The following is a 55635-nucleotide window of genomic DNA, read 5'->3' on the forward strand; positions in this document are numbered from 1 at the left end:
TCACTGCCCAGGTGCGCTCGGTCGCCGCGGGCGCCGAGGCGGAGGTCACCTTCGTCCGCGACGGCCGTACGCAGACCGCCACGGTCACACTCGGAGACCTGAACTCCCTGGCCGAATGACACCAGGGGATGCTGCGCTCGCCGAGTGCGCTCCCACGGTCACGACGCCACCCCGCGATAGGCTCGCGGGGTGGCGTCGTTCTCTTTTCGCACAGGCAACGCGGGCAAGCTGCTGCGCCTGCCCCTCTTCGTCGCCGGGCGACTGGCCACCCTTCTGATCCCGCGCGGTCGCCGATGGGTCTTCGGCTGCGGCGCCGGCATCGGCGACGGCGCACTCGCCCTCTGGCGGCATGTCCAGGCGGAGGGCCACGAGATGGTCTGGCTGACCGGATCCGCCCGTGAAGAGGCGGATGCTGCCGCTCTGGGCATCCCGACGCTGCCGAAGCACAGCGTGCGCGGCTGGTGGGCGACCACCCGCGCGGGCGTCATCGTGATCACGCACGGCTTCGGCGATGTCAACCGCTACGCCATCTCCGGCGCCTTCGTCGTGCAGCTCTGGCACGGGATTCCCCTGAAACGTCTCGGATTGGACTCGCCCGTGACGGTGCAGAGTTCCTTCCTGTCGGGGTTCGCACCGCTGCGGTGGCTGCTGTCGGCCCTCTACCGAGGTGCGGCGCAGCGCATCCGCATCCTGCCTGCGGCATCGGACCGGTCTCGTGCCCGCCTGGAGTCCGCCTTCGGGCTCGGCGTGCATCAGGTGCTGGTGACCGGCGAGCCGCGCGTCGACGTGCTGTCGGCGGGCGACGCACAGACGCGGCGGGCCGCTGCGATTACCCGGAGGAATGCGGCAGTCGGGCCGTTGCCCGAAAGCGCGCGCGTCGTGCTGTACGCCCCGACCTGGCGTGACGGTGCCGCGGACCCCGCCGTTCCCAGCCCCGCCGAGTGGGAGGCGATCGGCGAGGTCCTCGAATCGCAGAACGCGGTTCTGCTCATCCGGTCGCACCCGATGGGCGAGGGCGATTACACGCCGCCGGCCGACATGCCGCGGGTGCGCATGCTCGGCGCATCCGTCGTCACCGATGTCACTCCGCTGCTCCCCGCCGTCGACCTGCTCATCACCGACTACTCCTCGCTCGCCTACGATGTCGGACTCCTCGCGATGCCCGTCATCTACTTCGCCCCGGACGCGGAGGACTATGCGCGCCTGCGGGGCTTCTACGGACGCTACGCGGAGATCGCCGGCCCTGATTTCGCACGGGACTGGGCCACGACCCTCGATCAGGTGCGACGCACCCTCGCCGACGAGACCGCGTTCACCGAACGAGCCCAGGAATCCAGTACTCTGAGCGCCGAGATGCACGCGTTCCGCGACGGTGAGAACACCGCGCGGGTGTATCGGGCAATCCGCGCACGCGGGGTCCCCGCAGCGAAGGGTTCAGCATGATCAGCGTTCGGATCGACGAGCAGAAAGAGACGCTCGTCGTCGCGGGTGAGGGGGCGAAGCCGGTCTCTGCCGTCCTGCAGGGGGCGCGCGCCTGTGTCGAGGCCCGTCTCACCGGTGGGGGAACCACCTGGAAGGCGACCTTTCCTCTGCGGCTGGCCCGCTGGGGTGGTCAGGCGCTGCCGCTGCCCAGCGGTCACTACACGCTCATCGTCGACGGGCAGGATCTCTCCGCGCTGACGCTGCCGATGACGCTCCTGCCGATTCTGCGGGCGGCCGTCAGCGGGACGGACGTCGAGATCGGCCCGCCGTTGGATCCGGTGCACAGCACACCGGAAGGTCAGGCCACGCTCGAGGGTCGCTACGCCGCGCAGTCGGGCGGGACCGAGAACGCGGTGTTCTTCGAGAGCTTCTATGGCCGCAGCACCGGATGTAACCCGGGCGCGATCGACCGCGAGCTCGCGGTGCGGGCACCCGGCGTGACCCGCTACTGGAGCGTGACCGACCTCTCCGTGGCCGTTCCTGACGGCGCGATCGCGGTCGTCGAGGGCTCGCCGGAGTGGTGGCGCGCTCGCGGCGCTGCACGTCTGCTGGTCGTCAACGACTGGCTGCGTCGGCGCTTCGTGCGCAAGCAGGGGCAGCGCGTGATCCAGACCTGGCACGGCACACCGCTGAAGCGCCTCGCCCTGCACCGGCCGGGATTCGATCCGCGTCGCATGCTCGCCGTCTTCCGAGAGTCTCGCCGCTGGGATGTGCTGCTCGCGCAGAACCCCTACGCCGAGCGGGTGCTGCGCAAGGCCTACGCGTTCCTGAACCGCCCGATCTGGGTCGACGGATACCCGCGCAACGACGTGCTGACGACGGGCGATTCCTCGGCCGTCCGTGCGCGCCTCGGCATCGCGCCGGACGAGACCGTGCTGCTGTACGCACCGACCTGGCGCGACGACCGCGCCGAGATGGTGGACTTCGTCGATCCGGAGTCTCTCGCTCAGCAGGCGGATGCGGTCGTGCTCGTGCGCGGACACTCGCGCACGATCACGTACGGTCGGGATCAGTCCGGCGCCCGCGTGATCGACGTGACCGGATATCCGGATACTGCGGAGCTCATGCTCGCGGCCGATGCGCTCATCACCGACTATTCCTCGGTCATGTTCGACTTCAGCGTCACGGGAAAGCCCATGTACTTCCTCGTGCCGGACCTCGAGCACTATCGCGGCGAGCTGCGAGGGTTCTACTTCGATCTCGGCGAACGCGCCCCTGGGCCCCTCGTGCGGTCGCAGGCGGAGCTGCTGGAGGCGCTCCAGGACGCGGGGGCCATCGCGCGCTATGCGGAGCGCTACGTGGCCTGGCAGGAGCAGTTCAACGGTCGTGACGATGGTGCGGCATCCGCACGAGTGGTCTCCCGGATCCTCGATCTCGGGTTCGTCCAGGTCTGAGGGCGTCCGCTAGGGCAACGGAGTGTTCTGTGTGCCCAGGCGGGAGGCATCCACGGTGTCACCCGCGCCGCGCACGACACCGGTGAGAAATCCCAGGCCCCACGCGAGGTGCATCGTGGGGAGAACTGCGAGCGTCCACAGGCGTTCGCGGATGCTGCGCGGCGGATCCGACGGCTTCGCAGGCAGCAGCGCCATGACGATGACGAGCAGCGCGTACGCCACGAGCGGGAGATAGACGGCAGACGCGATGAGCGAGGCGAGACCGCTGAGCACGCCGGTCAGCTGCAGCACGCCGACGACGAGTGCGAGCGCGACGTTGAGCGCCAGCGCAGGGGGCGCGAAGAACCGGATGCCGTTGCGTCGGCCGTACCGTCGAACGAGCTCGCCGCGCCAGGCGCCGGTGGCACGGAACTGGCGCGCCAGGCGAATCCAGCTCTCGCGTGGCCAGTACGTCACGGCGAGTTCGGGATCGAACCACACGAGGTGACCCGCCTGGCGGATCCGAAGATTGAGTTCCCAGTCCTCGCCTCGGCGCACACTCTCGTCGAACAGACCGACGGCATCCAGGACGTCACGACGCATGACGCCGAGGTAGGCGGACTCGGCCTCGCCTTCGCCCGCACCCACGTGGTACGCTCCGCCGCCCAAGCCCGCGGGGGAGTTGTAGGCGCGTGCCACGGCCGCCTGGAAGGGCGTGCGGCCGTCCGCGCGCATGATGCCACCGACGTTCGCCGCGCCGGTGCGCCGCAGCGTCGCGATCGCCCGGCGCGCATAGCCGGGGGAGAGTTCGGAGTGCGCGTCGACGCGCACGATCGTGGGGTAGGAGCTCGCGCGGATGGCTGCATTGAGACCGACCGGGATGTGCGCCGCCGGATTGTGCACGATCGACACACGCGGGTCGGCGGCGGCGATGCGCTCGGCCAACTCGGTCGTGCCGTCGGACGACGGACCGAGTGCGAGCACGAGCTCGGCCGGCTCATCGAGGTCCTGGGCGAGCACAGACGCGACGGCGTGCTCGAGATAGGCGCGCTCGTTGAGCACGGGCATCACGAAGGAGACACCAGGGCCGATGGCTGCTGTCTCGCGGGCGCGGTCGTTCGCTGTCACTGAACGATCATGTCACGGGTGACCCTCAGGGCGGCTGGGTAGGCTGGAGGGATGGGTGTTGTGTCAGATGCGCAGAAGTCGTATCGCCTGCTTCGTCGTGCGTTGGCCTCTCGATCCGCCGTGCAGAGTGTGCGTCGTACGCTCGCCGCACGGGAGCCGCACCCGCGCAAGCACTTCAAGATCGCGGTGTACTTCGCGGACGGCGCCGTGAACATGTATCAGATGCGTCAGTGGTACCGGCCCCTCGCCGAACTCGCGAAGCGCTGGCCGGTCGTGGTGATCTCCCGCGCCGCGACAGGGGCGCAGGCCATGCTCGGGGAAGACGCTCCGCCCGTGGCGTTCGTGCCGACGGTGCGTGACATGGAGCGCTTCATCGCGCAGCAGGACATCCGCATCGTGCTGTACGTGAACCAGAACACCCGCAACTTCCAGATGTTCCGCTACGGGCGCCGCTGGCACGTTTTCATCAACCACGGCGAGTCCGACAAGATGTACATGACCACGAACCAGTACAAGGCGTACGACTACGCACTGGTGGCCGGGCAGGCCGCGCGAGACCGCCTCTCCCGCGTGCTCTGGGACTACGACATCGATCGACGCACGATCGAGATCGGCCGTCCGCAGGCCGACCACTACTCGGGCACGCTGCCGTACACGCCGGACGAGCGCACGGTCGTCCTGTACGCGCCCACCTGGGAAGGCGACCGCCCCTCGGCGCACTACGGCTCGATCGCGAGCCACGGGGAAACCCTCGTCTCGGCGCTCCTCGCCACGGGCGAGCATCGCGTGATCTACCGGCCGCACCCCCGCAGCGGCGTCGTCGACAGTGAGTACGGCGCCGCGAATCAGCGCATCATCGCCGCGATCGCCGCCGCGAACGCGGCGGATCCTGCCGCGCACCACGTCTTCGATGACGGTCCGGAGCTCGGTTGGCAGCTCGCGGCGGCGGATGTCGCGATCGTCGACATCTCTGCGATGGTCTACGACCGTCTCGCCGCGGGCAAGCCGCTGCTGATCACGCGACCTGTGGATGAGCGCGCCTCCGTCGACGAGAGCGGTTACCTGTCGTCGTGCGAGTGGCTGTTCGCACACGCGGCACCGAAGATCGTCTCCGAGGTCGCGCGTGTGCAGGGCGACGACGACGCGACCGCACGCCTGCGGACGTGGGTGCAGCATTACTTCGGTGACACGACGCCGGGCGTCGCGACGGAGAAGTTCCATGCGGCGATCGAGACGCTTATGGAGCGCTGGGACGTGGAACACGAGCGGCACCTGCGCGACCTCGCCTCCGAGGACGAGAGCGACGACCAGGACGACGACGAGATGAGTCTCTGACCGCGAATCCTTCCCCTCGCCGACGAACTCCTCTTCGGCCGAGGTGTGCTCAGCGCTCGATCGGCTCCCATCGGCCGCCGTTCTGCCAGTACGTCTCGATGTCTTCGAGCGGGCGTCCCTTGGTCTCGGGCGCGAGGGTGAATACGAAGGCGAATGCCGCGACGGCAAGGATACCGAAGACGATGAACGTGCCGCTGCCGCCCAGCTGGGTGAGCAGCGTGAGGAAGACCCCACCGACGATCACGTTCGCGATGAGGTTCGAGGTGAGCATGACGCTTGCGCCGATCGAACGCAGATGCGCAGGCATCGCCTCGCCGGCGTAGACCCAGACGAGCGAGCCGAAGCCGAATGCGAAACCGGCCGTGAAGAGGACGAGCCCCGCGAAGCCCAGCGCGGTGAGCACGCCGGCGAACTCCCCGCCGCCGATGAGGAACACCGTGACGAGAAGCGCGTTCGCGAGCACCATGATCCCGATACCGGTCAGAAGCACTGGGCGCCGACCCATCCGATCGATCACCAGCAGTGCGATGACCACGGCGATAAGGCTTGCGAACTGCACCAGCGCGGACAGACCGAGCTTCACAGTGTCCTCGGTGAAGCCCATCGCTTCGAAGATGCGGGGGCTGTAGTACACGATCGCGTTGATGCCGGTGATCTGCACGAAGAAGCCCAGGCCCACGACGAAGATCGTCGCGCGCAGGTAGGGCCCGCGCACCAGGTCACGCCACCCGCCCTTTCGACCCGTGCGGAAGCTCGCCGTGATCGATTCCAGTTCCTTGTCGACGTCGACGTTCGTGCCTTCGATGCGCTCGAGGGTGCGTCGCGCGTCATCGGGACGCCCCTTCATGACGTACCAGCGCGCGGTGTCGGGCAGCCTCAGCAGCAGCAGCGTGACGATGATTCCGGGAATCGCCGCGAGCGCGAGCATCCATCGCCAGCTCTCGCTCGGCGCCAGCGCCATGGCGGCGAGGTAGCCGAGGATGATGCCCGAGACCGTTGCGACCTGGTACATCACCAGGAAGGCCCCGCGCGCGTGCGTCGGAGCAGACTCGGCGACGAAGACCGGCACGACCACCACCGATACGCCGATTGTGAGGCCGAGCAGGAAGCGCGCGATGATCAGAACGACGAGCGAGGGCGCCAGGCCGCAGAGCAGCGAGAAGAGCGTGAAGGTCACGGCGACGGCGACCATCGTGGGTTTGCGGCCGAAGCGGTTGGCGATCGTGCCACCGGCCAGCGCTCCGACGATCTCACCGACGACGACCGTCGTCGTCACGAGCTGCTGCTGCTCGACCGTGAGGGAGAACTCGGCGGCGATGTAGAGCATCGCACCGCCGATGTTCGAGGAGTCGTAGCCGTAGATCACTCCGACGGTGGCTGCGGCGATGCCGACGATGATCGCCAGACGGCTGGTCTTCGGGGAGGTGGTGAGATGCATGGGGACTTTCTATCGGATCACTGTTCCGGCGGAGAGGCGGTCTCGGCCGATTCCACGGCGGCGGCAGCGTCTGCCTGCGGGCTGCGCCGTACGATGGCGGCGGCCTTGCGGCCTGCCCAGCTGACGCCGCGGGCGGCGGTCCCCGCGGCTCCGGCGATGGCGGTTCCGGCGTAAGTGGCTCCGCGCAGCATCCGATTCTCCAGCCTCTCGGCCCCGGGCACCGGCTCGAGCTCAGCCGGAAGCATGACGGGCGGCACACCGAACGCCTTGCGAGAGTTGACCAGCACTCGACGGCCGAGGATGTTGTTGCCGGCGCCGCCGACCGCAGCGCCGACGCCGAAGGGCAGCGCCTTGCCGATGAAGGATGCGCCGCCGCGTGCAGCGAACTGCTTGATGAACGCGCTCTTCAGACGATCCGCAAGTGGCCCCACCGCTGCGCGGGGGAGGGTCTTGGTGACGAGTTCGCCCCAGTAGGACGATCGGGTGCCCGTCTTCCCCGCGGCCTGGCCCGCGAGCTGCGCGACGAGATCGACGCCTTCTTTGCCGAGCATGAGTGTCATCACGAGCGCCCGTGCGCGGTCCGGGTTCTCGACCGTGATGCCGTGCACCTCCGCGATGGACTGCGCGAACAAGGCCGTCGACTCCACGAAGCCCACGGTCTCGACGCCGGAGAGCGCAAGCGTGATGCCCGTCGAGATGCCCGGGATCACCGCCGTGGCTCCGACCGCTGCTCCGCCTGTGGTCACGGCGGCCAGGTAGCGGCGCTCCAGAAGACGGACGATCTCGCTTGTCGAGGCATCCGGATGGCGCAGGCGAATGCTGCGGATGTGCGCGAGAACGAGCGGGCGCTGGATCGCCAGCACGCGGTCCAGGCCGCGCACCATGAGCGGGTGCTCTTTCGAGCCTTCGGGAGGCAGTCCCGTGTCCCACGGGCTGTCGTCCGGGAGCGAGTGAATCTTGTGCACCTTCGGGGCCATGCTCGAATCCTAAGCAGTGCAGCCGCGAAGACCCCGTGAGCAGTCCGTGGGCGCGTCCGGGAACGAAGAAGGGCCGTCCCCGCGGGGACGGCCCTTCTGTCTCGTCGAGCGAGGCTCAGACGAAGAGGTTGGCGCGCTCGAGGTCTTCGGCGAAGTCCACCTCGACGGCGTAGAGGTCGGAGATGTCCATGGGCTCGAGCAGCAGACCGTTCTCGGCGATCGCGAGCTCAAGACCGCGTTCGAAGTAGTCCTGGTCGTCGACGCGCTGCAGCTGACGCATGAACGCCTGCTTGTCGGCGGAGGAGATGTAGTTGATGCCGACAGCCTCGCCGATGCCGCCCTTGACGACCTTCGAGAGCTTGTCGATGAAGCCCTCGGCCGTGACGGTGTACTTGACCTCTTCGTCGCTGACCTTCGCGGTGTTGACGGTCACGAAGGACTGGTCGCGCTCGATATAGGCGATCGCGCGGCCGAGGATGCGCGGGTCGAAGACGACGTCGCCGTTCATCCACAGCACACCCGACTTGCCGGTCGCGGCGAGGGCGCGCAGCAGGCTCTTGGAGGTGTTGGTCTGGTCGTAGCGCTCGTTGTGCACGTAGTTGACGCGCGGGAACGCCTCGATGATGGTCTCGGCCCGGTATCCGACGACCGTCGTGATGCGGGCGTCTGATCCGAAGGCGGCACGGATGTTGTCGTGCTGCTGCTGCATGATGCTGCGGCCGTCATTGAGCTCGGTCAGCGGCTTGGGGAGGGCGCGACCGAGGCGCGAGCCCATGCCAGCGGCGAGAATTACGGTCTGAAGAGTCACAGAAAAGCTCCTGTTAAGTGTGTTCACTGTCGATTTACCGACGAGACACTCCTTCGTGCCGGGATTCATGCTAGCGATCGCGCCTGGGAAGCCTCGGGAAAAGTGGCGGGCGTTGTCATTTCGTGATCGAGTCCACGGGCATTGCTCAGGGAAGGATTTCCCGCAGATCGCGCGGAAACGGCGCAAACTGTGTCGTTCTTCGCGCGCGCCGAGGCCAATCACAGACGAGATTGATAGCGTGAGTGCGTGACTGCCGCCGCGACTGAAGATCACGGGGGTGCCCCGGGGGGCGCGCCCACCGCCTCGTCGTCGACGGATGCCGTTTCGGCGTCGTCGGCCACATCAGCACCTGGCTCTGCACAGGGCGCGAAGAAGGGGAGCGGGTCGGCGAAACGCCCCGCGGCGAAGAAGACGCCGACGAAGTCCGCCGCTGCCAACGCCGCGAAGACGTCGACGACCGCGCGTCCGGCCGCCAAGACCACGGCTACCATCGGAAGGGCAGCCACACCGAGCACTGCCAAAGCCACCGCTGCCAAGACCACGGCCGCGAAGACTGCGGCGGTGAAAGCCACCGCAGCAAAGTCCGCCGCCGCGAAGTCGTCGGCCACGGCTGCGGCGAAGAAGGCCACTGCCGCCAAAGTCCAGGCCGTCAAGGCCTCCGCGTCCGACGCGGATGCTGCGAAGAAGGCCGCCGCCCGTTCGGCTGCGGCGAAGAAGGCGGCCGCAACACGTGCGGCACGCGCACGCGAGGCGGCACGAGCGGCCGAGGCCGCGGCAGCGAAAGAGAGCAAGGCTGCGCTCGTGCGCGCCGAGACAGACTCCGCTGCTCCCGCGGAGGTGGCTGCTCGCACGGCTCCCACCGCGCCCGTATCGCCCGCCACTGAGGCGGACGCTCCCGAGTCTCACGTTGTCCCGATCGACACCGTCGAGACGGTCGCGCCGATCGATGCCATCGAAACGGTGCAAGCCGTGGAAGCCGACGTCGAGTCGATCGAGGCCGCCGCTCCGGAGGATGCTGCTGAGTCGGTCCTCGACGCGCCCACAGACGAGGCCGACGCTCGCCCTGCGTCCGAGACATCGGACGAGCCGGAACCCACGAGCGACGGTGCCCCCGCCGAAGACTCGACAGAAGAATCATCCGCGACGACGATTCTCGCGGCGCCCGTCGTCGCCGACGTGGAAGGCAGCGGTGAGTACGCGCTGGAAGTGCGCGACCTCAGCAAGTCCTACGGCGACACCCGCGCCGTCGAAGCCATCTCACTGAGCGTTCCGACCGGCGCCTTCTACGGCATCGTCGGGCCCAACGGTGCCGGCAAGACGACGACCCTGTCGATCGTGGCCGGACTCCTGCGACCGGACTCCGGCACCGTCAAGGTCACCGGACTCGACCACTCCACCGGCGGAGCCAAGCGCATCCTCGGGGTGCTGCCCGATCGGCTGCGCACCTTCGACCGACTGACCGGCCGTCAGCTGCTGCACTACTACGGACTCCTGCGCGGCCTCTCTGCCGACGTGGTCGAGAAGCGCACAGCAGATCTCGCCCGCGCCTTCGACCTCACCGGTGCACTGGGGCGCGTCGTCTCCGACTACTCGGCGGGAATGACGAAGAAGATCATGCTCGCCGGCGCCATGATCCACTCTCCGCGGGTTCTCATCCTCGATGAGCCCTTCGAATCGGTGGACCCGGTCTCTTCGGGAATCATTCTCGACATCCTGCGTGCCTACGTCGCACACGGAGGCACGGTCGTCCTCTCCAGCCACGGCATGGATCTCGTCGAGCGCGTCTGCTCGCGGATCGCCGTGATCGTGGGCGGGAAGGTCCTCGCCGAAGGCACGGTGGACGAGGTGCGCGGTGAACAGTCGCTCGAAGAGCGCTTCACGGAGCTCACCCGCGGCGCTGGCGAGGTGGAGGGACTCGAGTGGTTGCACACGTTCTCCGCCTGAGACTGGCGCTGATGTTCGGTGCCCTGCGCGGGGACCGGCGACGCGTCTCGCGCACGGCGATCGAGCTGATCGTGCTGCTGGTCGCGACCGCCGCCACCGTTGCCGCAGTGCTGAGCCTGCAGACGGCGACCTCGGGCACCGCCACCACGGTGATCATCGTCGGCGGCGCACTGTTCATGCTCGGCTTCTTCCTCGCGCCGATCCTCGCCGGCACGGTCGACCAGCTCGACCCGCGGCGCTTCGCCGTCTTCGGGCTCAGCCTGCGCGGTCTGCCCTGGGTTCTCGCGCTCGCGGCTCTGATCAGCATGCCCACGCTCGCCTTGGCCGCTGTGATCATCGCTGTCGGCATCGTGGCGAGCGCTTTCGGTGCGCCACTCGTGCTGGCCGTTCTCGGCGGCGTGCTGGCACTGATCACAGCTGTGCTCGCTGCACGCATCGGGATGCTGCTGATCGCGCTCGCCCTTCCCGAGCGGCGTTCCCGCGAACTCACGGCCCTGTTCACTCTGGCGCTTGTCGTCGTCGCTGTCCCCGTCGGCGTCTTCGTCGCATCGATGAGCTGGAACGGTGATGTTCCGCCGGCTCTGGAGACCGCGGCCTCCGTCCTCAGCTACACGCCATTCGGTGCGGCCTTCGCGCTGCCCTTCGCCGCTGTCGCCGAGGAATGGGATGCCGTGTGGGTCATCGGTGTCATCGCCGTTGTGACCACCGGACTTCTCGCGGCACTTTGGGGCTGGCTCGTGCGCCGCGCGCTCACGACGACGGGGCGCCGTGCCGCATCGCGAGAACGTCCCGGCCTCGGATGGTTCGCGCTCCTGCCGTCGACGCCCTTCGGCGCGATCGCCGCGCGAAGCCTCGTGTACTGGCTGCGCGACCGTCGCTATCTCGTGAACGTGGCGATCGTCCCGATCGCGGGCGTTCTCTCGGCGGTTCCCCTCCTGGTCGCCGGTGTACCGCTCACCTATGCGGCGGCGCTGCCGGTTGCCGTGATGGCGCTCTTCTTCGGCTGGTTGCCGCACAACGACATCGCCTATGACTCCACCGCGTTCTGGACGCACGTCGTGAGTGACGTGCGCGGCATCGCGGATCGTCTGGGGCGCCTTGTGCCTATCGCCCTCATCTCCCTGCCGATCCTCGCCGTCGCCGTGCCGCTCACCCTCGCCGTGATCGGCCGATGGTCCCTGCTGCCGGTGTTCATCGGGCTTACGATGAGTCTGCTTCTGTCCGGATTCGGCCTGTCGAGCATCGCCTCTGTCGTGGCTCCCTACGCCGTCTCCCGCCCCGGCGACAGCCCGTTCCAGCAGCCGCAGCGCGCAACCTCCCGCGGTGCGTTCGGGCAGGCGGGCGCGCTCATCGGCGCGGTTGCGGTCTCCGCTCCCACGATCTGGCTCGCCTGGCTCGCGCTGAGCGACCCGACGGCGTCCGTCCAGGTACCGCTGTGGGTCGGCCTCGGCACCGGCATTCTTGTGCTGGCTGTCGGCGTTCTCGTCGGCGCGCGGTTCTACGAACGCCGCGAAGAGCGCGTCATGGAGTTCATCGAGACGGTCTGACGCCGCCCATCCGCTGACGATCGCGGCTAGAATCGCCGCTATGAGTACTCCGCTGGATGCCCCTGACGCCGGAGGCGTGGCCACACTCGACCGTGACCTCGAACGCCTTCTCGAAGAAGAGCTGCAGGAGCCGGGAGACCACGAGCGCTTCTCGCACTATGTCAAGAAAGAGAAGATCCTCGAGTCGGCGCTGACGGGCAAGCCCGTACGTGCGCTGTGCGGCAAGAAGTGGACTCCGGGTCGCGACCCCGAGAAGTTCCCGGTCTGCCCGACCTGCAAAGAGATCTACGAGTCGCTGACGAAGTAGGCGTCAGCGCGCGTCGACGTACACGGTCGGGATGGCCGGGTCCGACTTGCTGAGCGCGAGTGCGCGCACCGGCATCTCCTCGCGCACGCGCAGGTGGTGTGCGCGGGCGGATTCGGTGCCCTGCGGGCCCTCGTACGAGGAATCGATCTCGCCGCTCTCGACGAGCGTCACCTGCAGCGGGCGACCTCCTGGGTGCTCCTCGGCGGTGTCGATCTCGTCGAAGCCGGAGGAGACGGCGATGGTCTCGGCGACGGCGACGCCGTTCTCGAGCGTGCGGAAGGCCGCCTTGCGTCCGCCCTGGGAGCCTTTGTCCTGCGAGGCCTTGGCGACACTGACCCAGCTCCCGGTGGCGTCCTGTCGGGCGACCAGCTTGTAGACCATGCTTGCAGTCGGATAGCCGGAGCCGGTGACCACTGAGGTACCGACGCCGTAGGCGTCGACGGGGGAGGCGGCGAGCGCGGCGATCGCATACTCGTCGAGGTCGCTCGTCACAGTGATGCGGGTACCGGTCGCGCCGAGCTCATCGAGCTGCTCGCGCACGCTCGCCGCCACAAGCGGCAGGTCGCCGGAGTCGATGCGCACACCGCCGAGGTCGGTGCCGGCGACCCGGATCGCGGTCTCGACGCCGCGGCGGATGTCATAGGTGTCGATCAGGAGCGTGGTCGAGGTGCCCAGCGCATTGACCTGAGAGCGGAACGCGTCTTCTTCGCTGTCGTGGAGGAGCGTCCAGGAGTGCGCGGCGGTGCCCATCGTGGGGATGCCCCAACGGAGTCCCGCTTCCAGGTTGCTCGTCGCGCTGAACCCGGCGATGTACGCGGCGCGCGCGGCGGCGACGGCCGATTCCTCCGCGGCGCGACGTGAACCCATCTCGGCCAGGGGGCGCTCTCCGGAGGCGATGCTCATCCGCGAGGCGGCGGTCGCGACGGCGGAGTCGTGGTTGAGCACGCTGAGCGCGAGCGTCTCGAGGATGACCGCGTCGGCGAAGGTGCCCTCGACCGTGAGGATCGGCGATCCCGGGAAATACAGTTCGCCCTCGCGGTAACCGCGGATCGTTCCGGTGAAGCGGTAGTTCTCCAGGTAGCGCAGCGCCTGATCATCGACGATTCGGTTGTCGCGCAGGAAGCGCAGCTCCTCCTCGCCGAAGTGGAAGTCCCGCAGCAGGGACAGCAGACGACCGGTTCCTGCGACGACGCCGAAGCGACGGCCGCCGGAGAGTCGGCGGGAGAACAGTTCGAAGACGCAGGGACGGGACCCTGTGCCATCTCGCAGAGCCGCATCCAGCATGGTGAGTTCGTACTGGTCGGTCTTGAAAGCGGTGGAACCGGTCATGCGTTCAGTGTAGTGAGAGCATGATTCGGCCGAGTCGCGGACCCAACCCTCCGGCGACGCGACTAGGCTTTGAGATCATGAACGACGCGCCTATCGGCATCTTCGACTCTGGTGTCGGCGGGCTCACCGTGGCACGAGCGATCCGCGCACAGCTGCCGCGAGAGTCGTTCGTCTACATCGGAGACACGGCGCATTCGCCCTATGGCCCGAAGCCGATCGCCGATGTGCGGCGCTACGCGCTCGAAGTGCTGGACACCCTCGTCGATCAGGGCGTGAAGATGCTCGTGATCGCCTGCAACACGGCATCCGCCGCGATGCTCCGCGACGCTCGTGAGCGCTACAGCGTCCCGGTCGTCGAGGTCATCGGCCCCGCGGTTCGTCGTGCGGTCTCGACGACGCGCAACGGCAAGATCGGTGTGATCGGCACGGCGGGGACGATCGCGTCGCGTGCCTATCAGGACATGCTCGAGGTCAACGAGAAGCTCGAGGTCTTCACGGCGGCGTGCCCGCGCTTCGTCGAGTTCGTCGAGGCCGGGATCACAGACAGTCCCGAGGTCCTGGCCGTCGCGGAGGAGTATCTGGCTCCGCTGCGCGAAGCCGGGGTCGACACCCTTGTGCTCGGATGCACGCACTATCCGTTCCTGCGCGGCGCGATCGGCTACGTCATGGGAGAGGGCGTCACGCTCGTGTCCAGCGATGACGAGACCGCCGGCGACGTCTACCGTCAGCTCGTCCGCGGCGACCTGCTCGCCCCGCAGAACGCCCGCCCGCGCTACACCTACGAAGCCACGGGCGCCTCCGCTGAGGAGTTCACGGCGCTCGCGAACCGGCTCATGGGCCATGAGGTGCGCGACGTGCAGCTCGTGCAGACGGGCGTCATCACCCTTCCGGAAGAGTTCGCCGAGCTCGACCGCATCACCGACTGACCATCCCGCGCAGCATCCGCTCCGACGCGAACAGAGAAGAGAACCGCATGTCCGACATCGTCCGCGCCGACGGCCGCAGCATCGACCAGCTCCGTGAGATCACGATCGAACGCGGCTGGAGCGCCCATGCCGAGGGCTCCGCGCTCATCAGCTTCGGCGGCACGAAGGTGCTGTGCACCGCGTCGTTCACCAACGGGGTGCCCCGCTGGCTGACAGGCAAGGGCAAGGGCTGGGTCACCGCCGAGTACGCGATGCTGCCCCGGGCGACGAACAGCCGCAACGACCGCGAGAGCATCAAGGGGCGCGTGGGCGGACGCACACACGAGATCTCCCGTCTCATCGGGCGCGCGCTGCGTGCGGTCGTCGACACGAAGGCGCTCGGTGAGAACACGATCGTGATCGACTGCGACGTGCTGCAGGCTGATGGGGGCACGCGCACGGCAGCGATCACCGGTGCCTACGTCGCCCTCGCCGACGCGATCGAGTGGGGTCGCACGAAGAAGTTCATCGGGCAGAAGTCCCAGGTGCTGATCGACTCGGTCGCCGCCGTCTCCGTGGGAATCATCGACGGTGAGCCGATGCTCGATCTCGCCTACGTCGAGGACGTACGCGCCGAGACCGACATGAACGTCGTCGTCACCGGTCGCGGCCTCTTCGTCGAGGTGCAGGGCACCGCCGAGGGAGCGCCCTTCGACAAGCGCGAACTCGACGCGTTGCTCGACCTCGGCGTCGCTGGCTGCGCCGACCTGCGCACGCACCAGCTCGCCGCACTCGGCGCGGAGTGACGATGCAGATCGTCCTCGCCACGCACAATCCGCACAAGGTCGCCGAGTTCCACGGCATTGTGCGCGATACCCGTCCTGACCTCGAAGTCATCGGATACGACGGTCCCGAGCCGGTCGAGGACGGCGTCACGTTCGCACAGAACGCACTGATCAAGGCGCGCGCGGCGTCAGCCCACACAGGGCTTGCCGCTCTCGCAGACGATTCGGGCATCTGCGTCGATGTTCTCGGCGGGGCGCCCGGGATTTTCTCTGCGTACTGGGCAGGGCAGAAGAAGGACGCGGTCGCCAACCTCGAACTGCTGCTCGACCAGCTGCACGACATCGCCGATCCGCACCGCACCGCGCACTTCCTGTCGACGATCGCGCTTGTGCTGCCGGACGGTCGCGAATTCACCGTCGAGGGAGTGTGGCCGGGGCGCCTCGCACACGCGGCGTCCGGGCAGGGCGGATTCGGCTATGACCCGATCTTCATCCCGGACGAGCAGCCGACGGACGTGGAACGTTCCGTGGGAGAGTTCTCCGCGGCGGAGAAGCAGGCGCATTCACACCGCAGCCGAGCGTTCGAGGCACTCGGCCCCCTCCTCGCCCAGCTCTGAGCGCGCTCACGCCGATGGTCAGCGCGACGTCGGAATTCCCGACGTCGGCGTGCCGTCGGCGATAGCCTCGACGGCCTCTGCCGTTTCACGGACGCGGCGTCGAATGCGCAGCAGACGCGCCACGACGAACCAGAGAAGCAGCGCCGCGATCACAGCGATCACGGCCTTCGACAGCACGCCGCTCCACTGCTCCAGCACGGGCGCGATCGCGGGGCCGAAGGCGAAGCCCAATCCGATCCAGATACCGTTCCACACGCCGGATCCGAGGAACGTGTAGCCGGTGAACTTCAGCAGCGGCATCCGCTCGATGCCTGCGGGGATGGAGATGAACGAGCGCACCAGGGGCACGCAACGTCCGAAGAGCACGGCGATCCCGCCCCAGCGGAGGAAGAACGCCTCCGCCTTGTCGAAGTCGTCCGTGTCCATGAGGGGGATGCGCCCGACAAGACGTCGCGTGCGATCCCGGCCCAGCGCGGCGCCGATCCCATACCAGGCGAGTGCGCCGAGCACGACGCCCAGGGTCGCAGCGAGCCACGCGCCCCAGAAGCTCATTCGTCCTTCGTATGCGAGGAACCCGGCTCCGGGAAGCAGCGCCTCGGAGGGGATCGGGGGCACGAACGTCTCAATGAGCACGGCGACGCCGACGCCGATCTCGCCGAGGGACTGCATGAGCGAGAGCACCCAGCCGATGAATCCTTCGTACTGCGGATCGGCGGTCATCGCCACTGTGAGCGCGCTGGTGATCATCGTCGGCGTCCTCCCTCGTCGACGCTCGTCGCGCCGTGTCCATCGTGCCACGCGACCACAGGCATGACCTGGATATCGCCTGGGGAGGGCCGGTATCGCGAGTGAGAACCGTTACCGTTCCCGACTAGGTCTTTTCGCCCGTGACGCCTGCGAATGCGGCCTAGCCTGAAGACATGCACGATCACGCTCCCGCCGCCGGCGGCATCCGCTCGGCCAGTCACCGACGCCTGCTGACGATCTCACTGTCGCTCACCGCGACGGTCATGGTCGTGCAGATCGTCGGCGCGCTGCTCAGCGGTTCACTCGCCCTGCTCGCGGACGCCGCGCACATGTTCACGGATGCCTCGGCGCTCGTCATCGCGCTCATCGCGAGCACGGTCGCCGCCCGCCCCGCCGACGACCGTCGCACCTTCGGCTATCAGCGTGCCGAGGTGTTCGGAGCGCTGATCAACGCGATCATCCTGATCCTCCTCGCCGGGTGGGTCGCGATCGAGGGCGTGAGCCGCCTGATCAATCCGGGCGAGGTCGAGGTCGCCGGCACACTGATGCTCATCGTCGCGGCGGCCGGCCTCATCGCGAATGCGACGTCGATGTGGATCCTCAGCCGCGCGCAGAAGACGAGCATCAACGTGCGAGGCGCCTACCTGGAGGTCATGGGCGACCTGATCGGATCGGTCGGCGTGATCGTCGCCGCGGTCGTCATCATCGTCACGGGATGGATGCCGGCGGATGCGATCGCCTCGCTGTTCATCGCGGCGATGATCATCCCGCGGGCGATCAGCCTGCTGCGGGAGGTGTTCTCCGTCCTCGCGGAGTCGGCTCCGAAGGGCACAGCCGTCAGCGAGATCCGCACGCACCTGCAGGGCTTCGAAGGAGTCACGGGCGTGCACGATGTTCACGTGTGGCAGCTGACGCGCGGCGCGCCCGTCTTCACCGCACACGTCACGGTGGCACCGGAGGTGTTCTCCTCCGGTCGCTCCGGTGCGCTTCTGGCGGAGATGCAGGAGTGCCTCGCCGACCACTTCGACGTCGCACACTCGACCTTCCAGCTCGAACCCGACGACCACGCGGAGTGCGAGCCCTCGCACGCCTGAGGACGTGAGCGATCCTCAGCGTTCGACGATGATCTCGTCGACGCTCTTGTCGGGGCGCAGGCCACGCCAGCGGGGATGCCGCAGGTGTCCACCGGGCGTCCAGTTCGCGAACTCCACCTCAGCGACGAGCACGGGCTCGACCCACTGCGCGTCGGAGGCGTCAAGCGGCGGCACGCCGACGAGGCCGGACCTTTCGGAGGCGAGCGGCGCGAGCTGGGCGGCGAGGTCCCGCAGCATCCGATCGGTGAATCCGGTGCCCACGCGACCCACGTACCGCAGCCCTTCGGAGTCGGGAACCCCCAGCAGCAGGGAGCCGATGCGCCCCGTGCGATCTCCCTGCCCGGGGCGGATGCCCCCGATCACGACCTCCTGCGTGCGGGTGTGGGCGAGTTTCAGCCACGATGCCGAGCGCTCGCCGGGTCGGTAGTGAGAGGCGGCGTCTTTCACGACGACCCCCTCGAGTCCGAGCTCGGCACTGAGATCCAATGCCGCGTCGACATCCTCGAACACCGGAGGAACGACGACACGGGCGTCGGCATCCTCGGACACCCGTTCCAGGAGCTCTCTGCGATCGCGCAGCGGAAGTGCGGTGATGTCGTGCCCGTCGAGATGCATCAGGTCGAAGAGGTGGTAACGGATGGGGGTGCGCACGACCTCTCTCTCGATCTCGCGCGCCGAGGTGAGGTGCATGCGGTTCTGCAGCAGCGCGAAACTGGGGCGTCCTGTGGCATCCAGCGCGACGATCTCGCCGTCAACGATGGCCTCCTGTGCACTGAGGTGAGGCGCGCCGTCCGCGGTCAGTTCCGGGTAGCGGTCCGTGATCTCTATGCCGCTGCGGGCGAAGAGCCGGAAGCGCCCGTGACGCCAGGTGCCGATCGCGCGAATGCCGTCCCACTTGATCTCTGCCCACCGGGACGGATGCGACGACGCGCCGGCGCCCGACGAGCCCAGTGACCGTGCGAGTCCCGGCGTACCCCGAGTGGCGAGCATCGGCCGCGGCGCGTTGAGGGGAGCCGCCGATGCGGCATCCGGGTCGATCGCGGTCGGCGGCGTTCGCGGTCTCGGTGTGTCCCGCCGCGGGCTCATGCGTGACGGTATCGGCATGGGCGTCGGGTCAGCGGGAGCCTGTGCCAAGGCGAAAGGGTCGATGCCCTGGGCGGCGCGATCGAGGACCTCGTCCGCCGTCAGCTGGGTGAGATGCGGATCCTCGAGTTCCTCCCAGGTGCGAGGAGCCGCGACCCAGGGCTGCGCGCGCCCGCGCAGCGAGTAGGGGGTGATCGTCGTCTTCGCGCCGTTGTTCTGGCTCCAGTCGATGAACACCTTCCCCGGGCGCATGACCTTCGCCATCGTGCTCGTCACGAGGTCAGGATGGTCGCTCTCGATCGCCTGTGCCAGAGCCTTCGCGACGGCCGAGATCTCGTCGCTCGTCTGCTCTCCGGGCAGCGCGACGTAGAGGTGGATTCCCTTGCTGCCGCTTGTGACGGGCACCGCATCCAGACCCATGCCGGTCAGGATGCCCCGGGCGAGGCGCGCCACCTCGGCGCACTGCGCGAGCGATGCCCCCGGGCCCGGGTCGAGATCGAGCACCATGCGGTCGGGTCGCAGACGGGTGCCATCGGCGTCGAAGCGCCACTGGGGGGTGTGCAGCTCGATGCTCGCCACCTGGGCGAGCCAGGCGAGAGCGGCGACCTCCTCGATCACCGGATACTCCTTTGCCCCGCCGGAGTGCTCGATCGGAACGCGGCGGATCCAGTCGGGAGCGCCGCGCTCAAGCTGCTTCGTGAAGAACGAGTCGCCCGGGTGCTGCGCCGTCCCGACGCCTTCGACCCAGCGTTTGCGGGTGACGGGGCGACCGGCGAGCTGGGGGAGCAGGAGCGGCGCGATGCGCGTGTAGTAGCTGATCACGTCGCCTTTGGTGGTGCCCGCGTCGGGGTAGACGATCTTGTCGAGATTGGTCACGCGCAGGCGGCGGCCATCGATCTGCACGATCTGACCGTCCTTCGCCATGCCGTCAGAGTACGCCGCGGGGACATCTCTGGTGGGAAGCGCGGCGCTGGTGTGTACTGGTGCCATGAGGACGATCTGGAAGGGCGCGCTCACCTTCGGCCTGGTCAACGTGCCCGTCAAGGTGTATTCGGCGACGGAAGACCATGATGTGCCCCTGCACCAGGTGCACGGTGAGGACGGCGGACGCATCCGCTACCAGCGCACCTGCGAGGTGTGCGGGCAGGTGGTTCCCTTCGCCGACATCGACAGGGCCTACGTCGATGACGGGCAGACCATCCTGCTGACGAAGGATGACCTCGCGGCTCTTCCCGCCGAGCGCAGCCGCGAGATCGATGTCGTCGAGTTCGTCCCGAGCGACCAGGTCGATCTGCTGACCCTCGACAAGGCGTACTATCTCGAGCCGGACTCCTCGTCGCCCAAGGCCTACGTTCTGCTGCGCCGCACGCTGGAGGCCACGGATCGCACGGCGATCGTGCGCTTCACCCTGCGGCAGAAGACGCGGCTGGCGGCGTTGCGCGTGCGCGGCGACGTGCTCGTGCTGCAGACGCTGCTCTGGGCCGATGAAGTGCGCGAGCCCGCCTTCCCGGCGCTGGACGAACCGGTGAAGATCTCGGACAAGGAGCTGGAGCTCTCGGCGAGTCTGGTCGAGAGCTTCTCGGGAGACTTCGACCCCGAGACGTTCGTCGACGAGTACCAGGCGGAACTGCGCACCCTCATCGACGCGAAGATCGAGAAGGGCGAGGGGTTCGAGGTGTCCGAGACCTTCGCGGCGTCGGACGGTGCGGAGAAGGGCGGCGAAGTCATCGATCTCATGGAGGCGCTGCGGGCGAGCGTCGAACGCTCCCGTGCCGCGAGGGCGAAGGACGCCGGATAACGCAGAAGCGCGTGCCCGCCGGATCGGCGGACACGCGCTTCACGCGAGGGGACGTCAGTGCTTGCCGTCTCCGTCGAGGTCGGGTGCGCGGTCGAACACGTCGCTGTCGAGGACGAGCTCCTCGGCTTCCGCAGCATCCGTGACGACGTCTTCGCCGGCCGCTGCCGCCTTCTTCGCCTTGTGGCGCTCGACGAGGTAGTGCCACAGCGTGACGAGGGCAGTGCCGCCCACGGCGATCAGCAGGATCACATCGATGTACTCGGTGACGAGGTCGCGGATCCACGGGATGTAGGCGATCAGGTAGCCGACCATCGTGAGGCCGAAGCCCCAGATCATCGCGCCGATGAAGTTGTACAGCGAGTAGCGGCGCCACGGCATGTGGCCGACACCGGCGGCGACGGGCGCGAAGGTACGTACGATCGGGACGAAGCGCGCGAGGATGACCGTCAGCCCGCCGAAGCGCTCGAAGAACGCGTTCGTACGTTCGACGTTCTTGCGACTGAACAGCCCGGATTCCTTGCGTTCGAAGACCGCGGGTCCGCCCTTGTGGCCGATGAGATACCCGACTTCACCGCCGACGAAGGCCGCGAGCGCGATGAGCAGCGAGACCGCCCAGATGTTCAGACCGAACACGTCGTTGGTGTGGGTGAGCAGACCCGCGATGATCAGCAGCGTGTCACCGGGAAGCAGGAAGCCCACGAGGAGTCCCGTCTCGGCGAACACGATGAAGCACACGACCAGGAGCGCCCAGGGGCCCGCGCTGGAGATGATCAGCTGCGGGTCGAGCCAGGGGATGAGTGCTGCGTTATGCAAGTGAGGTCCCGTCAGATGTGACTTTCGGCGGCCAGAGGAGGGATGCCGCAGCATCCGGAATCGACGGAGCCTGAGCCCGTCTTGTGCGGAAGGGGGGACTTGAACCCCCACGCCCGAAGGCACAGGAACCTAAATCCTGCGTGTCTACCAATTTCACCACTCCCGCGCGGTCGGTTCATTCTACTGATGCGCAGGCTCGTTCTGACGTGGGGTTAACCCGAAACCCTCCTGTGGATAACTTCTGCGGGCGTGTCGCCGTTCTTGCGACGATGCTTCGCGTGAATCAGCCCACCGCCGTCGTCGCCGAGCGCGTGCGCGCTCGTCTGCGAGCTGAGCGGCGCGATCCGTCCGTCGATCCGGATGAGGTTCGGCGCATCGCGCAGCTCGAGGTGCGTCGGCACAACGACCTCGCGCTCGCCCGCGGCACGGCGACGATCGACGACGAGGCGGCCTGCGTGCGGGACATCCTCGCGGGAGTGAGCGGATTCGGCGCGCTGCAGGCGCTGCTGGATGATCCCGAGATCGAAGAGATCTGGTTGAACGGTCCGGAGCGGGTGTTCATCGCAAAGGGCGGCACGACCCAGTGCGTGCCCGTGCAGCTGACCGAGGCGCAGCTGCGCGATCTCGTCGAGCGGATGCTGCACACCAGTGGCCGCCGGGTCGACATCAGCCAGCCATTCGTGGATGCCTCCCTGCCGGACGGCTCGCGTCTGCACGTCGCGATCGCGGATGTCGTCCGCGGCTCGTGGGCGGTTAACATCAGAAAGTTCTTGCCAAGGTTCCGCACGCTCGATTCGCTCGTGCGCCAGGGCGCCGTCACGCCGGACATCGCCGAACTGCTCAGCCATGCGATGCGCGAAGGGCTCAGCGTCGTCGTCTCCGGCGCGACGCACGCCGGCAAGACCACACTGCTCGCCGCTCTCATCGGAGAATGCCAGGACCAGCGGATCATCACGGTGGAGGAGACGTTCGAGCTCGCCGTGGACGCCCCCGATCTGGTCGCTCTGCAGGGCCGTCAGGCCAGCCTCGAAGGAACGGGCGAGATCACGCTGCGCCGCCTCGTGAAAGAGGCGCTGCGCATGCGCCCGGACCGCCTCGTGATCGGTGAGGTGCGCGACGCTGAGGCTCTCGATCTCGTGCTGGCGCTCAACACCGGGGTGCCCGGGGCTGCGACCGTTCACGCCAACTCGGCCGCCGACGCTCTCGAGAAGCTCGCGATGCTTCCGCTGCTCGCGGGGCGCAACATCGACAGGGCGTTCATCGCGCCGGCGCTCGCCGCGTCCGTCGACCTCGTCGTCCACTGCGCGCGGGATGCCGCCGGACGCAGGCAGATTGTCGAGGTGCGAGAGCCGCTCAGCGCTGACGCGGACGGGCGGATCCGCTCGCGGCTCATCTACCACGTCGACGAGTCTCCGATGCCGGTCGATCCGTTCCTCGAGGTCGCCGGATGACTCTGCTTCTCGGAGCCCTGCTGGCGGCAGGACTGCTGCTCACGGCGTCGCCGTGGCTGTGGCCGCCGCGCGCGAGCGTGCCGAAGGAGCCCCGCGACACAGTTCTGATCCGTCTGGTTCGTGAGGCAGGATTCAGCGGCACGCCCCGCGTGGTGATCACCGTGATGGTCGCGGGCGCGCTGGTGACGGCCTCCGTGCTGTGGTTGGCGACGGCCTCGGCGACGCTCGCCTTGGTGGGAGCAGTCGCCGCGGCGAGCGCTCCGATGGTCTATCTGCGCTCGCGTCGCCTCGCGCTGCTGCGGCTTCGCCGCGCTCTCTGGCCGGACATCTGCGACCTGCTCGTCGCCTCGATCCGTGTCGGCATGTCGCTTCCCGATTCGGTGAGCGCGCTGGCGGATTCCGCACCCGCGCCGCTTCGGCCCGCGTTCGCACGCTTCGCTCGTGACCTGCACGCCACCGGGCGCTTCGACACCAGCGCCGAGAAGCTCAAAGAAGCGCTCGCTGATCCGGTCGCCGATCGGATCGTCGAGACGCTCCGCATGGCGCGCGAGGTCGGAGGCACAGAACTCACGACCGTGCTGCGTGCGCTCTCCGCGTCGGTGCGCGCGGAAGCAGCGCTGCGGGCCGAGGTGGAAGCCCGCCAATCCTGGATTCGCGGTGCGGCGGTGCTCGGTGCGGTCGCTCCCTGGGTGATCCTCATTCTTCTGCTGCTGCGCCCCGAAGGAGCCAGCGCCTATGCGAGCGCCGAGGGCGTGCTCGTGATCCTCGTGGGAGCGGGGGTGTCCGTTCTCGCCTTCCGTCTCATGCTGCGCATCGGGCGCCTTCCTGAGCAGCGACGGTGGTTCCGATGAATCCCACATCTGCGCTCGCCGTGTCGACTTTGCTCGGGGGTCTTCTCGGCGCCGGCGCCTTTCTGCTGCTGTCCGCGCTTCCTCGGTGGCGCGCGCTGCCGCTCACGGTGCGCATTGCACCGCACCTGCGTGACGTCACCGGAGAGACCGACCAGCCGCGGCTCTGGAGCGCCCGCATGCCCACCACTGCGGGAGCACGCTGGGCGGATATCGCTCACCGCCTCCTGGACGTGATCGGCGCAGGTGGTGGCACGGTTCCGCTGCGGCTCTCTCAAGCGGGCGTCGACCGCACGCTGGCCTCCTTCCGTGGGCGGCAACTCGGCTGGGCCGTCGCGGGCGTCGCCGTCGGGGCGATCGGCACCATCGTGCTCGCCCTCGCCGGCCGGATGAGTCTGCCCGCCGTCCTGCTGCCCGTCGTCACCGGTGCTGTCGCGGGCGTCATCTACGACTATCTGCTCTCGATGCGCGCCAAAGCCCGCGTCGCTCGTCTCAGCGAGGAGCTGCCGACGGTCCTGGAGTTCTTCGCCCTCTGTCTGTCGGCGCGCGAGACGCCCCTCGACGCGCTGCGTCGGGTCGCCTCCACGGGATCAGGCGAACTGAGCCAGGAGCTGCGACTCGTGGTGCTCGCTGTGCACACGGGGTCGGGCCTGGGTGAGGCGTTCGGCGAGAGCGCGCAGCGTCTCCAGATTCCCGCCTACTCCCGCGTCGTCGATCAGCTGGTGGCAGCACTGGAGCGGGGTGCCCCGCTCGCTGCGGTGCTGCAGGCTCAGGCCTCCGACGCCCGAGAGGAATCGAAGCGTGGGCTCATCGAGAGCGCGGGTCGCAAAGAGATCCTCATGCTCCTCCCGCTCGTGTTCCTCATCCTCCCGCTCAGCGTCATCTTCGCCGTCTTCCCCGGAATGTTCATCCTGCGACTCGGACTGTCCTGAGCCGCACCAGAAAGGACTCTCATGAATGCCCTGTCCGTGCGCGCGATGCGCCGCCTGAACGTCATCCTCGATGAAGACCGCGGTGATGTGCCCGGCTGGGTCCTGATCACCCTGATGACTGCGGGACTCGTGGTTCTCATCTGGGCGGTCGCCGGGCCGGCGCTGACCGCGATGTTCGAGGACGCGCTGAGTCGCGTGAGCGGCATGTCCTGAAGCGCGGACCGATGACACAGGGTGACCGGATACGACGCGGTTGGCGGGCGCGGCGGATGCTGCGCGACGACGCGGGCTCGAGCCCGGTCGAGTTCGTTCTCGTCGGCACCCTGCTCACTGCTCTGACGCTCGCCGTGCTGCAGATCGCCGTGGCGGTGTATGTGCGCAACGTGCTGCACGACGCGGCGGTCGAGGGCGCGCACTACGCGGCGCTCGCGGACTCCACACCTGCCGAGGGCATCGCTCGGACGCAGGAGGCGATCACCCGAGCCGTGGGGGCGGCCTACGCCGAGGACGTGACCGCGTTGAGCTCACGGGCGCTCGGGACGCCCACGATCGAGATCCGCGTGCGCGCCATGCTTCCCGTGTTCGGGCTGCTGGGAGTTCCGCAGGGGTTGGAGGTGAACGGCCGTGCGCCGCTCGAATCCTTCGACGACTGAGCATCGCCACCTCTGGGGCGACGAGACCGGCTCTGCGGCGCTGGAGTTCATCACAGTCGGCGTGATCCTCCTCGTGCCCTTCATCTATCTCGTGATCGCCCTCGGAACCGTGCAGCACCAGATGCTCGGCGCCGAAGCGGCCGCCCGTCACACGGCGCGGGCGATCAGCGCCGCAGCCGGACCCGCAGACGCCGAAGTTCGGGCAGAGCAGGCCATGGCGGCGACGCTGGCCGAGTACGACATGGCCGCAGCTGACGTCTCGGTGGATCTGCGCTGCATCCCTGCTGGCGTCACATGTCCCTCCGCCGGGACGACGATCGCCATCCAGGTCAGCACGCGCGTGCAGCTGCCCTTCGTCCCGCCGATCTTCGGTCTCGACCGGGTCACGAGCATCCCGATCGAAGCCTCCGCCGTGCAACGCGTCTCGCGAACCTGGAGAGACCGATGACACGAGCACTCACGCTGCTGCGTGAGGAGGAGGGCAGCACGCTGCCGCTCATCCTCGGGTATCTGCTCCTGGCGATCGCGGTCACCCTGGTGTGCGTCTGCGCCACGGATCTCTACATCGCGCAGAAGCGGCTGGACTCGCTGGCGGATTCGGCGGCCCTCGCCGGTGCCGACGGGTTTGTGCTCTCGGTCGGCGCCGACGGTGCGCGCGCGGAGCTGACCGACGGCGGGGTACGGGAGCAGGCCCTCGCGATCGTCGCGGTGATCGACAGCGACGCCGAGGTTCTCGCCGCGACGACGCCGGACGGCGTTTCCGCCCGGGTCAGTGTGCGGGCGGTGTGGAACCCGCCCATGCTCAGCCCGTTCATTCCGGGTGGGGTCGAACTCATCTCCACCGCCACGAGTCGCACCGCGCTGCGCTGAGCGTGCACGTCATCTTCAGGAGCAACGGCGAGCACAGCTCTAGGCTTCCGTCCATGACGAACGACTGGCGGGACGACCGTATCGGCTCTGCACTGCGGGGCGAGAACCCCACCGTGCTCGGCGAGACGAAGGCGGGCTTCGCCGTCATCGGCGACACGCAGTTCCTGCCTGGATACAGCGTGCTGCTCTCGCGCACGCCCGGGCCGACGGCGCTCGCCGAGCTTCCGCGCCCCGAGCGCGTGCAGTTCCTCGCCGACACCGACCTCCTCGCGACCGCCGTCGAGCGAGCCTGCCGTCGTGTGGGCGAGGGATTTACGCGCATCAACATCGATATCCTCGGCAACAAGGACGCCTTCGTTCACGCGCACGTCTGGCCGCGCTTTGACTGGGAAGACGAAGTGCGCCGCCGTTATCCGGTGTGGCTGTACGACGGCGCCAACTGGTCAGACCCCGCGCACGCCCTCGGCCCGCAGCATGACGAGCTGCGACAGGCGATCACGGACGAGCTCGCGGCAGCGCAGGCAGAGTTCGCCGACTAGTCGCGCCCCGGCGGGCGCGGCGCGAAGCGCGGGATCCACCGGAGGAATCCGGCCGCGCCCAGTAGTCCGATCACGCCCATGGCACCGGTCGCGACCATGATCGACGAGGCGGCGGCGATGGCCGAAAACAGCAGGGGTGCGGTCGCCCCGCCGACATCCGTCAGCGTCCGCCACGACCCGAGGAAAGCGGCAGGGGCATCCTGAGGTGCGACGTCCGCTCCCAGAGTCAGCAGGATGCCGCTGGAGAGCCCGTTGCCGACTCCGAGCACTGCCGCGAAGAGCCCGAACCACAGCACAGCCATGTCGCCGTCGTGCGTGAACGACAGCGCGATGAATCCACTCCCCATCAGGATCGTCGCCGGCAGCGCGGCCCAGAGCCTGCCGAAGCGATCCATGACCTGCCCGCTCGCGTAGAAGAGGGCGAAGTCGATCGCGCCGGTCACACCCATGACGAGCGCGATCGTCGAAGCATCCAGTCCGATCGAGACGCCCCAGATCGGCAGCGCCACCTGCCGCGCCGAACGAACGGCCGACAGTGCCGCAGCGGCGAGCCCGAGTCGGGACAGCACCCCGCGGCTCTGCCACATCGTGCTGAAGACGCCGCGTCGGGCCTGCGACGGGATGGAACCCGTGACCGCCTCACCCGAGTCCTCCACGAGTTCGGGCCCGTTCGCGAGTGCCGCTTGCTCTTCCGGATCCGGCCCGAACAGCACGAGCAGGATCAGCACGACCAGGCACGCACCGAAGAACCAAAGGGTCGAGAACTCCGTCTGGAACGCCGACAGCAGCACGGCCGACACGAACGGTCCGACGAACATGCCGAGGCGGAACGATCCGCCGAGCAGCGACAGTGCTCGAGCGCGGAACTCCAACGGAACACGCGTCGTCATGAACGCGTGGCGCGCGAGTCCGAACGCCGACGCCGAGACGCCGATCACGAAGACCGCGAGTGTGAAGAGCGGGAGTGACGGAGCCAGCGCGCAGGCCACGGCGCCCAGGAGCGCGATGATGCCGGCAATGACCATCGTGTAGCGCTCACCGAGACGGGCCACCGCCCAGCCCGCCGGCAAATTGCCGCAGAGCTGGCCGACGACGAGAGCGGATGCCACGAGTGCCGCCGTGGCCAGATCCGCGCCCATGTTCGCGGCGATGACCGGGATGAGCGGCAGCACGGCGCCCTCGCCGAGCGAGAACAGCACGGTCGGGAGATAGACCATGGGCCCGTACTGCCAGAGAACCGTCGACGCTCGCGTACGCATTGCCCCACGGTATCGCGCGGGATGGTGAGTCCACGGCTCGGGCGCGATAGTCTGGGCAGGTCATGCTCGAACTTGATCTCTCCGCCCAGATCGCGGACCTCCGTCAGACCTACAGCGATATCGCCGAGGTCGTCGACGTCGAGAAGCTCCGTGCCGATATCGCCCGTCTCAGTGAAGAGGCCGGTGCCCCCGACCTCTGGGACGACCCCGAAAGCGCGCAGAAGGTCACCAGCGCCCTCAGCCATCGGCAGGCCGAGCTGAAGCGCGTCCTCGAGGTCGGCCAGCGTCTCGATGACCTCGAGGTGCTCATCGAGCTCGCGAACGAGATGGAAGACGAAGACTCCGCGGCCGAGGCGCGCGCCGAGCTCGACGCGCTGACGTCCGTCATCAACCAGCTCGAGGTGCAGACGCTGCTCGACGGCGAGTACGACGAGCGCTCCGCCATCATCACGATCCGCTCGGGTGCCGGTGGCGACGACGCGACCGACTTCGCCGAGATGCTCATGCGCATGTACCTGCGGTGGGCCGAGCAGCACGGCTACTCCGTCAAGGTCATGGACACGTCCTACGCCGAGGGCGCGGGAATCAAGTCCGCCACTTTCGAGGTCGACGCGCCCTACGCGTTCGGTACGCTCTCGGTCGAGGCCGGCACACACCGTCTCGCGCGCATCAGCCCCTTCGGATCAGCCGACAAGCGCCAGACGTCGTTCGCGGCTGTCGAGGTGATTCCTCTCATGGAAGAGGCGACCGAGGTCGAGATCCCCGAGAACGACATCCGCGTCGATGTCTTCCGCTCTTCCGGCCCCGGCGGGCAGTCGGTCAACACGACCGACTCGGCCGTGCGCCTCACGCACCTTCCGACGGGCATCGTCGTGTCGATGCAGAACGAGAAGTCGCAGATCCAGAACCGCGCGGCCGCGATGCGCGTGCTGCAGACGCGCCTTCTGCTCCTGCAGAAGGAAGAAGAGGCCGCGAAGAAGAAGCAGCTCGCCGGCAACATCACCGCGAGCTGGGGCGATCAGATGCGCTCCTACTTCCTCTACGGCCAGCAGCTGGTGAAAGACCTGCGCACCGGGTTCGAATCGGGCAACCCCGCCAACGTCTTCGACGGCGACCTCGACGGATTCATCTCCGCGGGCATCCGCTGGCGCAAGCGCAAAGACGAGGACTGATTCACACGGCAGCGGATGCTGCCCAGGGGAGTGTCGCTCGCCGCAGGCGGGTGCCTGCCGCTTAGGCTCAAGACGCCATGATTCGGTTCGAAAACGTCACCAAGCGCTATCGCGGCACGAAGCGTCCCGCCCTCTCGGGCGTCGATTTCGAGGTGCAGCGAGGAGACTTCGTCTTCCTCGTCGGCACGTCGGGGTCGGGGAAGTCCTCGTGTCTGCGTCTGATCCTCCGTGAAGAGATCCCGACGAGCGGCCGTGTGGCCGTGCTCGGACGCGACCTTCGCACGCTCGCGAACCGCAAGGTGCCGTACTTCCGGCGCAACATCGGCTCGGTATTCCAGGACTTCCGTCTGCTGCCGTCGAAGACGGTCTTCCAGAACGTGGCGTTCTCGCTGCAGGTCATCGGCGCCTCGCGCGGATTCATCCAGCAGGCGGTGCCGGAGGCCCTCGCGCTCGTCGGCCTGGAGGGCAAGGAGAAGCGTCTTCCGCACGAGCTCTCCGGCGGCGAGCAGCAGCGCGTCGCGATCGCACGAGCGATCGTGAACCGCCCGCAGGTTCTCCTCGCCGACGAGCCCACAGGAAACCTGGACCCGGCGACCTCGACAGACATCATGCAGCTGCTGGCGCGTATCAACGCCGGTGGTACGACCGTGCTCATGGCCACGCACGAGGCGGCGTTCGTCGACCAGATGCAGCGTCGCGTGATCGAGCTGCGCAACGGTGAGATGGTGCGTGACGAGGTCGGCGGCGGGTACGGCGACACCTCGCACGTCCCGATCCTCACGCCGGAGGCGATTCGCGGTGCGGCCGCCTCTGCCGCCCTCACCGCTGTTCTCGAGGTCCAGCGCGAGACCGCCGCGGCGATCTCGGGCGACAGCCTCGCCGCAGCCGCCGTGATCGCAGCCGCGATCGAGACATCGGATGCTCCAGCCCCCGCACCCGTGGCGCCTGCCGCCGACGACAGTGCGCCGGCGGAGGCATCCGATTCGGCGGAGCCGGCCGCAGATCACACCGCGACGGGCGCACAGCAGCCCATCGTGCTGCCCGAGGTGGACATCGCCGAGATCGGCGTCGCAGGCCGACTCGGCCTCGAATCCAACGACGACGAGGAAGTAGGACCCACCTCATGAGGCTCGGTCTCATCCTCTCCGAGGCGCTGACCGGTCTTCGCCGCAACGCCTCCATGGTCATCTCTGTCGTTCTGGTGACCTTCATCTCGCTGACCTTCGTCGGTGCCGCGATCCTCATGCAGTCGCAGATCGGGGCGATGCGCGAGTACTGGGAAGGCCGCGCGCAGATCGCGGTCTACATGTGCTCCGAGGTCTCGCAGACCGAGACCTGCGTCGACGGCGTCGCGAACGAGGAGCAGCTGGCCTTCGTCGAGTCGGAGCTCGCCAGCGACACGCTCGCGCCGCTCATCGCGGATGTGCGCTTCGAGGACCGCGACGAGGCGTACCAGAAGACCGTCGACCTCGTCGGCGACGACTATGCGAGCGTCATCACCCCCGAGCAGATGAATGAGGTTTTCTGGGTCAATCTCAAGGATCAGACCCAGTCGACGGTCATCGTGGAGGCGTTCCAGGGGGTGAAGGGCGTTGAAGAGGTCAAAGACCAGCTCGAGTACCTCGATCCGCTCTTCTCGGCACTGACGATCGCGACCTACATCGCCGTCGGAATCGCCGGTCTCATGCTGATCGCCGCCGTTCTGCTGATCGCCACCACGATCCGGCTCTCGGCCTACGCACGACGCAAGGAGATCGGCATCATGCGACTCGTCGGCGCGTCGAACCGCTTCATCCAGACGCCGTTCGTGCTGGAAGGCGTGTTCGCGGCGGTCATCGGATCGCTGCTCGCGAGCACCGCCGTGCTGCTGGGAGTGCACTTCGGCGTGCAGGAGTACCTGCGCGGTCGGGTCACCTTCATCACGACCTGGGTCACGATGCAGGATGCGCTGCTTGTCGTGCCGATCATCGTGGGTATCGGAGTCGTGCTGGCTGCGTTGTCCGCCGGTTTCGCGATCCGCCGCTGGTTGCGCGCGTAGCATCCGCACCGCGGTTGCCGGCGGCACCCGCGGTGTTGTTAGACTGACAGGCTGCCGTGCGCCCGCATGGCTGCAGAGGAGAGCACTATGCCCAGGGAACGCGGGGAGAAGGTCATCGCGACCAATCGTCGCGCACGTCACGACTACAACATCGAGAAGTCGTACGAAGCGGGGCTCGTGCTGACCGGCACCGAGGTGAAGTCGCTGCGCCAGGGGCGCGCGAACCTCAGTGACGGCTATGCGTTCATCAAGGGCAACGAGGCCTTCCTCGACGCCGTGCACATCCCGGAATACTCCCAGGGGCACTGGACGAACCACTCGGCCAAGCGCATCCGCAAGCTCCTGTTGCACCGGGAAGAGATTGCGAAGCTGTCGCACGCGGTCTCCGCCGGCGGGTACACGCTCGTGCCGCTGCGGCTGTACTTCTCCGATGGGCGCGCCAAGGTCGAGATCGCACTTGCCAAGGGCAAGAAGGAGTACGACAAGCGTCAGACGCTGCGCGAGCGGCAGGACAACCGGGAAGCAGAGCGCGCCATGCGTCTGCGCAACCGGATGGGCGAGTAGCCCGCGCCCGTCAGATCTTCGGGGCGAACCCGAAGGCCTCGCCGAGGAACCGCAGCTCCGCCTCGGCGACGGTGATGATCGTCTCCGCCTGGCGGAAGCCGTGTCCTTCGCCGGGGAACAGCAGGTACTCATGGGGGATGCCACGGGCAGCCAGCGCGTCCCGGATCGCCTCCGACTGCGACGGGGGAACCACCGCGTCGTCCTCGCCCTGCAGCAGCAGAACGGGAACATCGATGCGCTCCGCGTGCGTGAGCGGCGAGCGTTCGATGTAGACGGCCTCGGTCTCGGGCAGCGGACCCACGAGAGCGTCGATGTAGTGCGCTTCGAAGTCATGGGACTCGGCGACCAGCGCGCGCAGGTCTGCGACGCCGTATCGGCTGACGCCCGCGCCGAAGACACCTCCACGCACGAGCGCTGACAGCACGGTCCATCCGCCGGCGGATCCACCACGGATCGCGAGACGCGCAGGATCAGCTGCGCCGGATGCCGCAAGTCCGGCAGCCGCGGCGAGCACGTCATCGACGTCGACCACGCCCCACTGCCCGTTGAGGCGTTCACGATAGGCGCGGCCGTAACCGGTCGAGCCTCCGTAGTTGACATCCAGAACGCCGATGCCGCGACTGGTGAGATACGCGATCGCGGGCGAGGCTGCGCCGGCGACGTGCGCCGTCGGACCACCGTGCACGAGCACGATGTACGGAGGGCGCTCACCCTCGGGCGCCGTCGCCAAGGGATTCGTAGGCGGGTAGTCGAAGGCGTGCACAGGCCCGTGGGTCCCATCGATCGTGAGAGGACGTGCGACCGGCACCCAGGCCGGATCGAACGTGCCACCGCCACGCACCGAGGTGACCCGCCCATCCGCGGTGTCCACGAGCCAGAGACCAGCCGCGCTCGACGGGCCTGCACCGGTGATGAGGACGCGTGTGCCCGCCGCGTCCTCCACGCTGAGTCCGGCATTCATCGGCACGGTGAGCGTGCGCGTCGCGCCGTCGGGTGTGATCACCACGACCTCATCCGTGCCGTTCGTGCGCAGCGCCACGATGCTGCCGTCGGCGAGCGGCTGGTACCACCGCTGCCCGAGAACCCAGAGGCCACCGCCGGTGTCCGCGTCCGCCGGAGAGACGGGGGTGGGCCCGGCCGTGACCGAGAGGCCGTCGAGTTCGAGGCGCTGGAGGTTCCAGCGGCCGGTGGGATCATCTGCATAGAGGAGGGAGGTGTCGGAGAGCCACTCGGGCTGCAGAGCCGCCCGTGTCGGCGTCTGGGCGACAGCGCCGCCATCGATCTCCTGCACGCGCAGATGCGCGCTGTCCCAGGGCATCTGCCGCCCCGACCACTCCACAAACGCGACACGTGTGCCGTCGGGCGAGAGCGTCGGGTGCGCCCAGAACGCGGTTCCCTCGATGACCACGCGGATCTGCTCCGCATCCTCGGCCGCCCGCCCGTCGAGAGGGATCTCCACGATCGCACGCAGGTGCGGCTGCACTGTAAGGTCTTCACGCACCGCCAACAGTCGGCCGGACTGCACTCGCAGGCCACCGTGGCGTGGACCTGCGGGGGTCAGCGGTTCCGGTGCGCCGCCCGGAGACAGCCGATACACGCGCTGATCGGACGCCTCGACGAAGAACAGCGTGCCCGTCGCATCCGCCGTCCATGCACCGCCGCCGTACTCGTGGACCTTGGAGCGAGCGCTCCAGGGTGCAGGGAGCAGGTCGACGGTTCCGGATGCCTCGCCCCGACGGATCGTCACCCGTCCACGCTCCGCCGGGACCGACTCGCCCCACCAGATGTCATCCCCGACGAAGCGCGCCCCGTCGATGCGGGAGCCGGCGATCGCGAGATCTGCTGCGGTGAACGGAGAATCCCATGCACCGTACGGAGCGGTGTACGACAGAGCGGAACGGTCAAGCATTCTTCGAGCCTACGCGGGCTCCGCATTCCGGGCCTCGCGATCGGGCGTTCGGGGCGGCCCCGGTGGTTGCCGCATCATCGAGAGCCGGCGTGGGGTGCTCGCAACACCCCACGCGGATCTCAGACGGCGCGCAGGACCGCGACGATCTTGCCGAGAATGGTCGCTTCGTCGCCGAGGATCGGTTCGAACGCAGAGTTGCGGGGGAGCAGCCAGGTGTGGCCGTCCCTGCGGCGGAACGTCTTGACGGTGGCTTCGCCGTCGAGCATCGCCGCCACGATCTCACCGTTCTCCGCCGTGTGCTGTGCGCGCACGACAACCCAGTCGCCGTCACAGATCGCCGCGTCGATCATCGACTCGCCGGACACCTTGAGCATGAAGAGGTCTCCCTTGCCCACGAGCTGGCGGGGGAGAGGGAAGATCTCTTCGACGTGCTGATCGGCTGTGATCGGCACGCCTGCGGCGATCTGGCCGACGAGGGGGACGAGCGCCGCATCGCCCACGGACGGCGCGGTGTCTGCCGGGTTCTCGCCGGCGGTACCGGGGAGGTCGATGAGAACCTCCATCGCACGGGTCTTGCCGGGGTCGCGGCGCAGGTATCCACTCAGTTCGAGTTGTCCGAGCTGGTGCGTCACGCTCGAGAGCGACTTGAGACCCACAGCGTCGCCGATCTCTCGCATGCTCGGCGGATAGCCGTTCACCGCGATCGACGTCTGGATCACTTCGAGGATCGCCAGCTGCTTGGCGCTGAGGTTCTTGCGGCGCCGAGTACGCGCGACCTCTGCGTCGGACGATGCGGTGTCGCTCATGAGTGCTCCTTCGTCGTGATTGTCGCGTCGTGGGGGTCGGAACCCGTGATTTCGGCGGGAAACGCCCTCGCGGGCCGAATGTCTGAGGCCCGTGGTGGGCTGTGTTCATCGAAACCGTAGCCGATGTTCGGACGAAAACGGAATATCTGTTCGAGCGTGTCGAGATGGTTTCGAGGAGTTTTCTCGAACAAACCTTGACATGCGTTCGAAATCGAAGATATCTTCGGAACGTAGGTTCGCATTCGGCTCTCTCGGCCGAGAGTCGAATGCGAACACTGCGTCACACCTCTTCTAAGGAGCAGGCGACATGACCACCATGACCCTCACCCCGGCAACGCCCGTCCAGACGCGTCTGCGCATCACGGCGCGAGGTCGTCGGGTGCTGGCCGCTCTCATCGCGCTTCCGATCGCGATCGGGATCGCCGCCGCCGCTCTGAGCGGCGGCAGTGCGACGGCTTCTGCGGAGGCGAACGGTGGGGTGTCTTTCGAGACGGTCACGGTGGTTCCCGGTGACACGCTGTGGTCGATCGCGACGACGATCGCGCCAGAGGCTGATCCTCGCGACGTGATCGATGAGATCCGCCGGCTGAACCTTCTGCAGAGCGGTGCGCTCTCCGTCGGGCAGGAGCTCGCGCTGCCTGCCGCGTACACGAAGTAGAAGGTGCGGCATCCGTGGGCTGACACAGTGCGGAGCAGCCCATGGGTGCGGCCTACGATGGCAGGGTGACCGTTTCACTCGATGATCTCCCTCTTCGCGACGACCTTCGCGGTCTGCGTCCCTACGGCGCGCCGCAGGCGCCACTGCCTGTGGCGCTCAACGTCAACGAGAACACGCATCCGGTGCCCGAGTCGGTGGCGAGTGACATCCTCGACGACATCGCCGTCGCGCTGCGCGACGTGAACCGCTATCCGGATCGTGAGTTCACGACGCTCCGTGAAGGGTTCGCCGCGTACCTCGGACACAATCTGCAGGCAGAGAACATCTGGGCGGGTAACGGCTCGAACGAGGTTCTGCAGCACATTCTTCAGGCTTTCGCGGGCCCGGGACGGACAGCTTTCGGATTCGGACCGACGTACTCCATGTATCCGCTCCTCACGCAGGGAACCGGCGCGCGCTGGATCTCTGGCGTCAGGGACTCGGACTACTCGCTCACCGCAGACGACGCTGCAGCGCAGGTGCGAGCGGCGGACGCCGATGTCATCATCCTCTGCGCGCCGAACAATCCAACAGGCACGCCCCTCGGTCTCGACGTCGTCGAAGCCGTGTACGAGGCGGCCCGCGGCATTGTGATCGTCGATGAGGCGTACCAGGAGTTCGCTCCGAGGGAGTCGCCCTCCGCGCTGACTCTGCTCCCGGGGCGCCCACGCCTCGCGATCTCCCGCACGATGAGCAAGGCCTTCGCCTTCGCGGGTGCACGGGTCGGGTACCTCGCGGCCGACCCGGCGTTCATCGACGCGTTGCGCCTCGTCCGTCTGCCGTACCACCTCAGCGCCCTGACGCAGGCGGCAGCGGTCGCCGCGCTGCGGAACGCGCCAACGATGCTGTCGATGGTCGACGAGATCGTCGAGCAGCGTGATCGCATCTCCGCCACACTCGAAGCGCTGGGTTACACGCCGCACGAGTCCTGGTCGAACTTCGTTCTCTTCGGGGGCGTGACGGATCCCGCGGCAACCTGGCGTGCGCTCTACGATCGTGGCGTTCTGATCCGCGATGTGGGCATCCCCGGACACCTCCGTGTCACGGCCGGGACCGAGGCCGAGACCACCGCATTCCTGGACGCTCTCGCCTCGATAGGATCAGCAGCATGACCGCTCGTACCGCCCGCCGCACCCGTTCCACCTCCGAGTCGACCGTTGAGCTCGAGCTCAACCTCGACGGCACCGGTGTCAGCGACATCCACACGACGGTCCCCTTCTTCGACCACATGCTCACCGCCTTCGCGAAGCACTCGCTGACCGACCTCACGGTTCGCGCGACGGGTGACACCCACATCGATGCCCACCACACAGTGGAAGACATCTCCATCGTGCTCGGCCAGGCGATTCGCGATGCGCTTGGCGACAAGGCAGGCATCTCGCGCTACGGCGACGCCCTCGTGCCGCTGGACGAGGCGCTGGCTCAGGCCGTCGTCGACATCTCGGGTCGCCCGTTCCTGGTGCACGAAGGCGAGCCCGCCGGCTTCGAGTTCCACCTGATCGGCGGTCACTTCACCGGATCGCTCGTTCGCCACGTCTTCGAGGCGATCACGCTCAACGCCGGTCTCACCGTGCACGTGCGTGTGATCGGCGGACGCGATCCGCACCACATCGCCGAAGCCGAGTTCAAAGCGTTCGCGCGCGCATTCCGGCAGGCGAAGTCGATTGACCCGCTGGTTCAGGGAATCCCCTCCACCAAGGGTGCGCTGTGAGTGAGCGCCCCAAGGTCGTCGTCTACGACTACGGCTCCGGCAACGTCCACTCGGCGGTCAAGGCTCTGATCGCGGCGGGCGCGGATGCAGAGCTGTCGAACGACCGTACGGCGGCGATGGAGGCCGACGGCCTGCTGGTTCCCGGGGTCGGTGCGTTCGCGGCGGTGCGTGAAGCGCTTGCGGCGCATCGTGGCGAGGAGATCATCGGGCGACGCCTGGCAGGCGGACGCAAGGTGCTCGGCATCTGCGTCGGCATGCAGATCCTGTTCGAGCACGGCGTCGAGCGCGGCGTGAACGTCGAGGGTCTCGGTGAATGGCCGGGTACCGTGACCGAGCTTGATGCGCCGGTGCTCCCGCACATCGGCTGGAACACCGTCGAGCCGGGGGAGGGCAGTGTGCTCTTCCGCGGCATCGAGAACGAGCGTTTCTATTTTGTGCACTCGTACGCCTCCCAGCACTGGGAGCTCGACGTCATCCCACCGTTCCCCGGCCCCGCACTGACCTGGACGACCTACGGTTCGCCGTTCCTCGCCGCGGTCGAGAACGGGCCTCTCTCGGCGACGCAGTTCCACCCGGAGAAGTCGGGGGATGCCGGCATTCAGCTGCTCCGCAACTGGATCGGCTCGCTCTGACGCGCAGGGGGTTTTCGTGCTCGCGTTGCGGGCGTACGCTGAGCCCCTGTGTCATCGTTTTGAAGCCCGCGCGATAGCGGGCTACTCTCGGTTCTCGTGCCTCTCGGCGCGCCACCCCTGACTTCCGCACCAGCGCGTGATGACCGCGCCGGGCGCACTCTGATCAAAGGACGACATGAACGACTTCGCGTCAACCCCGGCCCTCACTCTGCTTCCGGCCGTCGATGTGGCCGGCGGCAAGGCCGTTCGCCTCACGCAGGGCGAGGCGGGCTCCGAGACGAGCTACGGCGACCCGATGGATGCGGCCGCGGAGTGGGCGGAGCAGGGTGCCGAGTGGATCCACCTCGTCGACCTGGATGCGGCGTTCGGCCGTGGCAGCAACACCGCCATCATCCGCAAGGTCATCAAGCAGTTCCGTGGGGTGAACGTGGAGCTTTCCGGTGGCATCCGCGACGACGCATCGCTCGAGGCGGCGCTGGACAGCGGCGCCGTGCGCATCAACCTCGGCACTGCGGCGCTGGAGAACCCTGAGTGGGCGGCAGATGTCATCGCGCGCTACGGCGAGGCGATCGCTGTGGGCCTGGACGTGCGCGGGACGACGCTCGCCGCGCGCGGCTGGACGAAGGACGCCGGTGACCTCTGGACGGTCCTCGACCGTCTCGAGGATGCGGGGTGCAGCCGGTACGTCGTCACCGACGTCACCAAGGACGGCACGCTGCGCGGCCCGAACCTGGAGCTCCTGCGCGAGATCGTGGGTCGCACCCCGAAGCCGGTGGTCGCGTCCGGTGGCATCGCGAACCTCGATGACATCGCCGCGCTGCGTGAGCTCGTCCCGCTCGGTGTCGAGGGCGCGATCGTCGGCAAGGCGCTGTACGCGGGTGCCTTCACGCTCGCGGAAGCACTGGACGTCGCCGGAGACTGACTCCGCCATGACCAGTCACCACGAGCATCACGGTCTCAACACCGGCGACTCCGCGGGCGTGCCCTGGGAGGGTCGCCGCTTCGAGGAGAACACGAGGGCGGATGACGACGGCTCCGCCGACCCTGCACTGCTCGATGCGCTGATCCGGTTTCGAGCGGGGGAGGCGAGCGAGACCGAGGTCGTCGACGCGTTCCGTTCAGCCCGGGTGCTCATCCCGCTGCTCGCGGAGAAGGGCGATGAGGGCGTCGGACCGACCGGCTTGAAGGTCGACAAGACGCAGGAGCTCTCGATCGTCACGGTGTCTGCGCCGGATGGGCGTCGGGTGCAGCCTGTGTTCTCGTCCGTGGAATCGATGTCCGCGTGGGATGATCTCGCGCGTCCGATTCCGGTCGAGGCGCGCCGCGCGGCGCTGGCGGCGTCCGCGGAGCAGACCGACCTCATCGTGCTCGACCCAGGATCCGCGACGGAGTTCGTCGTGCGTCGCCCCGCCGTGTGGGCGGTCGCGCAGGAGGAGCCGTGGGAGCCGAGCCCCGTCTCGCCCGCCGTGTTCGCCGCGCTCCAGGAGAGCGTCGCGACCGAGATGTGGGTCATCGACGTCGCGGTGGTTCCCGGAGATCCGGATGCCCGTATGCACGGCCCCGAACTGATCGTGGTCCTGGAGCTGGTGGATGGGCTGGAGCGGGAGCAGCTGGATGCCGTGCTGCAGCGGCTCGCGACCCGCTGGGCGGCCGATGACCGCATCGCGGTGCTCGTGGACTCGTTAACGGTCAAGCTCCGCCGCAGCATCTAGCCACGGCGGAGCTCTGAACGCGTCGGGGACGGGCCGTCAGTTGACGGGTCCGGTCCACTTCTCGCCGGGACCCTTGCCGATGGGGTCGGGAACAGCGGATGCTTCACGGAACGCCAGCTGCAGGGAGCGCAGCCCGTCGCGGAGCGAACGTGCGTGCATGTCGCTGATCTCGGGAGCGCTGGCGGTGACCAGTCCTGCGAGGGCGTTGATGAGCTTGCGCGCTTCGTCGAGATCCATCTCCGCGTCGGGGTCGTGGGCGAGGCCGACCTTGACGGCAGCCGCACTCATGAGATGGACGGCTGTGGTCGTGATCACCTCGACGGCAGGCACATCGGCGATGTCACGAGTCGCGGAGCTCGCTGCTTCTTCCTGACGCGCCCACTTCTCGTGGCGGTCGTCTGCGGACTCGTGCGCTGCCTGATTGGTCACTCTGCCTTGCTTTCTGTTAGACTCGTGCGGGCTCCGGGGCGTCATGCTCCGGACAGAAAGAGGATTCATTCCCACCCGCGCTTGCCGTTCCAGGCTACCGGGTCTTGCACTCCACCGGCGCGAGCCGGCAGAAAGGGTGCCAAGCCAGTATCTGAATGCTGGCGGGTGGGGCGATCCGATTTCGCCCGCAGTGCCTTCACTAAGGCGCCGCGGTGGCCGAAACCCCTCACCTAAGGAGCACCGCATCAGCGATCCCCGTACCAATGAGCGCATCCGCGTCCCCGAGGTCCGCCTCGTCGGCCCGGCGGGTGAGCAGATCGGCGTCGTCCGCATCGAGGCAGCCCTCCGCCTCGCGCAGGAAGCAGACCTCGACCTCGTCGAGGTTGCACCGAACTCCAAGCCGCCCGTGGTCAAGATCATGGACTACGGCAAGTTCAAGTACGAGGCTGCCCAGAAGGCGAAGGAAGCGCGTCGCAACCAGGCCAACACGATCCTCAAAGAGGTTCGCTTCCGCCTGAAGATCGAGGCGCACGACTACACGACCAAGCTCAAGCGCGCAGAGGGCTTCCTCCAGGCGGGCGACAAGGTCAAGGCCATGATCCTCTTCCGCGGTCGCGAGCAGTCGCGCCCGGAGCAGGGTGTGCGTCTGCTGCAGAAGTTCGCAGAAGACGTCGCCGAGTTCGGCACTGTCGAGTCCAACCCGACGATCGACGGTCGCAACATGGTCATGGTGGTCGCTCCGCTCAAGAACAAGTCCGAGGCGAAGGCCGAGCAGAACGCGGTGCGCGCTGCTGCGAAGAACGCCGCGCGCTCCGGTCAGAACGGCGCAGCCCCCGAGGCCGCGCCGGCTGAAGACGCGGAGTAATCCGCCCCACAGACTCCCGCACCGCGGGTTGACAACGTCGCCTGAAGAGGCGCCACCACGAAGGAAGAGAAGATGCCGAAGCAGAAGACCCACTCGGGTGCCAAGAAGCGCTTCAAGATCACCGGCAGCGGCAAGCTGAAGAAGCAGCAGGCTGGCATGCGCCACAACCTCGAGCACAAGTCGAGCCGTCGCACGCGTCGTCTGAACCAGGACCAGGTTCTGTCCCCGGCAGACGCCAAGGTCGCAAAGAAGCTTCTCGGCCGCTGAAACGCGTCCGATCTTTTAGGAAGAGGAACAACACGTCATGGCAAGAGTCAAGCGGGCAGTAAACGCCCACAAGAAGCGTCGCGTCATTCTCGAGCGCGCTTCCGGTTACCGCGGTCAGCGTTCGCGTCTGTACCGTAAGGCCAAAGAGCAGGTCATCCACTCGCTGGTCTACGCGTACCGTGACCGTCGCAAGCGCAAGGGCGACTTCCGTCGTCTGTGGATCCAGCGCATCAACGCTGCGGCCCGTCAGAACGGCATCACGTACAACCGCTTCATCCAGGGCCTCGGCCTCGCGGGTGTCCAGGTCGACCGCCGCATGCTCGCAGAGCTCGCAGTGAACGAGCCCGCGACCTTCGCGTCGCTGGTCGCGACCGCGAAGAACGCTCTTCCGGCCGACGTCAACGCACCGAAGTCGGCGGCGTAAGCGTTTCGCTCTTCCGAAGGGGCGCCCTCTTCTTGAGAGGGCGCCCCTTCGTCGTCTCCGATCGGCGCGCCTTGCGTGGCTCCCGAGGCGCGGTGGGTGGACTGCCTAAACTGGGGGAGTGCTGGAGAATCCTCGGTCCCCGCGTGTTCGCGCCGTTGCCAAGCTGACGAAACGCGCCGCGCGCAGCGACACCGGACTCTTTCTGCTGGAAGGTCCGCAGGCCGTCCGCGAGGCGTTGACGTATCGCCCGGATGCGATCGTGGAGCTGTATGCGACACCGCAGGGGTGGGAGAAGCATCCGGACATCCGCGACGCCGCGCAGGAGCATGGGGTGCGGGTTGATCTCGTGGCTGAGGACGTGCTGCGCGCGATGGCCGACACCGTCACCCCGCAGGGGCTGATTGCGGTGGCGCGTCAGACGCCGGCGTCGATGCGCGATATCTTCGCTGCCCGCCCGCGGCTGGTCGCGATCTGTGAAGAGGTGCGGGACCCCGGCAATCTGGGCACGATCATCCGCGCCGCGGATGCGGCAGGAGCAGATGCCATCGTTCTGACCGGGCGCACGGTCGATCCGTACAACCCGAAGGTCGTCCGCTCGACGACGGGATCCCTGTTCCATGTTCCCGTGTCGGTCGGAGGCGATCTCGCCGATGTCATCGAGGCCGCGCATCGTGCCGGCATGTCGGTCGTTGCCGCCGACGTCAAGGGTGACGATCTGCTCGCCGCCCGCGCGGAGGGAGCCTTGAGCGGTCCCACTGCATGGCTGTTCGGCAATGAGGCCAGAGGGCTGGAGGACGAAGCCCTCACACTCGTCGATCGTGTGCTGAAGCTGCCGATCTACGGCCGTGCGGAGTCGTTGAACCTCGCGACCGCCGCGAGCGTGTGTCTCTACGAGACAGCCTTCGCGCAGCGCGATCCCGCAGGCAGATAGGTATCCCGGTATACCGCTCGGTTACATCTCGGTAACCTCGACGGGGCACTCTGGCGCGTTCTCTCCCGTCTCCATAGGTTGGGATGCATGGATGCACACAGTCGTGATTCCGCGCTCGTCGTCGTCGAGAACGTGCAGAAGCACTACGGCGACTTTCAAGCACTGACGAACATCAACCTCACGGTCAACAAGGGCGAGGTCGTCGTCGTCATCGGTCCCTCGGGCTCCGGCAAGTCCACTCTGTGCCGCACGATCAACCGCCTGGAGACCATCACCAGCGGCTCGATTCGCATCGACGGGCGAGAGCTTCCCGCCGAGGGACGCGGACTCGCCAACCTCCGTGCCGATGTCGGCATGGTCTTCCAGTCGTTCAACCTGTTCGCGCACCTCACGATCCTCGAGAACGTCACCCTCGGCCCGATCAAGGTGCGCGGAATGAAGAAGGCGGATGCGGAGAAGGAGGCCATGGCGCTCCTCGAGCGCGTCGGCGTCGCGCAGCAGGCCGCGAAGCTTCCCGCCCAGCTCTCCGGCGGCCAGCAGCAGCGCGTCGCGATCGCTCGCGCCCTCGCGATGCATCCGAAGGTCATGCTCTTCGACGAGCCGACCAGCGCGCTCGATCCCGAGATGATCAACGAAGTGCTCGACGTCATGGTCGGCCTCGCCAAGGAGGGCATGACGATGATCGTCGTGACCCACGAGATGGGCTTCGCCCGGAAGGCCGCCAACCGCGTCGTGTTCATGGCCGACGGTCAGATCGTCGAGGAGGCCACGCCGGAAGAGTTCTTCACCAACCCGAAGAGCGCCCGCGCGAAGGACTTCCTCTCCAAGCTTCTCACCCACTGAGCGCCCCTACCCACGGCTCTCAGACGCAATGACCATCCTGAAGACCAAACGAAGGAGACGCACATGCGACGTACACGGACACTGGCAGGAATCGGGATCGCCGCCGCAGCGCTGCTCGCGCTGACCGCCTGCAACAGCGGATCGCCATCGGCGCCGGGAGGCGGCGATGCCACGGGCGGTGGCGACGCAGGGGATGACACGGGCACCTGGTTCGAGGTCGCCACGGACGTCACGCTGGAGGGAAGCCCGACCTTCGATGCGATGAAGGAGCGCGACGGGGTCGTCGTGGGCGTCAAGGAGGATCAGCCGAACCTCGGCTTCCTCGACGTGACGACGGGGGAGCGCACTGGCTTCGACATCGACATCGCGCGCTGGATCGCGGCATCCCTCGGCTTCAGCGAGGAGCAGATCGAGTTCAAGCCGATCGCCTCGGCGAACCGCGAGCAGGCGATCGTGAACGGCGACATCGACTACTACGTCGGCACGTACTCGATCAACGACAAGCGCAAGGAGCAGATCGACTTCGCGGGTCCCTACTTCATCACAGGGCAGGGGCTGCTGGTCGCCGCGGATGCTCCGGAGGCGACCAAGCTCGAGGACTTCAACGGCAAGACCGTGTGCTCGGCGACGGGGTCGACTCCGATCCAGAACATCAAGGCGAACTTCCCTGAGATCAAGACGCAGGAGTACGACCTGTACTCGGCCTGTGTGGAGGACCTCCTCAACGGTAAGGTCGACGCGGTCACGACCGACCAGGCCATCCTGATCGGTTACGCCGCGCAGTACCCGGATGAGATCAAGGTCACCGGCGGACTCTTCACGGAGGAGCGCTACGGTGTGGGCCTGCCGAAGGGTGATGACGCTCTCCGCGGATTCATCAACGACATGTTCACCGACGGCGGCGACATCTGGCAGGCGATCTTCGACAAGAACCTCGGTTCCTCGGGCATCAAGGTCAGCCAGCCGCAGGTCGACGCGTACTGACCGTCGTGGGGGTGACCGCTGATTCCAGCGGTCACCCCTGCTTCACCGCACGCCAACGCAGAAGGGGAGGGTGACGTGGACGTCATCTTCGGCAATCTCGACCTCTGGGGAGAGGCGATCGGCAACACGCTGCTCGTCTTCTTCGTCGGTGGTCTCATCGCCCTCGTGCTGGGGTTCCTGGTGGGCGCGATGCGCGTGTCACCCGTGCCCATCGCCCGCGGGGTCGGCACGGTGTACGTCAACCTCGTCCGCAACACGCCCCTGACTCTCGTCTTCTTCTTCTTTGTCTTCGGATACCCGCAGCTCGGCCTTCCGGAACTCTCGAACACGGTGCTCGGCATTCTCGCGATCGGCATCTACACGGCCACCTATGTGGCGGAGGTGCTTCGGGCCGGGATCAACACGGTCCCTGTCGGGCAGGCGGAGGCCGCTCGCGCGATCGGGCTGCCGTTCGGCCAGGTCATGACCCTCGTGATCCTGCCGCAGGCATTCCGCTCGGTCGTCCCGCCGATGATGAGCGTGTTCATCGCGCTGCTGAAGAACACCACGGTTGCCGCGGGATTCTCGATCGCCGAGCTCGCCGCTCTGCGGGCAACCATCAACGACGCCGCCGACCGCCCGGGTAACCCGATGGAGGTTCTGCTCTGGGTCGCGGTCGTATTCGTGATCCTGGTGCTGGGCCTCAGCGCCGTGCAGCGAACGCTCGAGAACCGATGGAGGATCGCGCGATGACTTCCGTGCTCTATGACGTCCCGGGCCCTCGGGCGATCGCCCGCAACCGCGTTCTGGCGGTTGTGACCGTACTCGTCGTGCTCGCTGCGATCGGCTTCATCGTGTATCGCATGGCTGTCACCGGCCAGTTCTCGCCGGAGAAGTGGTACGTCTTCACGTTCACGAACGTGTGGAACGGCATCCTGCGCGCACTCGGTGCGACACTGGCCGCCTTCGGGCTCGCGGCGGTGCTGAGCGTGGTGCTCGGCTTCGTTCTCGCGATCGGACGCCTGTCGGACCATGCGTGGGTGCGGGTGCCGGTGACGGTCATCACGGAGCTGTTCCGTGCCGTTCCGGTGCTCGTGTTCATGATGCTGCTCTACTACGGACTGCCCGTCCTCGGGATCAGGATGGATCCGTACTGGGCGGTTGTGCTCGCGCTCATGGCGTACAACGGCTCGGTGCTCGCCGAGGTCCTCCGCGCCGGCATCGAGGCGCTGCCGCGGGGGCAGAAAGAGGCCGGCTACGCGATCGGTCTGCGCAAGAGCGGGGTCATGCGACTGATCCTGTTCCCGCAGGCGGTGCGGGCGATGCTGCCCGTGATCGTCGCGCAGCTCGTCGTGACGATGAAGGACACCGCACTCGGCTTCATCATCACGTACCCCGAGCTCCTCTATTACGCCAAGCAGCTCACGGCCCAGCAGGGCCGGCCGATCCTGCAGTCGGCGTTCGTCATCGGCGGCATCTACATCGTGATGTGTCTGATCCTCGCCGGCATCGCGAAGTGGGTGGAGGTGCGTACGCGGCACTCGCCGAAGGTGCGCGGAGCGCAGCCAGACGTCGAGGACGACCCTCGTCTGCACGAGGAGTCGACCGTCACCGAACTCATCGTTGCGCAGAAAGACCAGCGTCGACGCCGGCGGTGACGACGGCGCACCGGGCGCGCCCCGGTAGACTCGGTTCTCGTGTCGGATGCTCCAGAAATCACCCCAGAAGCGGTAGAAGCCGCCGTCGCCGCGGCGATCGCCGCGATCGATGCCGCAACCACGACGACCGAACTGAAGGCGGCCCGCGCCGCCCACGTCGCGGAGGGCTCGCCGCTCGCGGTGCTCAACGCCTCGATGCGTCAGGTCGCACCGGAACACAAGGCCGCGTTCGGCAAGCTCGTCGGCCAGGGCCGCGGCCAGGTCACGAAGGCGCTCGCGGCGAAGGAAGAGCAGCTTGCTGCGGCAGAGGTCGCCGAGAAGCTCGAGGCGGAGCGCATCGACATCACGGCTGTCGCATCGCGCACCCGTGTCGGCGCGCGGCATCCGCTCACCCTTCTGCAGGACCAGGTCAGCGAGATCTTCGTCGGCATGGGATGGGAGATCGCCGAGGGGCCAGAACTCGAGCACGAGTGGTTCAACTTCGACGCACTGAACTTCGACGTCGACCACCCTGCTCGTCAGATGCAGGACACGTTCTTCGTCGACCCGGCCGATCGTCACCTCGTGATGCGCACGCACACGAGCCCGGTGCAGGTGCGCTCGATGCTCGACCGTGAGGTGCCGATCTACGTGCTGTGCCCCGGCCGTGTGTACCGCACCGACGAGTTCGACGCCACGCACCTTCCGGTCTTCACCCAGTTCGAGGGTCTCGTGATCGACAAGGGCATCACGATGGCACATCTCAAGGGCACGCTCGACCACTTCGCGAAGCTGCTCTTCGGCCCGGAGGCGAAGACGCGCTTCCGCACCAACTACTTCCCGTTCACCGAGCCGTCCGCCGAGCTCGACCTCTGGCACCCGACCTTCAAGGGCGGCGCGCGCTGGATCGAGTGGGGCGGATGCGGAATGGTCAACCCGAACGTGCTGCGCGCGGCGGGTATCGACCCTGAGGTCTACAGCGGCTTCGCCTTCGGGATGGGCATCGAACGCGGGCTCATGTTCCGCAGTGATGTGAAAGACATGCGCGACATGGCCGAGGGCGATGTGCGCTTCAGCGAGCAGTTCGGGATGGTGGTGTGATGCGCGTCCCGCTTTCGTGGTTGCGTGAGTACGTCGAGGTCGCAGCGGATGCGACGCCGGACGATGTCCTGGCGTCCTTCGTGTCGGTCGGTTTCGAAGAAGAGGACATCCACCGCTTCGAGATCGAGGGACCCGTCGTCGTCGGACAGGTCGTCTCCTTCGAGGAGGAGCCGCAGTCCAACGGCAAGACGATCCGCTGGTGCCAGGTCGACGTGGGCGAGGCGAACGGCGGCGTCCGCGGCATCGTCTGCGGAGCGTCGAACTTCGCCGTCGGAGACAAGGTCGTCGCGACTCTTCCCGGTGCTGTGCTGCCCGGTCCCTTCCCGATCGCGGCGCGCAAGACGTACGGCCATGTGTCAGACGGCATGATGGCCTCGGCGCGCGAGCTGGGTCTCGGCGAGGAGCACAACGGCATCATCGTGCTCGCAGACCTCGGAATCGATGCGCCCGTCGGTACGGACGCGATCGCGCTCCTCGGTCTCGATGACGTCGCGGTCGAGGTCAACGTGACGCCGGACCGCGGCTACGCGTTCTCGCTCCGCGGCATCGCCCGCGAGTACTCCCACGCCACCGGGGCGGAGTTCCGCGACCCGGCCGCGCGCGATTTCGCGGAGCTGGCGCCCGGCGCCGGCTTCCCGATCGTCGTCGACGACCAGCAGCCGATCCGCGGACGCGTGGGTGCGAGCGAGTTCGTCGCGCGGGCCGTCCGCGGCGTCGACCCTTCTCGACCGACTCCGCCATGGATGGTCGCACGCCTGACGCTTGCGGGCATGCGCTCGCTCGGTGTGCTGATCGACATCACCAACTACGTGATGCTGGAGCTCGGCAACCCCGTGCACGGCTACGACCTCGACAAGCTCTCCGGTGGCATCACGGTGCGCCGCGCGGCTTCGGGCGAGAAGATCGAGACGCTGGACGGCCAGGTGCGCACCCTGCACGTCGAGGATCTTCTCATCACGGACGAATCCGGACCGATCGGCATCGCCGGCGTCATGGGCGGTGCGACGACCGAGATGACCGAGACGACGCGCAACGTGCTCATCGAGGCGGCGACCTTCGACCCGACCACGATCGCCCGCTCCGCACGACGTCACAAGCTGCCCAGCGAGGCGTCGAAGCGCTTCGAGCGCGGCGTCGACCCGCTCATCCCGTTCGTGGCCGCACGGCGCGTCGCCGATCTCATGGTCGAGTTCGCAGGCGGAACCCTGGACGAGCTCGGCGGTGCGGTGTTCGCGGAGGTCTTCATCGAGGGCATCCACCTGCCCGCAGGCTTCGTCGCCGGGCTGATCGGCGTCGACTACACGGCAGACGAGATCGTCGGGGCGCTCGAGACGATCGGCGCCGAGGTCACGGAGGAAGACGGCACCGGCTGGCACGTCATTCCGCCGAGCTGGCGGCCGGACCTCACCGACAAGTGGACGCTCGCAGAAGAGGTCGCGCGCATCCACGGCCTCGACCGCATTCCTTCGGTGCTGCCGACGCCGTCGGGCGGGCGCGGTCTCACGCTCCTGCAGCAGGGGCGTCGCCGTGTGGCAGACGCGCTCGCGGCGGCGGGCTTCGTCGAGACGCCGGCCTTCCCGTTCACGACCGACACGAGCAACGACCTGCATGGTTCGGCATCAGGAGAGCACCTGCCGAGCATCCGCCTGGCCAACGCTCTCGACGGCCAGGCCCCGTTCCTCCGACGTTCGCTGATTCCGGGACTGCTGACGACCGCGCACCGCAACATCTCGCGCGGCATGGTCGACCTGGCCATCTTCGAGACCGGCACCGTCTTCCTCCCCGAACCCGGTGTGCAGTACGGCACCGCTGAGGTGCCGCCGCTCGGCGCACGGCCGTCGGATGAGGTGCTCGCGCAGCTGAACGCCTCGATCCCGCCGCAGCACCGCCACGTCGCCGTGCTGCTGACCGGCAACATCATCCCGCGGCAGCCGGGTCGCGCCGCCGAGGCCGCAGACCTCGCGGACGCCCTCGACGCCGTGCGAGTGATCGCCACCGCAGCGGGTGTCGACATCGACGTCGTGCAGGGTGAGCGTGCAGCGCTCCACCCGGGACGCACCGGCGTGCTGAGTGTGCGCGGTGAGGAGATCGGCTACGTGGGCGAGCTGCACCCGACGGTAGCCGCGGATGCAGATCTTCCCGCCCGGGCCGTCGTGCTCGAGCTGGATCTCGATCGTGTGCTGACCCTCGCCGGTGAGCGTGTCGTCGTCGAGTCGCTGTCGACATATCCTGCGGCGACGCAGGACGTCTCGCTCGTTGTGCCCGCCACGGTGCCCGCGGCAGACGTCCGCGCTGCTCTCGTCGAGGGTGCGGGTGCGCTGCTGGAATCGGTGCGTCTGGTCGACGACTACCGCGGTGAGGGCGTGCCGGGCGACGCGAAGAGCCTGAGCTTCGCGCTGCGCTTCCGTGCGCCGGATCGTACGCTCACGGCGGCAGAGGCGTCAGAGGCGAAGCTCGCCGGTGTCGCCGTGGCGGCCGAGCGCTTCGGCGCCACCCTGCGCGAGTAGGTCGCAGAAGAACTGTGAAAGGCGGGCAGCCCGAGAGGGCGTGCCCGCCTTTCTCGTGCGCCCACAGCGAACCCGCTTCCCTTGCGGGGCGGATGCTGGTGGCATGGCGACATGACGGACGTTCTCATCCTCGGTGGAACCGGATGGCTGTCGGGCCGCGTCGCCGCGGGATGGGTGGCAGCGGGCGCTGCGGTGACGTGTCTGGCGCGGGGCGCGCGTTCGGCGCCCGCCGGCACCACGCTCGTGCAGGCCGATCGTGACGATCCGGATGCCTATGCGGAGGTCGCCGGGCGAGAGTGGGACGAGGTGGTCGACATCTCCTCCCAGGCGTCGCACGTCGCGGCTGCGGTGCAGGCTCTCGGCGAGCGGGCGGCACGGTGGACGTACGTGTCGAGTGCCTCGGTGTACAGCGACGACGAGACGATCGGAGTGGATGAGTCGGCTCCGAGGCATCTGCCCGCGCAGCCCGGAGACGAGTATGAGTACGGTGCGCAGAAGGTCGCCGCGGAGGACGCCGTCGCGAGGCTCGGAGACCGTGCGCTGATCGTGCGCCCGGGCCTCGTCGTCGGCACGGGGGATCCGAGCGACCGGTTCGGCTACTGGTCGGCGGCTTTCGCGCGCGCCGGCGCCGGGACGGTCCTGCTGCCGGAGACGGACGGGCGCCACGCACAGGTCATCGATGTCGAGGATCTGGCCCGATACATCGTGGATGCTCGTCATTCCGGCGTCGTCAACGCGATGGGGGATGTCCTGCCGTTGGGGGACCTTCTCGCTCGCATCCGGACGATCGCCGGCCACACGGGTGACATCGTGACGGCACCGGACGAATGGCTGGTCGCCCGCGACGTGCAGTACTGGATGGGCGCGCGCTCGCTCCCGCTGTGGCTGCCGGCCGACATGCCGGGGTTCATGGCGCGCTCGAACAGGCGCTTCGTGCAGACCGGCGGCGAGCTGTCGCCGCTGGAGGCGACGATCCGCCGTGTGCGTGCGGACGAGGAGGCTCGCGGCATCGATCGTGAGCGCCGGGCAGGACTGACACGCGCCGACGAGAGGGAACTCCTGCAGCGGATAGACTGCCCGCAGTGACACGGGGTGCCGCGCCATCGCGGCTGAGAACAGACCCGTCGAACCTGATCTAGTTCGTACTAGCGAAGGGATGTCGCAATGAGCGATCGTCTGCGTGTGCCATCATCCGTCTCTGCCGCCCGCACGGGCGCGCCGTTCATTCCGCGAGTGCTCAGCATCGCGGGGAGCGATCCGTCCGGCGGGGCGGGGATCCAGGCCGATCTGAAATCCATCTCGGCCAACGGCGGATTCGGGATGGCCGCGCTCACCGCTCTGACTGCCCAGAACACGCAGGGGGTGCGCGACGTGCATGTGCCTCCGGTGTCGTTCCTCCGTGCGCAACTGGAGGCGCTCGCCGTAGACATCCAGATCGATGCGGTCAAGATCGGGATGCTCGCGAACGAGGACGTCATCGTCGAGGTGGGGCGCTGGCTGGCGGAGGTGCGCCCCGAAGTCGTCGTGATCGATCCGGTCATGGTTGCCACGAGTGGTGACCGCCTGCTGGATCCTGCGGCAGAGGATGCGCTACGCAGGCTGCTGCCGCTCGCGCACCTGGTGACACCGAACCTTCGTGAGCTCGCGGTGCTCACCGGCCGGGAGATCGGTGAGGAGTGGGACGCGGCGCTGGATGCTGCGGAGCAGCTGTCGCTCGATCTCGGCACCGCCGTGCTCGTGAAGGGCGGGCACCTGGCGGGCGCCCACACTCCCGATGCCCTGGTCGATGCTGCTCGTGCGCTCCGGCAGGAGTTTCCCGGGTCGCGCATCGACACCACGCACACGCACGGGACCGGATGCTCGCTGTCATCGGCGCTGGCCACGCGTCGCGCGTCCGGCGAGGACTGGCCGACCGCCGTGGCCTCTGCACGTGCGTGGCTGCGGGAGTCGCTGGAAGCGGCAGACGAGCTGCAGGTCGGGAGCGGAAGCGGACCCGTTCATCACTTTGCCGGCCTCTGGGCGCGGGGGAGCGTGATGACGCGTCCCCAGGCCGAGCAGCTCGCCTCCGACTGGTGGGAGATCATTCGACCGATTCGTGATGGCATCGACGAGCTGCCCTTCATCCGTGCACTCGCGGACGGCACGCTCGCGCACGCGCCGTTCGTGTTCTACCTGGCACAGGACGCGCTCTACCTCCGGGAGTACGCCCGCGTGCTCGCGGAGGCGGCGCGCATCGCCCCGACGTCCGAGGAGCAGGCGTTCTGGGCGGGATCCGCACAGGGCGCGATCGCCGGGGAGCTTGAACTGCACGCCTCCTGGCTCACCCCCGCACAGGGCATCACCGCAGAGACATTCGCCGCCGCGCAGGCTCCGGCGACCACCGCCTACCTTGACCACCTCCGTGCGACCGCCTTCGACGGCGACTACGCCGTGCTGATCGCCGCGCTCCTCCCGTGCTTCTGGCTCTATTCCGATCTAGGAGAGCGCCTGCACGCGGGAGCCTTCGGCGAGTACGCTCGCGATCCGGAGCACCCCTACGCCTCCTGGCTCGCGACCTATGCCGATCCCGCGTTCGCCGAGTCCACCCAGCAGGCGATCGCCTTCGTCGCGCAGGCCGCCGCCTCCGCGAGCCCGGAGATGAGAGAGCGGATGCTGCGCGCGTTCACCGCCGCGTCGCAGCACGAGCTCGCCTTCTTCGCCGCGCCGCTCACCGTCGCACTGTGACGGCGAGATGACGGTGTGATTTGCGCAGGTCGGGCGCGGCGCGTTATCGTCGCGGCATGCGCTCGGCCTCTCACACCGCTCCGACACTCGTCTCGAGTGTTGCTGGTGCGCGCCGACGTCAGGGCGGACGCCGACTTTAGGCGACCCCTGCGCTCCTGCCTTCGGCGGGATGAGTGCCGGTGTCGCCGCCCCGGTCCCTCCAGCTCCGACCGTTAAGGTAGATACATGACGTATTCCGTCGCCGTCTCCGGCGCATCCGGCTATGCGGGTGGCGAGATTCTTCGCTTGCTCGCCGGCCACCCCGACATCGAGATCCGCACAGTGACCGCGCATTCCAATGCCGGCCAGCCGCTCATCGAGCACCAGCCGCACCTGCGTTCGCTCGCACATCTCACGCTGCAGGACACGACGCCCGCGATCCTCGCCGGTCACGACATCGTGTTCCTCGCGCTGCCGCACGGCCAGTCCGGCCAGTACACCGACGCGCTCGGCGACACTCCGCTCGTCATCGACGCAGGAGCCGATCATCGCCTCACCTCGCAGGACGCGTGGGACGCCTTCTATGGCGGCGCGTTCCACGAGCCCTGGTCCTATGGCGTTCCGGAGCTTCTCGTCGACGGGACCAAACAGCGTTCGCACCTGGTCGGCGCGCGGCGCATCGCCGCTCCCGGATGCAACGCCTCGACTGTGAGCCTCAGCCTTGCGCCGGGCGTCGCCGCCGGTGTCATCGATCCGTCTGACATCGTGGCCGTCCTTGCCGTGGGGCCTTCAGGTGCGGGCAAGAGCGCGAAGACCAACCTGCTCGCGAGCGAGATCCTCGGCTCCGCGAACCCCTACGCGGTCGGAGGCACCCACCGCCACATCCCCGAGATCCGGCAGGCGCTCGCCGCGGCATCCGGAGCGGCCGACGATCGCATCCGCATCTCCTTCACCCCGGTCCTCGTGCCGATGTCGCGGGGAATCCTCGCTACCGTCACGGCACCGATCGTCGAGGGAACGAGCGACGCGCAGATCCGCGCGGCGTGGCAGGACGCCTACGGTGACGAGACCTTCGTGCAGCTGCTGCCCGAAGGGCATTTCCCGCGCACGGCTGACGTGCTCGGTGCGAACACGGCGCTGATGGGCCTCGCGATCGACCGTGCGGCGAACCGCGTCACGATCGTCACCGCGGTCGACAACCTCGTCAAGGGCACCGCGGGCGCGGCCGTCCAATCCATGAACATCGCGTTGGGTCTTCCCGAGGGCACCGCGCTCAGCACGAACGGAGTAGCCCCGTGAGCGTCACCGCCCCGCAGGGATTCGAAGCGGCGGGAGTCGCCGCAGGCCTCAAGTCGACAGGCAAGCCCGACGTCGCCGTGGTCGTGAACCGGGGCCCCCGCAAGGTCGGCGCCGCGGTGTTCACGAGCAACCGCGCCAAGGCCAACCCGATCCTGTGGTCGCAGCAGGTGGTCGCCGATCGCGTCGTCGAGGCCGTCGTGCTGAACTCCGGGGGAGCGAACTGCTTCACCGGCGAGTTCGGTTTCCAGACCACGCATCAGACGGCGGAGAAGGCCGCGGAGCTGCTGGGCATCAGCGCCGGCGACGTCGTGGTCTGCTCCACCGGGCTGATCGGCGTCGGCGACGAGACGTTCCGCGCCAATGTGCTGGCCGGAGTCGAGGCCGGCATCGCGGCGCTCAGCGCGGACGGTGGGCAGAGCGCCGCCGAGGCCATCATGACGACCGACTCCGTCTCCAAGACGGCAGTCGTCCAGGGCGACGGCTGGACGATCGGCGGCATGGCGAAGGGCGCGGGCATGCTCGCACCGGGACTCGCCACGATGCTCGTCGTGATCACGACCGACGCCGACCTCGAGGCCTCCGAGGCGGATGCGCTGCTGCGTCGCGCGACGGGCGTGACGTTCGATCGCCTCGATTCGGACGGCTGCATGTCGACGAACGACCAGGTCACCCTCCTCGCGAACGGTGCATCGGGTGTCCGTCCCGATCTCGACGAGTTCGCGGCAGCGCTCACCGCGCTGAGCCAGGAGCTGGCACAGAAGCTGCAGGGCGACGCCGAGGGCGCCAGCCATGACATCACGATCGAGGTCCGCGGCGCTGCGAGCGAAGACGATGCGGTCGAGGTCGGCCGCTCCGTCGCTCGCAACAACCTCTTCAAGGCCGCCATCTTCGGCAACGACCCCAACTGGGGCCGGGTGCTCGCCGCGATCGGCACGACCCGTGCCGATTTCGACCCCTACAACGTCGATGTCTTCATGAACGGCGTCCGCGTCTGCACGGCAGGAGGGCCCGATCGCCCGCGCGAGGAGGTCGATCTGACCCCGCGCGCGACGCACCTCGTCATCGACCTGCTGGTCGGCGAGGCCACCGCCACGATCCTCACCAACGACCTCACACACGACTACGTTCACGAGAACAGCGCATACGCCTCATGACCGACATCCAGGACACTCCCGCCGGAGTCGCCGCCGAGAAGGCGACGACCCTCATCGAGTCGCTGCCGTGGCTGAAGAAGTTCCGCGACCAGATCGTCGTCGTCAAGTACGGCGGTAACGCGATGGTCTCGGACGAGCTTCAGGACGCGTTCGCGCAGGACATCGCCTACCTCCGCTACGTCGGCGTGCAGCCGGTCGTCGTGCACGGCGGCGGCCCGCAGATCTCGAACATGCTGGATCGCCTCGCGATCCCCAGCGAGTTCAAGGGCGGCTACCGCGTCACGAACACCGAGGCCATCAGCGTGGTGCGGATGGTGCTGACCGGACAGGTCAACCCGCAGCTGGTCGGCAAGATCAACTCGCACGGCCCGATCGCGACCGGGCTCAGCGGCGAGGACGCCGGCCTCTTCGGCGGGCGCCGCCGCGGCGTCATCGTCGACGGCGAAGAGGTCGATCTCGGGCGCGTCGGCGACGTCGTGCAGGTCGACCCGACTCCGGTGCTCGATCACCTGGCTGCGGGGCGCATCCCGGTCGTCTCGAGCATCGCCCCCGACCTCGACAACCCCGGACAATCGCTCAATGTGAATGCGGATGCGGCTGCCGCCGCGCTCGCGGTCGCGCTCGGTGCGGCGAAGCTGGTGATCCTGACGGACGTGCCCGGCCTCTACGCGGACTGGCCGAACCGTGACTCGCTCGTGTCGCATCTGACCTCCGAGGAGCTCACCGAGATGCTGCCGCGACTGGAGTCCGGCATGATCCCGAAGATGCGCGCCTGCCTGGACGCTGTCGAGCAGGGCGTCGACGCGGCGGCCATCATCGATGGGCGTGTGCCGCACTCGGTGCTCGTGGAGCTGTTCACCAGCAAGGGAATCGGAACTGAAGTTGTTGCAGGAAAGGCAGTGAAATGAGCGGTTGGCAGGATGACGCCCAGCGCGACCTGATCAAGAATGTCGGCCCGCGGATGGAACTGCTGACACGCGGTGAAGGTGCTCACGTCTGGGACGGCGACGGACGTCGCTACCTGGACTTCCTCGCCGGCATCGCGGTGAACTCGCTAGGCCACGCGCACCCCGTTTTCGTCGAGGCGATCTCCCGCCAGGCGGCGACGCTGGTGCACATCTCGAACTACTTCGCCTCCCCGCCGCAGCTCGCGCTGGCTGCACGCCTCAAGCGCCTGGCGGGCACGGGTGAGGAAGGGCGCGTCTACTT

59 protein-coding genes, 1 tRNA gene and 1 riboswitch (2 of these 61 only partly in view) are annotated in these 55635 nt (G+C 67.8%); of the genes, 46 read left to right on the plus strand and 14 right to left on the minus strand.

Annotated features, from left to right (window positions below; all coding sequences use genetic code 11):
- The 3 genes from JOD62_RS12575 to JOD62_RS12585 form a co-directional block, all read left to right on the plus strand.
- Positions 1-119, plus strand: partial view of a S1C family serine protease gene (locus tag JOD62_RS12575; protein WP_204939603.1) — the final stretch only. 1411 nt of this gene lie to the left of the window's left edge; the window shows 119 of its 1530 coding nt (coding positions 1412-1530); its start codon lies beyond the left edge, outside the window; it ends in the stop codon at positions 117-119.
- A gap of 70 nt (positions 120-189) precedes the next feature.
- Positions 190-1443, plus strand: a complete 1254-nt coding sequence (locus JOD62_RS12580) for a CDP-glycerol glycerophosphotransferase family protein (RefSeq protein WP_204939604.1) — start codon at positions 190-192, stop codon at positions 1441-1443.
- Positions 1440-2876 (plus strand): CDP-glycerol glycerophosphotransferase family protein, encoded by a 1437-nt coding sequence (locus tag JOD62_RS12585; RefSeq protein WP_204939605.1) that lies wholly within the window; start codon positions 1440-1442, stop codon positions 2874-2876. Before JOD62_RS12580 ends, JOD62_RS12585 begins: the two co-directional genes overlap by 4 nt.
- A gap of 9 nt (positions 2877-2885) precedes the next feature.
- Here JOD62_RS12585 and JOD62_RS12590 read toward each other — a convergent pair whose 3' ends face one another.
- Positions 2886-3983, minus strand: a complete 1098-nt coding sequence (locus JOD62_RS12590) for a glycosyltransferase family 2 protein (protein WP_271171534.1) — start codon at positions 3981-3983, stop codon at positions 2886-2888.
- A 51-nt stretch (positions 3984-4034) separates the two neighbouring features.
- Between JOD62_RS12590 and JOD62_RS12595 the strand changes: the two genes are divergently transcribed.
- Positions 4035-5318 (plus strand): CDP-glycerol glycerophosphotransferase family protein, encoded by a 1284-nt coding sequence (locus JOD62_RS12595; RefSeq protein ID WP_204939606.1) that lies wholly within the window; start codon positions 4035-4037, stop codon positions 5316-5318.
- 49 nt (positions 5319-5367) lie between these two features.
- Here the strand turns inward: JOD62_RS12595 and JOD62_RS12600 are convergent, their stop codons facing one another.
- From JOD62_RS12600 to JOD62_RS12615, 4 genes are all read right to left on the minus strand, one after another.
- Positions 5368-6756: a sugar porter family MFS transporter gene (locus JOD62_RS12600; RefSeq protein ID WP_204939607.1), complete on the minus strand. Its 1389-nt coding sequence runs from the start codon at positions 6754-6756 to the stop codon at positions 5368-5370.
- A 17-nt stretch (positions 6757-6773) separates the two neighbouring features.
- Positions 6774-7733 (minus strand): hypothetical protein, encoded by a 960-nt coding sequence (locus JOD62_RS12605; protein WP_204939608.1) that lies wholly within the window; start codon positions 7731-7733, stop codon positions 6774-6776.
- Positions 7734-7848: 115 nt separating this feature from the next.
- Positions 7849-8541, minus strand: coding sequence for a phosphocholine cytidylyltransferase family protein (locus tag JOD62_RS12610; protein WP_204939609.1), 693 nt, complete (start codon positions 8539-8541; stop codon positions 7849-7851).
- A gap of 269 nt (positions 8542-8810) precedes the next feature.
- Entirely contained in the window at positions 8811-9113 is a 303-nt protein-coding gene (locus tag JOD62_RS12615) for a hypothetical protein (protein ID WP_204939610.1), read from the minus strand.
- Here JOD62_RS12615 and JOD62_RS15125 point away from each other — a divergent pair.
- From JOD62_RS15125 to JOD62_RS12630, 3 genes are read left to right on the plus strand one after another with little or no spacing between them, the layout of a single operon-like run.
- Positions 9103-10485: an ABC transporter ATP-binding protein gene (locus JOD62_RS15125; protein WP_307818823.1), complete on the plus strand. Its 1383-nt coding sequence runs from the start codon at positions 9103-9105 to the stop codon at positions 10483-10485. The two genes, JOD62_RS12615 and JOD62_RS15125, sit on opposite strands and share 11 nt — an antisense overlap.
- Before the next feature lie 11 nt (positions 10486-10496).
- Positions 10497-12032, plus strand: a complete 1536-nt coding sequence (locus JOD62_RS12625; protein ID WP_239526690.1) for a hypothetical protein — start codon at positions 10497-10499, stop codon at positions 12030-12032.
- 40 nt (positions 12033-12072) lie between these two features.
- Positions 12073-12339: a DUF3039 domain-containing protein gene (locus JOD62_RS12630; RefSeq protein ID WP_204939612.1), complete on the plus strand. Its 267-nt coding sequence runs from the start codon at positions 12073-12075 to the stop codon at positions 12337-12339.
- Between the two features lie 3 nt (positions 12340-12342).
- Here JOD62_RS12630 and JOD62_RS12635 read toward each other — a convergent pair whose 3' ends face one another.
- Complete coding sequence (locus tag JOD62_RS12635) at positions 12343-13668, minus strand: nicotinate phosphoribosyltransferase (protein WP_204939613.1); 1326 nt, start codon at positions 13666-13668, stop codon at positions 12343-12345.
- Positions 13669-13745: 77 nt separating this feature from the next.
- Here JOD62_RS12635 and murI point away from each other — a divergent pair, with 77 nt between their 5' ends.
- The 3 genes from murI to rdgB are packed head-to-tail and all read left to right on the plus strand — an operon-like array spanning position 13746 to position 15975.
- Entirely contained in the window at positions 13746-14594 is an 849-nt protein-coding gene (gene murI, locus JOD62_RS12640; protein WP_204939614.1) for a glutamate racemase, read from the plus strand.
- Between the two features lie 47 nt (positions 14595-14641).
- A complete protein-coding gene (gene rph, locus JOD62_RS12645) occupies positions 14642-15379 on the plus strand; it encodes a ribonuclease PH (protein ID WP_204939615.1) in 738 nt (245 codons plus the stop codon).
- Between the two features lie 2 nt (positions 15380-15381).
- Positions 15382-15975: an RdgB/HAM1 family non-canonical purine NTP pyrophosphatase gene (gene rdgB / locus JOD62_RS12650; RefSeq protein ID WP_204939616.1), complete on the plus strand. Its 594-nt coding sequence runs from the start codon at positions 15382-15384 to the stop codon at positions 15973-15975.
- An 18-nt stretch (positions 15976-15993) separates the two neighbouring features.
- Here the strand turns inward: rdgB and JOD62_RS12655 are convergent, their stop codons facing one another.
- The gene (locus JOD62_RS12655) at positions 15994-16722 is read right to left on the minus strand and encodes a DedA family protein (RefSeq protein ID WP_204939617.1); all 729 of its coding nucleotides are present in this window, start codon (positions 16720-16722) and stop codon (positions 15994-15996) included.
- A 173-nt stretch (positions 16723-16895) separates the two neighbouring features.
- Here JOD62_RS12655 and JOD62_RS12660 point away from each other — a divergent pair, with 173 nt between their 5' ends.
- A complete protein-coding gene (locus tag JOD62_RS12660) occupies positions 16896-17816 on the plus strand; it encodes a cation diffusion facilitator family transporter (RefSeq protein ID WP_204939618.1) in 921 nt (306 codons plus the stop codon).
- Between the two features lie 15 nt (positions 17817-17831).
- Here JOD62_RS12660 and ligD read toward each other — a convergent pair whose 3' ends face one another.
- Complete coding sequence (ligD, locus tag JOD62_RS12665) at positions 17832-19823, minus strand: non-homologous end-joining DNA ligase (RefSeq protein ID WP_204939619.1); 1992 nt, start codon at positions 19821-19823, stop codon at positions 17832-17834.
- A gap of 64 nt (positions 19824-19887) precedes the next feature.
- Between ligD and ku the strand changes: the two genes are divergently transcribed.
- Positions 19888-20697: a non-homologous end joining protein Ku gene (ku, locus tag JOD62_RS12670; RefSeq protein ID WP_204939620.1), complete on the plus strand. Its 810-nt coding sequence runs from the start codon at positions 19888-19890 to the stop codon at positions 20695-20697.
- Positions 20698-20751: 54 nt separating this feature from the next.
- Here the strand turns inward: ku and JOD62_RS12675 are convergent, their stop codons facing one another.
- Together JOD62_RS12675 and JOD62_RS12680 are read right to left on the minus strand one after the other, a co-directional pair.
- Entirely contained in the window at positions 20752-21510 is a 759-nt protein-coding gene (locus JOD62_RS12675; RefSeq protein ID WP_204939621.1) for a DedA family protein, read from the minus strand.
- An 84-nt stretch (positions 21511-21594) separates the two neighbouring features.
- Positions 21595-21676: transfer RNA gene (locus JOD62_RS12680), tRNA-Leu, on the minus strand.
- Between the two features lie 310 nt (positions 21677-21986).
- On the opposite strand from JOD62_RS12680, the gene JOD62_RS12685 reads away from it, so the two are divergent.
- The 8 genes from JOD62_RS12685 to JOD62_RS12720 are packed head-to-tail and all read left to right on the plus strand — an operon-like array spanning position 21987 to position 26803.
- A complete protein-coding gene (locus JOD62_RS12685; RefSeq protein WP_407666016.1) occupies positions 21987-22961 on the plus strand; it encodes a CpaF family protein in 975 nt (324 codons plus the stop codon).
- Entirely contained in the window at positions 22958-23812 is an 855-nt protein-coding gene (locus JOD62_RS12690; RefSeq protein WP_204939622.1) for a type II secretion system F family protein, read from the plus strand. The genes JOD62_RS12685 and JOD62_RS12690 overlap by 4 nt, the downstream gene beginning before the upstream one ends.
- Positions 23809-24741: a type II secretion system F family protein gene (locus JOD62_RS12695; protein ID WP_204939623.1), complete on the plus strand. Its 933-nt coding sequence runs from the start codon at positions 23809-23811 to the stop codon at positions 24739-24741. The genes JOD62_RS12690 and JOD62_RS12695 overlap by 4 nt, the downstream gene beginning before the upstream one ends.
- A 21-nt stretch (positions 24742-24762) precedes the next feature.
- On the plus strand, positions 24763-24954 hold the full coding sequence (locus JOD62_RS12700) for a hypothetical protein (RefSeq protein WP_204939624.1): 192 nt from the start codon (positions 24763-24765) through the stop codon (positions 24952-24954).
- Positions 24955-24965: 11 nt separating this feature from the next.
- On the plus strand, positions 24966-25394 hold the full coding sequence (locus JOD62_RS12705) for a TadE/TadG family type IV pilus assembly protein (RefSeq protein ID WP_204939625.1): 429 nt from the start codon (positions 24966-24968) through the stop codon (positions 25392-25394).
- A complete protein-coding gene (locus JOD62_RS12710; RefSeq protein ID WP_204939626.1) occupies positions 25366-25842 on the plus strand; it encodes a TadE/TadG family type IV pilus assembly protein in 477 nt (158 codons plus the stop codon). Before JOD62_RS12705 ends, JOD62_RS12710 begins: the two co-directional genes overlap by 29 nt.
- Positions 25839-26264 (plus strand): pilus assembly protein TadG-related protein, encoded by a 426-nt coding sequence (locus tag JOD62_RS12715; protein ID WP_204939627.1) that lies wholly within the window; start codon positions 25839-25841, stop codon positions 26262-26264. The genes JOD62_RS12710 and JOD62_RS12715 overlap by 4 nt, the downstream gene beginning before the upstream one ends.
- Positions 26265-26317: 53 nt before the next feature.
- Positions 26318-26803, plus strand: a complete 486-nt coding sequence (locus tag JOD62_RS12720) for a diadenosine tetraphosphate hydrolase (RefSeq protein ID WP_204939628.1) — start codon at positions 26318-26320, stop codon at positions 26801-26803.
- On the opposite strand, the gene JOD62_RS12725 is transcribed toward JOD62_RS12720, so the two are convergent.
- Complete coding sequence (locus JOD62_RS12725) at positions 26800-28062, minus strand: MFS transporter (RefSeq protein ID WP_239526691.1); 1263 nt, start codon at positions 28060-28062, stop codon at positions 26800-26802. The genes JOD62_RS12720 and JOD62_RS12725 overlap by 4 nt on opposite strands.
- Positions 28063-28124: 62 nt before the next feature.
- Here JOD62_RS12725 and prfB point away from each other — a divergent pair, with 62 nt between their 5' ends.
- The 4 genes from prfB to smpB all read left to right on the plus strand — a co-directional run bounded on the left by prfB (position 28125) and on the right by smpB (position 31836).
- Entirely contained in the window at positions 28125-29234 is a 1110-nt protein-coding gene (gene prfB, locus JOD62_RS12730) for a peptide chain release factor 2 (protein ID WP_204939629.1), read from the plus strand.
- A 77-nt stretch (positions 29235-29311) separates the two neighbouring features.
- Positions 29312-30361, plus strand: coding sequence for a cell division ATP-binding protein FtsE (gene ftsE / locus JOD62_RS12735; RefSeq protein ID WP_204939630.1), 1050 nt, complete (start codon positions 29312-29314; stop codon positions 30359-30361).
- The gene (gene ftsX / locus JOD62_RS12740; protein WP_204939631.1) at positions 30358-31272 is read left to right on the plus strand and encodes a permease-like cell division protein FtsX; all 915 of its coding nucleotides are present in this window, start codon (positions 30358-30360) and stop codon (positions 31270-31272) included. The genes ftsE and ftsX overlap by 4 nt, the downstream gene beginning before the upstream one ends.
- Before the next feature lie 87 nt (positions 31273-31359).
- A complete protein-coding gene (gene smpB / locus JOD62_RS12745; protein ID WP_204939632.1) occupies positions 31360-31836 on the plus strand; it encodes an SsrA-binding protein SmpB in 477 nt (158 codons plus the stop codon).
- A gap of 10 nt (positions 31837-31846) precedes the next feature.
- Here the strand turns inward: smpB and JOD62_RS12750 are convergent, their stop codons facing one another.
- Together JOD62_RS12750 and lexA are read right to left on the minus strand one after the other, a co-directional pair.
- The gene (locus JOD62_RS12750) at positions 31847-33745 is read right to left on the minus strand and encodes a S9 family peptidase (protein ID WP_204939633.1); all 1899 of its coding nucleotides are present in this window, start codon (positions 33743-33745) and stop codon (positions 31847-31849) included.
- 119 nt (positions 33746-33864) lie between these two features.
- Entirely contained in the window at positions 33865-34551 is a 687-nt protein-coding gene (gene lexA / locus JOD62_RS12755) for a transcriptional repressor LexA (protein ID WP_204939634.1), read from the minus strand.
- A 307-nt stretch (positions 34552-34858) separates the two neighbouring features.
- On the opposite strand from lexA, the gene JOD62_RS12760 reads away from it, so the two are divergent.
- From JOD62_RS12760 to JOD62_RS12785, 6 genes are all read left to right on the plus strand, one after another.
- A complete protein-coding gene (locus JOD62_RS12760; protein ID WP_204939635.1) occupies positions 34859-35209 on the plus strand; it encodes a LysM peptidoglycan-binding domain-containing protein in 351 nt (116 codons plus the stop codon).
- Between the two features lie 65 nt (positions 35210-35274).
- Positions 35275-36360 (plus strand): histidinol-phosphate transaminase, encoded by a 1086-nt coding sequence (locus JOD62_RS12765; protein ID WP_271171536.1) that lies wholly within the window; start codon positions 35275-35277, stop codon positions 36358-36360.
- Entirely contained in the window at positions 36357-36959 is a 603-nt protein-coding gene (gene hisB, locus JOD62_RS12770; protein ID WP_204939637.1) for an imidazoleglycerol-phosphate dehydratase HisB, read from the plus strand. Before JOD62_RS12765 ends, hisB begins: the two co-directional genes overlap by 4 nt.
- Positions 36956-37591, plus strand: a complete 636-nt coding sequence (hisH, locus tag JOD62_RS12775) for an imidazole glycerol phosphate synthase subunit HisH (RefSeq protein ID WP_204939638.1) — start codon at positions 36956-36958, stop codon at positions 37589-37591. The genes hisB and hisH overlap by 4 nt, the downstream gene beginning before the upstream one ends.
- Positions 37592-37766: 175 nt before the next feature.
- Positions 37767-38513 (plus strand): bifunctional 1-(5-phosphoribosyl)-5-((5-phosphoribosylamino)methylideneamino)imidazole-4-carboxamide isomerase/phosphoribosylanthranilate isomerase PriA, encoded by a 747-nt coding sequence (gene priA / locus JOD62_RS12780; RefSeq protein WP_204939639.1) that lies wholly within the window; start codon positions 37767-37769, stop codon positions 38511-38513.
- Between the two features lie 7 nt (positions 38514-38520).
- Entirely contained in the window at positions 38521-39303 is a 783-nt protein-coding gene (locus JOD62_RS12785; RefSeq protein WP_204939640.1) for an SseB family protein, read from the plus strand.
- A 36-nt stretch (positions 39304-39339) separates the two neighbouring features.
- Here the strand turns inward: JOD62_RS12785 and JOD62_RS12790 are convergent, their stop codons facing one another.
- Positions 39340-39732, minus strand: coding sequence for a DUF1844 domain-containing protein (locus JOD62_RS12790; protein WP_204939641.1), 393 nt, complete (start codon positions 39730-39732; stop codon positions 39340-39342).
- A gap of 190 nt (positions 39733-39922) precedes the next feature.
- On the opposite strand from JOD62_RS12790, the gene infC reads away from it, so the two are divergent.
- From infC to JOD62_RS12870, 16 genes are all read left to right on the plus strand, one after another.
- Positions 39923-40597, plus strand: a complete 675-nt coding sequence (gene infC / locus JOD62_RS12795; protein ID WP_271171537.1) for a translation initiation factor IF-3 — start codon at positions 39923-39925, stop codon at positions 40595-40597.
- 72 nt (positions 40598-40669) lie between these two features.
- The gene (rpmI, locus tag JOD62_RS12800; RefSeq protein ID WP_204939642.1) at positions 40670-40864 is read left to right on the plus strand and encodes a 50S ribosomal protein L35; all 195 of its coding nucleotides are present in this window, start codon (positions 40670-40672) and stop codon (positions 40862-40864) included.
- 37 nt (positions 40865-40901) lie between these two features.
- On the plus strand, positions 40902-41288 hold the full coding sequence (gene rplT / locus JOD62_RS12805) for a 50S ribosomal protein L20 (RefSeq protein WP_204939643.1): 387 nt from the start codon (positions 40902-40904) through the stop codon (positions 41286-41288).
- A gap of 118 nt (positions 41289-41406) precedes the next feature.
- A complete protein-coding gene (locus tag JOD62_RS12810) occupies positions 41407-42219 on the plus strand; it encodes a TrmH family RNA methyltransferase (protein WP_204939644.1) in 813 nt (270 codons plus the stop codon).
- A gap of 87 nt (positions 42220-42306) precedes the next feature.
- Positions 42307-43062, plus strand: a complete 756-nt coding sequence (locus JOD62_RS12815; RefSeq protein ID WP_204939645.1) for an amino acid ABC transporter ATP-binding protein — start codon at positions 42307-42309, stop codon at positions 43060-43062.
- 63 nt (positions 43063-43125) lie between these two features.
- Positions 43126-44046 carry a glutamate ABC transporter substrate-binding protein gene (locus tag JOD62_RS12820; RefSeq protein ID WP_204939646.1) on the plus strand — a complete coding sequence of 307 codons (921 nt, stop codon included), beginning with the start codon at positions 43126-43128 and terminating at the stop codon, positions 44044-44046.
- A gap of 75 nt (positions 44047-44121) precedes the next feature.
- Positions 44122-44778 (plus strand): amino acid ABC transporter permease, encoded by a 657-nt coding sequence (locus JOD62_RS12825; protein WP_204939647.1) that lies wholly within the window; start codon positions 44122-44124, stop codon positions 44776-44778.
- Positions 44775-45683, plus strand: a complete 909-nt coding sequence (locus JOD62_RS12830) for an amino acid ABC transporter permease (RefSeq protein ID WP_204939648.1) — start codon at positions 44775-44777, stop codon at positions 45681-45683. The genes JOD62_RS12825 and JOD62_RS12830 overlap by 4 nt, the downstream gene beginning before the upstream one ends.
- Before the next feature lie 39 nt (positions 45684-45722).
- Positions 45723-46763 (plus strand): phenylalanine--tRNA ligase subunit alpha, encoded by a 1041-nt coding sequence (gene pheS / locus JOD62_RS12835; RefSeq protein WP_204939649.1) that lies wholly within the window; start codon positions 45723-45725, stop codon positions 46761-46763.
- Positions 46763-49270 (plus strand): phenylalanine--tRNA ligase subunit beta, encoded by a 2508-nt coding sequence (gene pheT, locus JOD62_RS12840; RefSeq protein ID WP_204939650.1) that lies wholly within the window; start codon positions 46763-46765, stop codon positions 49268-49270. Before pheS ends, pheT begins: the two co-directional genes overlap by 1 nt.
- Before the next feature lie 111 nt (positions 49271-49381).
- Positions 49382-50356, plus strand: coding sequence for an NAD-dependent epimerase/dehydratase family protein (locus JOD62_RS12845; RefSeq protein WP_204939651.1), 975 nt, complete (start codon positions 49382-49384; stop codon positions 50354-50356).
- A riboswitch (TPP riboswitch) is annotated at positions 50349-50444 on the plus strand. It overlaps the preceding gene by 8 nt.
- A complete protein-coding gene (locus JOD62_RS12850) occupies positions 50435-51994 on the plus strand; it encodes a bifunctional hydroxymethylpyrimidine kinase/phosphomethylpyrimidine kinase (protein ID WP_204939652.1) in 1560 nt (519 codons plus the stop codon). Its footprint overlaps the riboswitch before it by 10 nt.
- 225 nt (positions 51995-52219) lie before the next feature.
- Positions 52220-53272, plus strand: a complete 1053-nt coding sequence (gene argC, locus JOD62_RS12855) for an N-acetyl-gamma-glutamyl-phosphate reductase (protein WP_204939653.1) — start codon at positions 52220-52222, stop codon at positions 53270-53272.
- Positions 53269-54426, plus strand: a complete 1158-nt coding sequence (argJ, locus tag JOD62_RS12860) for a bifunctional glutamate N-acetyltransferase/amino-acid acetyltransferase ArgJ (protein ID WP_204939654.1) — start codon at positions 53269-53271, stop codon at positions 54424-54426. The genes argC and argJ overlap by 4 nt, the downstream gene beginning before the upstream one ends.
- A complete protein-coding gene (argB, locus tag JOD62_RS12865) occupies positions 54423-55334 on the plus strand; it encodes an acetylglutamate kinase (RefSeq protein ID WP_204939655.1) in 912 nt (303 codons plus the stop codon). Before argJ ends, argB begins: the two co-directional genes overlap by 4 nt.
- Positions 55331-55635, plus strand: the 5' portion of a protein-coding gene (locus JOD62_RS12870) for an acetylornithine transaminase (protein WP_204939656.1). Its footprint extends 943 nt past the window's final position; only the first 305 of its 1248 coding nucleotides appear in the window; the start codon lies at positions 55331-55333; its stop codon lies off the right edge, out of view. The genes argB and JOD62_RS12870 overlap by 4 nt, the downstream gene beginning before the upstream one ends.

The organism is Microbacterium keratanolyticum, from assembly GCF_016907255.1.
GTDB classification, from domain to species: Bacteria; Actinomycetota; Actinomycetes; order Actinomycetales; family Microbacteriaceae; genus Microbacterium; species Microbacterium keratanolyticum.

Bases quoted from the DNA above. Each gene is read 5' to 3' on its own strand.
- JOD62_RS12605 (WP_204939608.1), bottom strand. From the start codon at position 7,733: ATGGCCCCGAAGGTGCACAAGATTCACTCGCTCCCGGACGACAGCCCG.
- JOD62_RS12830 (WP_204939648.1), top strand. From the start codon at position 44,775: ATGACTTCCGTGCTCTATGACGTCCCGGGCCCTCGGGCGATCGCCCGC.
- JOD62_RS12700 (WP_204939624.1), top strand. From the start codon at position 24,763: ATGAATGCCCTGTCCGTGCGCGCGATGCGCCGCCTGAACGTCATCCTC.
- ftsX (WP_204939631.1), top strand. From the start codon at position 30,358: ATGAGGCTCGGTCTCATCCTCTCCGAGGCGCTGACCGGTCTTCGCCGC.
- JOD62_RS12655 (WP_204939617.1), bottom strand. From the start codon at position 16,722: ATGATCACCAGCGCGCTCACAGTGGCGATGACCGCCGATCCGCAGTAC.
- lexA (WP_204939634.1), bottom strand. From the start codon at position 34,551: ATGAGCGACACCGCATCGTCCGACGCAGAGGTCGCGCGTACTCGGCGC.
- JOD62_RS12595 (WP_204939606.1), top strand. From the start codon at position 4,035: ATGGGTGTTGTGTCAGATGCGCAGAAGTCGTATCGCCTGCTTCGTCGT.
- JOD62_RS12625 (WP_239526690.1), top strand. From the start codon at position 10,497: ATGTTCGGTGCCCTGCGCGGGGACCGGCGACGCGTCTCGCGCACGGCG.
- JOD62_RS12815 (WP_204939645.1), top strand. From the start codon at position 42,307: ATGGATGCACACAGTCGTGATTCCGCGCTCGTCGTCGTCGAGAACGTG.
- JOD62_RS12705 (WP_204939625.1), top strand. From the start codon at position 24,966: ATGACACAGGGTGACCGGATACGACGCGGTTGGCGGGCGCGGCGGATG.
- JOD62_RS12715 (WP_204939627.1), top strand. From the start codon at position 25,839: ATGACACGAGCACTCACGCTGCTGCGTGAGGAGGAGGGCAGCACGCTG.
- argB (WP_204939655.1), top strand. From the start codon at position 54,423: ATGACCGACATCCAGGACACTCCCGCCGGAGTCGCCGCCGAGAAGGCG.
- pheT (WP_204939650.1), top strand. From the start codon at position 46,763: ATGCGCGTCCCGCTTTCGTGGTTGCGTGAGTACGTCGAGGTCGCAGCG.
- smpB (WP_204939632.1), top strand. From the start codon at position 31,360: ATGCCCAGGGAACGCGGGGAGAAGGTCATCGCGACCAATCGTCGCGCA.
- JOD62_RS12690 (WP_204939622.1), top strand. From the start codon at position 22,958: ATGACTCTGCTTCTCGGAGCCCTGCTGGCGGCAGGACTGCTGCTCACG.
- JOD62_RS12820 (WP_204939646.1), top strand. From the start codon at position 43,126: ATGCGACGTACACGGACACTGGCAGGAATCGGGATCGCCGCCGCAGCG.
- JOD62_RS12785 (WP_204939640.1), top strand. From the start codon at position 38,521: ATGACCAGTCACCACGAGCATCACGGTCTCAACACCGGCGACTCCGCG.
- JOD62_RS12585 (WP_204939605.1), top strand. From the start codon at position 1,440: ATGATCAGCGTTCGGATCGACGAGCAGAAAGAGACGCTCGTCGTCGCG.
- JOD62_RS12630 (WP_204939612.1), top strand. From the start codon at position 12,073: ATGAGTACTCCGCTGGATGCCCCTGACGCCGGAGGCGTGGCCACACTC.
- JOD62_RS12760 (WP_204939635.1), top strand. From the start codon at position 34,859: ATGACCACCATGACCCTCACCCCGGCAACGCCCGTCCAGACGCGTCTG.
- JOD62_RS12845 (WP_204939651.1), top strand. From the start codon at position 49,382: ATGACGGACGTTCTCATCCTCGGTGGAACCGGATGGCTGTCGGGCCGC.
- argC (WP_204939653.1), top strand. From the start codon at position 52,220: ATGACGTATTCCGTCGCCGTCTCCGGCGCATCCGGCTATGCGGGTGGC.
- JOD62_RS12850 (WP_204939652.1), top strand. From the start codon at position 50,435: ATGAGCGATCGTCTGCGTGTGCCATCATCCGTCTCTGCCGCCCGCACG.
- JOD62_RS12635 (WP_204939613.1), bottom strand. From the start codon at position 13,668: ATGACCGGTTCCACCGCTTTCAAGACCGACCAGTACGAACTCACCATG.
- JOD62_RS12695 (WP_204939623.1), top strand. From the start codon at position 23,809: ATGAATCCCACATCTGCGCTCGCCGTGTCGACTTTGCTCGGGGGTCTT.
- JOD62_RS12720 (WP_204939628.1), top strand. From the start codon at position 26,318: ATGACGAACGACTGGCGGGACGACCGTATCGGCTCTGCACTGCGGGGC.
- JOD62_RS12660 (WP_204939618.1), top strand. From the start codon at position 16,896: ATGCACGATCACGCTCCCGCCGCCGGCGGCATCCGCTCGGCCAGTCAC.
- rplT (WP_204939643.1), top strand. From the start codon at position 40,902: ATGGCAAGAGTCAAGCGGGCAGTAAACGCCCACAAGAAGCGTCGCGTC.
- JOD62_RS12750 (WP_204939633.1), bottom strand. From the start codon at position 33,745: ATGCTTGACCGTTCCGCTCTGTCGTACACCGCTCCGTACGGTGCATGG.
- JOD62_RS12600 (WP_204939607.1), bottom strand. From the start codon at position 6,756: ATGCATCTCACCACCTCCCCGAAGACCAGCCGTCTGGCGATCATCGTC.
- hisB (WP_204939637.1), top strand. From the start codon at position 36,357: ATGACCGCTCGTACCGCCCGCCGCACCCGTTCCACCTCCGAGTCGACC.
- prfB (WP_204939629.1), top strand. From the start codon at position 28,125: ATGCTCGAACTTGATCTCTCCGCCCAGATCGCGGACCTCCGTCAGACC.
- JOD62_RS12725 (WP_239526691.1), bottom strand. From the start codon at position 28,062: ATGCGTACGCGAGCGTCGACGGTTCTCTGGCAGTACGGGCCCATGGTC.
- murI (WP_204939614.1), top strand. From the start codon at position 13,746: ATGAACGACGCGCCTATCGGCATCTTCGACTCTGGTGTCGGCGGGCTC.
- rdgB (WP_204939616.1), top strand. From the start codon at position 15,382: ATGCAGATCGTCCTCGCCACGCACAATCCGCACAAGGTCGCCGAGTTC.
- ftsE (WP_204939630.1), top strand. From the start codon at position 29,312: ATGATTCGGTTCGAAAACGTCACCAAGCGCTATCGCGGCACGAAGCGT.
- ligD (WP_204939619.1), bottom strand. From the start codon at position 19,823: ATGGCGAAGGACGGTCAGATCGTGCAGATCGATGGCCGCCGCCTGCGC.
- rph (WP_204939615.1), top strand. From the start codon at position 14,642: ATGTCCGACATCGTCCGCGCCGACGGCCGCAGCATCGACCAGCTCCGT.
- ku (WP_204939620.1), top strand. From the start codon at position 19,888: ATGAGGACGATCTGGAAGGGCGCGCTCACCTTCGGCCTGGTCAACGTG.
- rpmI (WP_204939642.1), top strand. From the start codon at position 40,670: ATGCCGAAGCAGAAGACCCACTCGGGTGCCAAGAAGCGCTTCAAGATC.
- priA (WP_204939639.1), top strand. From the start codon at position 37,767: ATGAACGACTTCGCGTCAACCCCGGCCCTCACTCTGCTTCCGGCCGTC.